The sequence below is a fragment of the Sneathiella sp. HT1-7 genome (assembly GCF_020731145.1).
Lineage (GTDB): Bacteria > Pseudomonadota > Alphaproteobacteria > Sneathiellales > Sneathiellaceae > Sneathiella.
Genome location: NZ_JAJFZN010000005.1, coordinates 173,015 through 230,223 on the forward strand (window position 1 = coordinate 173,015; position 57,209 = coordinate 230,223).

At 50.9% G+C, this 57,209-nt stretch carries 57 protein-coding genes and 1 tRNA gene (2 of these 58 running past the window's edge); 27 read left to right on the forward strand and 31 right to left on the reverse strand.

All coding sequences use genetic code 11. The features are described 5' to 3' along the window. The 5 genes from LKE13_RS17005 to LKE13_RS17025 all read right to left on the reverse strand — a co-directional run. Positions 1-55: the 5' portion of a DUF1491 family protein gene (locus LKE13_RS17005; protein ID WP_227952758.1), read on the reverse strand. The gene continues 284 nt to the left of window position 1, outside the view; the window shows 55 of its 339 coding nt (coding positions 1-55); the start codon lies at positions 53-55; its stop codon lies off the left edge, out of view. Positions 56-64: 9 nt separating this feature from the next. After that, the gene (locus LKE13_RS17010; protein WP_227952760.1) at positions 65-268 is read right to left on the reverse strand and encodes a hypothetical protein; all 204 of its coding nucleotides are present in this window, start codon (positions 266-268) and stop codon (positions 65-67) included. Continuing rightward, on the reverse strand, positions 265-840 hold the full coding sequence (locus LKE13_RS17015) for a DNA-3-methyladenine glycosylase I (RefSeq protein ID WP_227952762.1): 576 nt from the start codon (positions 838-840) through the stop codon (positions 265-267). The genes LKE13_RS17010 and LKE13_RS17015 overlap by 4 nt, the downstream gene beginning before the upstream one ends. A 106-nt stretch (positions 841-946) precedes the next feature. Continuing rightward, the gene (locus LKE13_RS17020) at positions 947-1,330 is read right to left on the reverse strand and encodes a VOC family protein (protein ID WP_227952764.1); all 384 of its coding nucleotides are present in this window, start codon (positions 1,328-1,330) and stop codon (positions 947-949) included. A gap of 85 nt (positions 1,331-1,415) precedes the next feature. Beyond that, on the reverse strand, positions 1,416-2,306 hold the full coding sequence (locus tag LKE13_RS17025) for a YgfZ/GcvT domain-containing protein (RefSeq protein ID WP_227952766.1): 891 nt from the start codon (positions 2,304-2,306) through the stop codon (positions 1,416-1,418). A gap of 130 nt (positions 2,307-2,436) precedes the next feature. Here LKE13_RS17025 and pyrC point away from each other — a divergent pair, with 130 nt between their 5' ends. Together pyrC and LKE13_RS17035 are read left to right on the forward strand one after the other, a co-directional pair. After that, the gene (gene pyrC, locus LKE13_RS17030; protein WP_415776555.1) at positions 2,437-3,519 is read left to right on the forward strand and encodes a dihydroorotase; all 1,083 of its coding nucleotides are present in this window, start codon (positions 2,437-2,439) and stop codon (positions 3,517-3,519) included. A gap of 76 nt (positions 3,520-3,595) precedes the next feature. Beyond that, positions 3,596-4,057 (forward strand): GFA family protein, encoded by a 462-nt coding sequence (locus tag LKE13_RS17035; RefSeq protein WP_227952769.1) that lies wholly within the window; start codon positions 3,596-3,598, stop codon positions 4,055-4,057. 24 nt (positions 4,058-4,081) lie between these two features. Here the strand turns inward: LKE13_RS17035 and LKE13_RS17040 are convergent, their stop codons facing one another. Then, positions 4,082-4,345, reverse strand: coding sequence for an usg protein (locus LKE13_RS17040; RefSeq protein ID WP_227952771.1), 264 nt, complete (start codon positions 4,343-4,345; stop codon positions 4,082-4,084). A gap of 160 nt (positions 4,346-4,505) precedes the next feature. On the opposite strand from LKE13_RS17040, the gene LKE13_RS17045 reads away from it, so the two are divergent. Continuing rightward, positions 4,506-5,495, forward strand: coding sequence for an MDR family oxidoreductase (locus tag LKE13_RS17045; RefSeq protein ID WP_227952774.1), 990 nt, complete (start codon positions 4,506-4,508; stop codon positions 5,493-5,495). Between the two features lie 2 nt (positions 5,496-5,497). Here the strand turns inward: LKE13_RS17045 and cysQ are convergent, their stop codons facing one another. Continuing rightward, positions 5,498-6,277 (reverse strand): 3'(2'),5'-bisphosphate nucleotidase CysQ, encoded by a 780-nt coding sequence (gene cysQ / locus LKE13_RS17050; protein WP_227952776.1) that lies wholly within the window; start codon positions 6,275-6,277, stop codon positions 5,498-5,500. Positions 6,278-6,366: 89 nt separating this feature from the next. Further along, a complete protein-coding gene (locus tag LKE13_RS17055; RefSeq protein ID WP_227952778.1) occupies positions 6,367-7,428 on the reverse strand; it encodes an acyltransferase family protein in 1,062 nt (353 codons plus the stop codon). Positions 7,429-7,557: 129 nt separating this feature from the next. Between LKE13_RS17055 and LKE13_RS17060 the strand changes: the two genes are divergently transcribed. Next, positions 7,558-8,424 (forward strand): formate dehydrogenase accessory sulfurtransferase FdhD, encoded by an 867-nt coding sequence (locus LKE13_RS17060; protein WP_227952780.1) that lies wholly within the window; start codon positions 7,558-7,560, stop codon positions 8,422-8,424. Beyond that, positions 8,421-9,050: a molybdenum cofactor guanylyltransferase MobA gene (mobA, locus tag LKE13_RS17065; RefSeq protein WP_227952782.1), complete on the forward strand. Its 630-nt coding sequence runs from the start codon at positions 8,421-8,423 to the stop codon at positions 9,048-9,050. Before LKE13_RS17060 ends, mobA begins: the two co-directional genes overlap by 4 nt. On the opposite strand, the gene LKE13_RS17070 is transcribed toward mobA, so the two are convergent. Further along, positions 9,047-9,940 (reverse strand): DMT family transporter, encoded by an 894-nt coding sequence (locus tag LKE13_RS17070; RefSeq protein ID WP_321576151.1) that lies wholly within the window; start codon positions 9,938-9,940, stop codon positions 9,047-9,049. The genes mobA and LKE13_RS17070 overlap by 4 nt on opposite strands. A 132-nt stretch (positions 9,941-10,072) precedes the next feature. Further along, on the reverse strand, positions 10,073-10,999 hold the full coding sequence (locus LKE13_RS17075; protein ID WP_265334957.1) for a LysR family transcriptional regulator: 927 nt from the start codon (positions 10,997-10,999) through the stop codon (positions 10,073-10,075). Positions 11,000-11,082: 83 nt separating this feature from the next. On the opposite strand from LKE13_RS17075, the gene LKE13_RS17080 reads away from it, so the two are divergent. From LKE13_RS17080 to LKE13_RS17100, 5 genes are all read left to right on the forward strand, one after another. Further along, entirely contained in the window at positions 11,083-12,576 is a 1,494-nt protein-coding gene (locus LKE13_RS17080) for a CoA-acylating methylmalonate-semialdehyde dehydrogenase (RefSeq protein WP_227952784.1), read from the forward strand. A gap of 58 nt (positions 12,577-12,634) precedes the next feature. Continuing rightward, on the forward strand, positions 12,635-13,522 hold the full coding sequence (gene mmsB / locus LKE13_RS17085; RefSeq protein WP_227952786.1) for a 3-hydroxyisobutyrate dehydrogenase: 888 nt from the start codon (positions 12,635-12,637) through the stop codon (positions 13,520-13,522). A 92-nt stretch (positions 13,523-13,614) separates the two neighbouring features. Then, entirely contained in the window at positions 13,615-14,310 is a 696-nt protein-coding gene (locus tag LKE13_RS17090; protein ID WP_227952923.1) for an alpha/beta fold hydrolase, read from the forward strand. 60 nt (positions 14,311-14,370) lie between these two features. Continuing rightward, positions 14,371-15,288: a DMT family transporter gene (locus LKE13_RS17095; protein ID WP_227952788.1), complete on the forward strand. Its 918-nt coding sequence runs from the start codon at positions 14,371-14,373 to the stop codon at positions 15,286-15,288. Positions 15,289-15,291: 3 nt separating this feature from the next. Then, the gene (locus LKE13_RS17100; RefSeq protein ID WP_227952790.1) at positions 15,292-16,032 is read left to right on the forward strand and encodes an enoyl-CoA hydratase/isomerase family protein; all 741 of its coding nucleotides are present in this window, start codon (positions 15,292-15,294) and stop codon (positions 16,030-16,032) included. An 18-nt stretch (positions 16,033-16,050) separates the two neighbouring features. Here LKE13_RS17100 and LKE13_RS17105 read toward each other — a convergent pair whose 3' ends face one another. The 4 genes from LKE13_RS17105 to LKE13_RS17120 are packed head-to-tail and all read right to left on the reverse strand — an operon-like array spanning position 16,051 to position 21,430. After that, a complete protein-coding gene (locus tag LKE13_RS17105; RefSeq protein WP_227952792.1) occupies positions 16,051-16,764 on the reverse strand; it encodes a type 1 glutamine amidotransferase in 714 nt (237 codons plus the stop codon). Position 16,765: 1 nt separating this feature from the next. Continuing rightward, positions 16,766-19,504: a formate dehydrogenase subunit alpha gene (gene fdhF / locus LKE13_RS17110; RefSeq protein WP_227952794.1), complete on the reverse strand. Its 2,739-nt coding sequence runs from the start codon at positions 19,502-19,504 to the stop codon at positions 16,766-16,768. Next, positions 19,501-21,210, reverse strand: a complete 1,710-nt coding sequence (locus tag LKE13_RS17115; protein ID WP_227952796.1) for an NAD(P)H-dependent oxidoreductase subunit E — start codon at positions 21,208-21,210, stop codon at positions 19,501-19,503. The genes fdhF and LKE13_RS17115 overlap by 4 nt, the downstream gene beginning before the upstream one ends. 1 nt (position 21,211) lies before the next feature. Further along, positions 21,212-21,430, reverse strand: a complete 219-nt coding sequence (locus LKE13_RS17120) for a DUF3553 domain-containing protein (protein ID WP_227952797.1) — start codon at positions 21,428-21,430, stop codon at positions 21,212-21,214. Between the two features lie 15 nt (positions 21,431-21,445). On the opposite strand from LKE13_RS17120, the gene LKE13_RS17125 reads away from it, so the two are divergent. The 6 genes from LKE13_RS17125 (at position 21,446) to LKE13_RS17150 (ending at position 27,975) form a co-directional block, all read left to right on the forward strand. Continuing rightward, positions 21,446-22,189 carry a histidine phosphotransferase family protein gene (locus LKE13_RS17125; protein ID WP_227952798.1) on the forward strand — a complete coding sequence of 248 codons (744 nt, stop codon included), beginning with the start codon at positions 21,446-21,448 and terminating at the stop codon, positions 22,187-22,189. Positions 22,190-22,399: 210 nt separating this feature from the next. Next, entirely contained in the window at positions 22,400-25,138 is a 2,739-nt protein-coding gene (locus tag LKE13_RS17130) for a chemotaxis protein CheW (RefSeq protein ID WP_227952799.1), read from the forward strand. Then, on the forward strand, positions 25,135-25,590 hold the full coding sequence (locus LKE13_RS17135) for a chemotaxis protein CheW (protein ID WP_227952800.1): 456 nt from the start codon (positions 25,135-25,137) through the stop codon (positions 25,588-25,590). Before LKE13_RS17130 ends, LKE13_RS17135 begins: the two co-directional genes overlap by 4 nt. A gap of 19 nt (positions 25,591-25,609) precedes the next feature. Beyond that, entirely contained in the window at positions 25,610-25,975 is a 366-nt protein-coding gene (locus tag LKE13_RS17140; protein ID WP_227952801.1) for a response regulator, read from the forward strand. 63 nt (positions 25,976-26,038) lie between these two features. Continuing rightward, the gene (locus tag LKE13_RS17145) at positions 26,039-27,142 is read left to right on the forward strand and encodes a protein-glutamate methylesterase/protein-glutamine glutaminase (protein WP_265334959.1); all 1,104 of its coding nucleotides are present in this window, start codon (positions 26,039-26,041) and stop codon (positions 27,140-27,142) included. Next, on the forward strand, positions 27,139-27,975 hold the full coding sequence (locus LKE13_RS17150) for a CheR family methyltransferase (protein ID WP_227952805.1): 837 nt from the start codon (positions 27,139-27,141) through the stop codon (positions 27,973-27,975). Before LKE13_RS17145 ends, LKE13_RS17150 begins: the two co-directional genes overlap by 4 nt. Positions 27,976-28,094: 119 nt before the next feature. Here the strand turns inward: LKE13_RS17150 and ctrA are convergent, their stop codons facing one another. Beyond that, positions 28,095-28,796 (reverse strand): response regulator transcription factor CtrA, encoded by a 702-nt coding sequence (gene ctrA / locus LKE13_RS17155; protein WP_227952807.1) that lies wholly within the window; start codon positions 28,794-28,796, stop codon positions 28,095-28,097. Positions 28,797-28,986: 190 nt separating this feature from the next. On the opposite strand from ctrA, the gene fliI reads away from it, so the two are divergent. From fliI to LKE13_RS17170, 3 genes are all read left to right on the forward strand, one after another. Continuing rightward, entirely contained in the window at positions 28,987-30,318 is a 1,332-nt protein-coding gene (gene fliI / locus LKE13_RS17160; RefSeq protein WP_227952809.1) for a flagellar protein export ATPase FliI, read from the forward strand. 33 nt (positions 30,319-30,351) lie between these two features. Further along, positions 30,352-30,774, forward strand: coding sequence for a hypothetical protein (locus LKE13_RS17165; RefSeq protein ID WP_227952811.1), 423 nt, complete (start codon positions 30,352-30,354; stop codon positions 30,772-30,774). Between the two features lie 100 nt (positions 30,775-30,874). Further along, a complete protein-coding gene (locus LKE13_RS17170) occupies positions 30,875-31,720 on the forward strand; it encodes an isocitrate lyase/PEP mutase family protein (RefSeq protein WP_227952813.1) in 846 nt (281 codons plus the stop codon). A gap of 11 nt (positions 31,721-31,731) precedes the next feature. Here LKE13_RS17170 and LKE13_RS17175 read toward each other — a convergent pair whose 3' ends face one another. Beyond that, on the reverse strand, positions 31,732-32,637 hold the full coding sequence (locus tag LKE13_RS17175; RefSeq protein WP_227952816.1) for a rhodanese-related sulfurtransferase: 906 nt from the start codon (positions 32,635-32,637) through the stop codon (positions 31,732-31,734). A gap of 132 nt (positions 32,638-32,769) precedes the next feature. Here LKE13_RS17175 and LKE13_RS17180 point away from each other — a divergent pair, with 132 nt between their 5' ends. Next, positions 32,770-33,123 (forward strand): MmcQ/YjbR family DNA-binding protein, encoded by a 354-nt coding sequence (locus LKE13_RS17180; RefSeq protein WP_227952817.1) that lies wholly within the window; start codon positions 32,770-32,772, stop codon positions 33,121-33,123. Here LKE13_RS17180 and LKE13_RS17185 read toward each other — a convergent pair. The 14 genes from LKE13_RS17185 to LKE13_RS17250 form a co-directional block, all read right to left on the reverse strand. Then, the gene (locus tag LKE13_RS17185) at positions 33,120-34,913 is read right to left on the reverse strand and encodes a hypothetical protein (protein ID WP_227952820.1); all 1,794 of its coding nucleotides are present in this window, start codon (positions 34,911-34,913) and stop codon (positions 33,120-33,122) included. The two genes, LKE13_RS17180 and LKE13_RS17185, sit on opposite strands and share 4 nt — an antisense overlap. Positions 34,914-34,930: 17 nt before the next feature. Further along, positions 34,931-35,740, reverse strand: coding sequence for an AAA family ATPase (locus LKE13_RS17190; protein ID WP_265334949.1), 810 nt, complete (start codon positions 35,738-35,740; stop codon positions 34,931-34,933). After that, on the reverse strand, positions 35,737-36,846 hold the full coding sequence (locus LKE13_RS17195) for a hypothetical protein (protein ID WP_227952822.1): 1,110 nt from the start codon (positions 36,844-36,846) through the stop codon (positions 35,737-35,739). Before LKE13_RS17195 ends, LKE13_RS17190 begins: the two co-directional genes overlap by 4 nt. Before the next feature lie 11 nt (positions 36,847-36,857). Continuing rightward, a complete protein-coding gene (gene flhA / locus LKE13_RS17200) occupies positions 36,858-38,972 on the reverse strand; it encodes a flagellar biosynthesis protein FlhA (RefSeq protein WP_227952824.1) in 2,115 nt (704 codons plus the stop codon). A gap of 41 nt (positions 38,973-39,013) precedes the next feature. Continuing rightward, positions 39,014-40,384, reverse strand: a complete 1,371-nt coding sequence (locus LKE13_RS17205) for a sigma-54-dependent transcriptional regulator (RefSeq protein ID WP_227952826.1) — start codon at positions 40,382-40,384, stop codon at positions 39,014-39,016. A gap of 20 nt (positions 40,385-40,404) precedes the next feature. Further along, a complete protein-coding gene (locus tag LKE13_RS18815; protein WP_227952828.1) occupies positions 40,405-41,181 on the reverse strand; it encodes a motility protein A in 777 nt (258 codons plus the stop codon). An 18-nt stretch (positions 41,182-41,199) separates the two neighbouring features. Then, complete coding sequence (fliN, locus tag LKE13_RS17215; RefSeq protein ID WP_265334961.1) at positions 41,200-41,496, reverse strand: flagellar motor switch protein FliN; 297 nt, start codon at positions 41,494-41,496, stop codon at positions 41,200-41,202. A 104-nt stretch (positions 41,497-41,600) separates the two neighbouring features. Continuing rightward, a complete protein-coding gene (locus LKE13_RS17220) occupies positions 41,601-42,287 on the reverse strand; it encodes a FliH/SctL family protein (RefSeq protein WP_227952832.1) in 687 nt (228 codons plus the stop codon). Positions 42,288-42,300: 13 nt separating this feature from the next. Further along, on the reverse strand, positions 42,301-43,314 hold the full coding sequence (gene fliG / locus LKE13_RS17225) for a flagellar motor switch protein FliG (RefSeq protein ID WP_227952834.1): 1,014 nt from the start codon (positions 43,312-43,314) through the stop codon (positions 42,301-42,303). A 14-nt stretch (positions 43,315-43,328) separates the two neighbouring features. Beyond that, on the reverse strand, positions 43,329-45,014 hold the full coding sequence (gene fliF, locus LKE13_RS17230; protein WP_227952836.1) for a flagellar basal-body MS-ring/collar protein FliF: 1,686 nt from the start codon (positions 45,012-45,014) through the stop codon (positions 43,329-43,331). Between the two features lie 249 nt (positions 45,015-45,263). Next, entirely contained in the window at positions 45,264-45,563 is a 300-nt protein-coding gene (locus LKE13_RS17235; RefSeq protein WP_227952837.1) for a DUF1153 domain-containing protein, read from the reverse strand. Positions 45,564-45,714: 151 nt separating this feature from the next. Beyond that, on the reverse strand, positions 45,715-47,037 hold the full coding sequence (gene flgE / locus LKE13_RS17240) for a flagellar hook protein FlgE (RefSeq protein ID WP_227952839.1): 1,323 nt from the start codon (positions 47,035-47,037) through the stop codon (positions 45,715-45,717). A gap of 62 nt (positions 47,038-47,099) precedes the next feature. Continuing rightward, complete coding sequence (locus LKE13_RS17245; RefSeq protein WP_227952841.1) at positions 47,100-47,792, reverse strand: flagellar hook assembly protein FlgD; 693 nt, start codon at positions 47,790-47,792, stop codon at positions 47,100-47,102. A 45-nt stretch (positions 47,793-47,837) separates the two neighbouring features. Next, positions 47,838-49,370 (reverse strand): flagellar hook-length control protein FliK, encoded by a 1,533-nt coding sequence (locus LKE13_RS17250; protein ID WP_227952843.1) that lies wholly within the window; start codon positions 49,368-49,370, stop codon positions 47,838-47,840. Between the two features lie 551 nt (positions 49,371-49,921). Between LKE13_RS17250 and flgK the strand changes: the two genes are divergently transcribed. From flgK to LKE13_RS17285, 7 genes are all read left to right on the forward strand, one after another. Further along, on the forward strand, positions 49,922-52,018 hold the full coding sequence (flgK, locus tag LKE13_RS17255) for a flagellar hook-associated protein FlgK (protein ID WP_227952851.1): 2,097 nt from the start codon (positions 49,922-49,924) through the stop codon (positions 52,016-52,018). Positions 52,019-52,028: 10 nt separating this feature from the next. Beyond that, positions 52,029-52,988, forward strand: coding sequence for a flagellin (locus tag LKE13_RS17260; protein ID WP_227952853.1), 960 nt, complete (start codon positions 52,029-52,031; stop codon positions 52,986-52,988). Positions 52,989-53,048: 60 nt separating this feature from the next. After that, on the forward strand, positions 53,049-54,194 hold the full coding sequence (gene mnmA, locus LKE13_RS17265; RefSeq protein ID WP_415776556.1) for a tRNA 2-thiouridine(34) synthase MnmA: 1,146 nt from the start codon (positions 53,049-53,051) through the stop codon (positions 54,192-54,194). Between the two features lie 104 nt (positions 54,195-54,298). Continuing rightward, positions 54,299-54,375 (forward strand) — tRNA-Met (locus LKE13_RS17270). Positions 54,376-54,546: 171 nt separating this feature from the next. Beyond that, the gene (locus tag LKE13_RS17275) at positions 54,547-55,716 is read left to right on the forward strand and encodes a thiolase domain-containing protein (RefSeq protein WP_227952857.1); all 1,170 of its coding nucleotides are present in this window, start codon (positions 54,547-54,549) and stop codon (positions 55,714-55,716) included. Between the two features lie 2 nt (positions 55,717-55,718). Then, positions 55,719-56,120, forward strand: a complete 402-nt coding sequence (locus LKE13_RS17280; RefSeq protein WP_227952859.1) for a Zn-ribbon domain-containing OB-fold protein — start codon at positions 55,719-55,721, stop codon at positions 56,118-56,120. Positions 56,121-56,149: 29 nt separating this feature from the next. After that, on the forward strand, positions 56,150-56,923 hold the full coding sequence (locus tag LKE13_RS17285) for an SDR family NAD(P)-dependent oxidoreductase (protein ID WP_227952866.1): 774 nt from the start codon (positions 56,150-56,152) through the stop codon (positions 56,921-56,923). A 75-nt stretch (positions 56,924-56,998) separates the two neighbouring features. On the opposite strand, the gene LKE13_RS17290 is transcribed toward LKE13_RS17285, so the two are convergent. Next, positions 56,999-57,209, reverse strand: partial view of a putative quinol monooxygenase gene (locus LKE13_RS17290; RefSeq protein WP_227952868.1) — the 3' portion only. The gene runs 104 nt beyond the window's last position; 211 of the gene's 315 nt are visible here — the last part of the coding sequence; its start codon lies beyond the right edge, outside the window; its stop codon occupies positions 56,999-57,001.

Below are 57,209 nucleotides of genomic sequence, written 5' to 3' on the forward strand. Positions count from 1 at the left end.
CGCATTTACGGATATGGGCTTTGATCCAAATCTCGGCTTTCAGGCGAGGTTCCAAAGTACGTTCCTATTTCGTCAAACTATCTAGGCCACAAAAGAGAAGTTCGTCGCGCAGGCGGAGCAGCCGATTTCGCCGGTGTAAATCCCCCTTCTCTTCACAAAAACGCGCTGCTTCTTCCAGAATTTCTTCCGCCCGGTCTCCATATTTTTCCCGATAATGAGTGGCAACATTCCCAGTCAGGTCATGGATTTCGCGAATCTCTTGCCTCATACGAGCCTCTTGACTTCTTCGTGTCGCGGGCAGCTCACCACATGGTCATTGATCATGCCGACCGCCTGCATAAAAGCATAGACAATGGTCGGGCCGACAAATTTAAACCCGCGCTTTTTCAGATCCTTTGAAATGGTTTGGCTGAGATCGGTTTCCGCCGGCACTTCGCTCATTGACTGCCAGCTGTTTTGCAGGGGCCTACCATCGAGATAGTTCCATAGCAACTTTGAAAAGCCGCCATCTTCCGTTTCTTCAATCTCGAGAAAGAGTTGTGCGCCCTTGATTGTCCCGAGGATTTTTGCACGATTGCGGACTATGCCGCTATCCTGCATAAGAGCCTTCACTTTGGCGTCATCATAGCGCGCAATAATTTCCGGGCTGAAGTTATCAAAGGCAGCTTTGAAATTCTCCCGCTTCCGTAAAATAGTGATCCAAGAGAGTCCCGCCTGAAACCCGTCGAGAATGAGTTTTTCATACAGGGCGCGGCTGTCATATTCCGGCACGCCCCATTCCTCATCATGATAGGCCTTGTAAAAAGGGTCATCCCCATACCAGGTGCAGCCTTCAGCCATTTATCTTTTTTCCCTTTTTTGTAAGCTAATAGCGAATCACCGCCAAAGGTGAGTTAGTCCGATTTAACTTAAGTCTAATGCAAGGCGTAGCGATAAAGCTACTCATCTACTCCAATTCCTGCTCCGGTTTGAAGCAGACAGCTTCAATCTTATTGCCGTCGGGATCAAGGACAAACGCTGCATAATAATTCTCTTCATAATCCCTTTTGCCAGGTCCACCATTATCCGTGCCGCCACTTGTGAGCGCGGCAGCATGAAACGCGTGAATGGAGGCTTGGTCCGGCGCACGGAAGGCGCAGTGAAAGCCTTGGGCCTTTCCAATATCCTGATGCTCTACCAGCCAGAAAAAGGGATTTTTCCGAGATGGGCCATAAGCAACGCTCTCGCCGTAATCGGCGACTTTCTTGAGACCAATCGTGGATAAGACGGCATCATAAAAGGCCTTTGATCTCTCCCGATTGGTGATGCCGATAGACACATGATCCAGCATTTCAAAATCTCCCCTAAATTAATGTTCATGATATGTTCTATATTTATAAAAGGAAATATGACGTCTCGGCAAGCCATAAATGCCTTTATTGTTTTTGGAGTTCTGGGAGGTCTATGTAGTCAGGCTGAACAATTTTGACGCCTTTGGGCTCCAGATCCTCCGGGTTTGCGGGCAAGCTCTCCAGACGGACAAGCGCGAGACCCTGTCCGTTAGAAAAAGAGCGCACGTCAGCGATTTCGCGGCCTTGTTGCAGGATTTTATCGCCGCTATGAAGGGTGCCATTATATTCAATTCGAAACAGGCGTTTTTTGATTTTCGCGCGATGTTTGGTGCGGGCGGTCAGTTCCTGCCCCACGTAGCAGCCTTTGGTGAAGCTGACGCCATTCAGTTCGTCGAAATTTGCCTCTAAAAGAAAATTCTTCTCCGGTAGGATATCGCGGGCACCGTCCGGAACGCCGAGGCGCAATCGAAGGGCATCATATGCCTCTTCTTTAGCGAGGGTTGCGGTCGGAAACATGGTGGCCGGATGGAACTCCTCCGAAGCGTACATGCGTACCCCAAGTGCTAGATTGCGCGGATCGGCAAGATAGAGAACCCCGTCACTATCAATAATCGAACCAACTTTTCCCGGGGTATTCACCGCTGAACTGGAGAAATCTCCAAATAGGGAAAAAACGCTCTGATCGCTCTCGGTGATGGTGACATCGGCCCGAAGCTTATAGAGCGTCAGGCGGCGGACGAGATCATCCTTCCGATCTGCCGCACAATCGAGGAGGTAGCTATCTCCTGATTTCAGAATAAAAAAATCATGGAGAAATTTACCTTGCGCCGTAAGAAGCGCGGCATAAATGCCTGACGTATTGCTGACCTGCGCCATGTCATTTGTGATGAGGTTCTGCAAAAAGTCCCATACATCCTTGCCTGTCAGGACAAGGACTGTACGGCTTTCTAATTGTGCGACTGTCAAATTCGTCATGTGATTCTTTCCAGATCCGGGCTAAATCCCGAATGCCTCATACAGGTATGATAGGAACGCGCCCTTGGCAAGAGAGGGTATGCGTATTATGAAGAAACCGCAATTTCGACATAACGTGTGGGATCTCGATATGAGCCAGGCTGACAGCGGACCAAAGACTTCCTTCCAGGCGAGCAAACGAGCTGCGATTACAATTCGGAGGCCGGATGACTGGCATGTTCACTTGCGGGACGGGGCGATGCTCAGTGCGGTTGCAATATTTACCGCACGGCAGTTTGCGCGGGCCATTATAATGCCAAATCTTGTGCCACCGGTGACGACGATGGCGGCTGCGGAAAGTTACCGGAAAAGAATTCTCGCCACACTACCGGAGGGTTCAGATTTCACGCCGCTCATGACATGCTATCTCACCGACAGCATCGATCCGGAAGAAGTGCGGCGCGGGCATGAGGCTGGCGTATTTACGGCGGCAAAGCTTTATCCCGCAAACGCGACGACAAATTCCAGTCATGGTGTGACGGATATCCGCAATATCTACCCGGTGCTGGAGGTGATGCAGCGGATGAAAATGCCACTTCTGGTGCATGGCGAGGTGACCGATAGTGATGTAGATATTTTTGATCGTGAGGCAGTCTTTATTGAGCAAGTTATGATCAATATCCTTAAAGACTTCCCGGAGTTGAAAGTGGTGTTTGAGCATATTACGACGGCCGATGCCGCCGCATTTGTGTCAGAAAGCGGTGCGAATATTGGCGCAACCATTACACCGCATCACCTTACTTTTAACCGGAACGAGATTTTTAAGGGAGGAATACGGCCACATTTTTATTGCTTGCCCATTGCGAAGCGAGAAAAACACCGCCTCGCGCTTCGACGGGCGGCGACGTCGGGGTCCCCGAATTTCTTCCTCGGAACAGACAGCGCCCCCCATGCCATCCATGACAAGGAATCGGCCTGCGGTTGCGCGGGGTTATTCAATGCACCCTATGCGCTGGAAAGCTATGCGATCGTTTTTGAGGAGGAAGGCGCGCTGGACAAGTTGGAGGCTTTTGCCTCAGAAAATGGGCCGAAATTCTACGGCCTGCCTCTGAACGATGGCCAAGTGACTTTGGAGCCTGCAGAGGCCGCGGCGGTCGAGCAGATTGAAACGTCAAATGGCGCGCTGGTCCCTTTTCTTGCCGGTGATACACTGAGTTGGCGTTTTCAAGGCTGAGTTCACGCACATATAATTTTCAGTGTTCCTTGCTTTATTCTCCCCTTTCGTCTTGAGGAAACATTTGCATCCGAATATGGTTGAAAAGATAAACAACGAGATGGAGGCAGTGAGTATGGTGGGGATAGAAAGAAAAGGAAACTGCCTGTGCGGAGAGGTGAAAATCAATGCGACGGCACCTGATAATACTGTAGGCGCCTGTCATTGCAGTAAATGTAGGAAATGGGGCGGCGGCCCGTTCCTGTCAATTGATTGCGGATCAGACGTCAAATTTGACGGCGATGAAAATATCTCGGTTTTTAATTCGTCGGAATGGGCAGAGCGTGGTTTTTGCAAGAATTGCGGAACCCATCTTTTTTACCGGCTCAAGAGTAATGGGCAGCATATTATGCCGTTGGGTTTGTTTGAGGACGATGGCAATTTTGTTTTTGATCATCAGATTTTTATCGATGAAAAGCCCGTGTGCTATTCATTCGCAAATGAGACGCTGATGATGACCGGCGCAGAAGTTTTCGAGAAATACTTATCCCCGGAATAGCCGGTATTTTGATCCGTCGAGACGCTAATTTATAAGATACTCAGTGCCGCTATATTTTAGTTCACTTGGACTGATAAGTTTTTTTGACGCGACACGAACGGAATGTAGCGGGCCGTCGAGTTCCGCTTCCCAAAAATCCAGAAACTTTTTCAATGTCGGGTATTTCGGGGCCAGGTCATATTCCTGCCAGATATAAGTTTGCAGAAATTCCGGATAGTCGGGAAGGTGATACAGGATCTCTGCGGTGGTTAATACGTAGCCTTGTAACATTTTCTCCATTTCAGACATGTTGTTACTCCATTCTACTGATAATCAGGGGGAGCCTCTCTGCCCACAACATTAATATTAGAATATATACATTAACAATCAATTGCTTATGTAATTTTGGCTTTTATTCCCGGCCTCGTACGAGCTATAAGGGGTAAAATATAATGAGAGGAATATTGAAATGAGCGACACATTCAGAGCCTTGGTCATAGAAGATCAGGATGGAAAACAGCAGGCCGTATTCAAGGACCTAACAGTCGGAGATCTTCCTGATGAGGACGTTCTTGTCGAAATTTCCTACTCAACGCTGAACTATAAAGATGGTCTCGCCGTTTCCGGCAAAGGAATTGCGCGCCGTTTGCCAATGGTTGGCGGCGTTGATCTTGCTGGTACAGTCCTGGAAAGCAAATCTCCGGACTTTAAGCCGGGCGATAAGGTCATCGTCAATGGTTATGGCCTCTCTGAGCTTTATTGGGGTGGATACAGTCAAAAGCAAAAACTTAAATCCGAATGGCTGATCAAGCTGCCAGATGCCTTTTCGATGCAAGAATCAATGGCGATCGGTACGGCGGGATATACCTCCATGCTTTGTGTATTGGCGCTGGAAAAAGCCGGTGTGACGCCAGACAAAGGCGAAATTCTGGTGACGGGTGCCGCAGGCGGCGTTGGCTCCGTTGCGATCGCGATACTTGCCAAGCTTGGCTATCAAGTAGTTGCATCGAGCGGGCGGGAAGAAACCCATGATTATTTGAAAAAGCTGGGGGCCAAGGAAGTTATCAGTCGTGAGGAAACAATGGGTAAGGGGCGTCCCTTTGATAAGGAGCGTTGGGCCGGTGCCGTCGATTGCGTCGGCAGCAAGATTTTGGCCGCTGTGATTGCTCAGACTAATTATGGAGGTGCCGTTGCCGCTTGTGGCTTGGCTGGCGGGAATGACCTCCCGACGTCGGTTCTCCCCTTCATCCTTAGGAGTGTTTCCCTGCTTGGTGTTGATAGCGTTATGGCTCCACGCGAAAAGCGTATTGAGGCCTGGTCGCGTTTGGCAACGGATCTTGATAAATCTCTCTTTGCTGACATGACGCGTGTTGAACCGATGAGCAATCTGCCGACACTTGCAAATGATATTCTGAAAGGTCAGATTCAGGGGCGTGTCGTAATCGACGTCAACGCCTGAGATTAAGAGTTTTCGGGGCGGCCTTTGGCAACAAAAAACGGGTTGTCATGGCCGTCCTTTCCATAGGTAAGCGGCGCGCCATCAAGCGTTTCAACTGTGCCGCCCGCTGCCTCAAGAATAGCCTGTCCAGCGCCGATATCCCATTCCATAGTGCGCCCAAAGCGGGGATAGAGGTCGGCTTTACCCTCTGCCAGAAGACAGAGCTTCAGAGATGAGCCCGCGGAAATGAGCTCAGCTACTTCAAACTTTGCGATATAGTCATCGGTCTCTGGCGTTCTGTGTGACCGACTTGCGACAACAGTGAGCCCGCCCGCTGGGGGCGTGCGCGCGGCAATGGCTTTAGGCTCGTTCTCACCATCCTGCCGCCAGACCTTGCCGGATCCTTCGGCATAATAGGTTGTGTCCTTAACGGGCACATGAATCACGCCCATGGTCGGTCGGCCTTGCTCGACGAGCGCGATATTAACTGTGAACTCACCGCGTTTCTGAACAAATTCTTTTGTTCCGTCAAGAGGGTCAACAAGCCAGAAGATGCCACCCGATAAATCGGGGACTTTTCCGGCTGCTTCGCTTTCTTCGGCCAAAACTGGAATGTCAGGAGTGAGCTCTTCGAGCCCTTTTAGGATAATTTTTTCTGCTTCAACGTCCGCTTCCGTAACCGGAGATGAGTCAGTCTTTGTCTTCACGTCGAAGTCCTGCTGGTAAATTGTCAGGATCTTGTCGCCGGTCTCCCGTGCGAGTTTAGTGATGGCCAAGGTGAGGGCCGGACGGTCGAGTGTCATGAATTATTCCTGATGACATGATGGGGCCGAAATCAATCAACAACATATCGATTAAAACGGCTATGTCACTCCCGAAAAGGTTGGAAGGTTTATTTTGTGGGGATGGCACTGCGGCTGCGCAATTTGAATTGTTTAGCTATCCCGAGGGAGGGTTTCTCAATGATCGTCCATGATAGAACCGCGCAGAGGAGAGTGAGCGGAAGGGCATATATAATATTGAGAAACGGGTTGGTGATATCTGAATAGGCAACGAGTTGCTGAATGGGAAAGGCGTATATGTAGATGCCGTATGAATAATCCCCGAGCCGGTTATAGTTCTTGATTTTTCCACCAGGTAAAAAGGCGAGTAGAAAAATGATATAGGTGAGGGACAGCATGAAAATTTCCCGAAAAAAGAAGCTGTCGTAAAGAAGCGCGGTCAAGATCACAAGACCACCTCCAATTCCCCAGTGCAGGATAATTTTCTGCCGCCATACAAACAGAACAACGCCAACCAAGAAAGGAAAGGCCAGCTTAGCAAGTGCCACCAGTCGGGATTGCGGTTCGAAATAGATGATGGCCGCGTAACAAACGATAAATGCAAGCCATGCAATGAGCATGAGGCGGGGCGTTTTTAACAGCCCTGCAATCCCCAAAGCAGTCACGAAAAAATAGCAAACCAGTTCATGACTCAATGTCCAGAGGGGAATATTGATTGAACCGCCGACGGGATTGCCTTTGAATACGCCAGGCAGATATTGTTCAAGCGAAAACAGTGTGAAATTGCGCAAAATATAATCTGGCGCCGCGAGCCATACCGACTTAACGTCAGCGACCGTTATCAACGGGGCCAATATCAACGCGGTAACAAGTAATACAACAAGGAGTGCTGGAAATATCCGCATAACGCGCGAAAACCAGAAACGCTTGAAATTTGGATCACGGATATAACTTTGTGCAATAAGATATCCGGAGATCGCGAAAAAAATGGAAACGCATATTATTCCGAGGTCAATTCCATGCAGAATGTCATGGAGAGGCTGTTCGGCGATACTGCCCGTTGAAATTGGCCAGGCGTGAGAAACCAGTACGCCGGCCGCGGCAAACATCCTGATCAGATTCAGGTTGTTGTCACGCCCCTTGTCGACATCTGACAAAAATACTGATTTCATGGGACACTTTCTTGGGTTGCTGTCTGAAAAGGTCCGTTACTCTGAAATAACGGGTCGATCACCGACTGCTAAACTGCTAATTTAACACGAATTTATTTACAAATAAATGTACTGGGGTGGCGAACAAGGATGAAGGAGTTTACGATCACACCCGATCCAAAAGCGACCGCGCTGAGCGAGAGTTTGGGCGGCGTTGATCAAAATGGTACCGCGGTCGTTTTGCCTGTCGTTGTTGAGAGGCCGCTCACCTTGTTTCTTAATCGCCAGGAGATTGTTACAATGATGACCATTGGCGATTATCCTGACTATCTCGCGCTTGGATATTTGCTTAACCAGAACATGCTGCAAATGGAAGATGAAGTAACAGGCATTGATTATGACGATGACCTGGGTGTTGTCGTGGTTCGTACAGAGCGGGAAACGGACTTTGAAGAAAAGTTGAAGAAGAAAACACAAACCTCCGGCTGCGCGCAGGGTACTGTCTTCGGCGATGTTATGGAGAAGTTTGGGGATATTATCCTTGATCCGGAGGCGGTGCTTAAGACCTCCTGGATTTATGCTCTTTCGCGCAAAATTAATCAGCAACCGTCGCTTTATTTGGAAGCCGGGGCCATTCATGGCTGTGTCCTATGTGAAGAAGATCGTCCCCTTGTTTATATGGAGGATGTGGGTCGGCATAATGCCATTGATAAAATTGCTGGATATATGTGGCGCCATGGCATCTCTTCAAAGGCAAAAATTTTTTATACGACCGGGCGGCTAACGTCGGAGATGGTGATCAAGACAGTCCAGATGCAAATCCCGATTGTCATCTCTCGATCTGGCTTTACGGCCTGGGGAGTTGATCTTGCCCGTCAAGCTAATCTGACGCTCGTTGGTCGAGCAAAAGGTAAGCGTTTTGTTTGCCTATCTGGCGTTGAGCGGCTGGTTTTCGATATCGACCCAGCGACAGTTCCGGAAGAATCCAGTAAACATCAGCGAAAGGCTGCCCGATGACAGGCGATCCACAAAAATTTCCATGCCTTTTACTGGCAGGTGGACAATCGCGGCGAATGGGCGGCGGCGCAAAGTTTTTGAAGAAGCTGGGGGGGAAGACCCTGCTGATGTATATTGTTGATGCGCTCCGCCCGCAAGTTGGTGAATTTGCACTGAATATGAATATGGAAGCGGGCGCTGATACACCGCCTAATATTCCCGTCATAAAGGATAGTATTTCTGGGTTTGCGGGTCCTCTCGCGGGAGTATTAACCGGTATGATGTATTTTAATGAGAGGGGCATGAAGGCAACCCATATGCTAAGTGTGCCAACGGATGCCCCCTTTATTCCTGCTGATCTTGTCGGGCGCCTCGCATCTGGAATAGAAGGTAATACCAACAAAATTGTCATGGCGAATTCGGTCGGAAGGGTGCACCCGGTTGTCGCGCTCTGGCCTCTCTCGCTTGCCGAAGACCTGCGGGCCGCGCTGGTTGAGGAAGATCTCCGAAAAATTCTTGTCTTCGCAGACAGATATCCCCGAAGCGAGGTTGTCTGGAACGAAAGCGAGGGTGACCCGTTCTTCAATATCAATCGGCCGGAAGACTTTGAAGAAGCGGAGCGACGGTTGTCCCGTGCCCTGAGCTAGCGCGATTTGGAGGGAATGTTTATTAGTGCGACGCCCAGGATGGCGGTCAAAATGCCTAGGCCGACGATAAACGAAAACTGCTCTCCCAGAACGACGATGCCCAGCATCACACCAACGCCCATCCTTAAATAGCTCTGGCTCGCTGTACCAAGGGATCCTAGCGTGTTGATCAGACGGAAATAGAGGAGTAGGGCCAGTGCCGTTCCAAAGGTGCCAAGGATGACAACCGCAGTGAGCGATTCAATAGACGGAGAAAGCGTCCAGGGTTGATCAATGATAAGGCTCGCCGGAATGAGGACCGCGCAGGCTGAAATCATAACGCCTGCAGCGGTAACGGTCGAGGGAAGAGAGGCGAACTTCCGCCCGTTGATCGCCGCATAACCATACAGCATGGCACTTGCAAGGATCGCGAGTTGAGCGACGACTTGTTGTCCCAGGCTTTGCAGGGCATCGACGCCGATGATCAGAATCACTCCGGCAAGTCCGATAAAGGCACCTGCAATCTTTCGGATTGTTACTGTCTCATGCCGGGTAATTAGCCAGGTTAGTAGAAAAACGAATATGGGTGACGTTGAATTCAGGACGGTGGCGAGACCGCTCTCGACATATTGCTGGCCCCAGGCAAGAAGTGTCCAAGCGCCGAAACTGTTAAAAAATGACTGGATCGCAAAATTTCGCCATGTCGGGAGATCTGTTGGCAGCCGGTACCCCTGTCGCCAGACAACAATCAACAAGACAAACGCCGCGACGGATACGCGGAGCGCAACGAGTGATGCTGGCGGAATTGTCTCTACACCGATGCGAATGAGAAGATAAGAAGATCCCCAAAGGCACGCCAGCAGGATAAGCAGAAAATATTCTCTCGTTCGATTTATGGGTGACGCGGAAATGAGACTGGCCTTTGTTGGTTAAGTTGGATGCGCTTTGGAGAATAGCTTTCTTGATTTTGAAATTGCTTCGTTCCGGATCGAACTATCCGCAGAATGATACAACCGAGCCATGTTGGGAAGATTAATGTTTGATCAGGCCTCTCCCATTAGCTTTTTCCGCCGTCGCTCGACAATATCGCTCAGGAAATCACTAACGGCCTTGATGCGCGCAAGGTCGTGTATGTCTTCAGGGGTATTCAGCCAATAGCTCCGTTCGATGCTTACGTCTTCGGGGAGGATTGGGACAAGCTCTGGATACTCATCAACCGAAAAGCAATGTAGGATACTGATGCCCGACCCGGCGAGGGTTGCTTGAAACTGGAAAACAATGCTGGAACTTTTCAGGCTGATATTTGGATTTCCGATGACATCATTCAGATAGAGAAGCTGCGGGTCTGGCACCAATTCTTCGATATAGGAAATAAAGTTGTGGTGACGCAAATCCTCTCGTGTTTTTATTGGTTCGTGATTTTTGAGATAGTCCTGCGTCGCATAGAGCCGAAGCCGATAGTCGGTCAGTTTTCTGGAGATCAAGCGGCCTGAATTAGGACGGCCAAGGGTGATGGACAAATCAGCCTCTCGCTTGGAAAGGCTGACAAATCGGTCATTAGCCACGAACTCTAATTCGATCTTGGGGTGCAATTTTTGAAACGCAGGCAGCTCTTTTGACAAAAACTGACTGCCAAATCCTTCCGGGACACCAAGACGCACCGTCCCGGTAAGTGTTTGGTTTTCACCACCAACCGTATCCTGCACAGTCGCAGAGGCGCTTTCCATCTGTTCTGCCAGTGGAAGCAGCCTTTCACCGGCCTCGGTGAGGACAAACCCACGCGATGTGGCTTCGAATAATTTGGCGTCCAGTTTTTCTTCCAGTGCGAGGACACGGCGGCCAACAGTAGTATGATCCACTTTGAGTGCTTTAGCTACTTCCGTCAGGCGGCCTTTACGGCTAAGCTCTAAAAAGAAACGAATGTCGTTCCAGTCAAATATAATAAATACCTCGTGTGCAAATTTACACAGGGAATGTGCGTTCTTATCTAATTACTTTGCAATTTTACCTATGTAAAGTGGCGTGAAATAAGCGCTCATTGGGAGAAAATAGAATGACAGAACAGTTGAAGCATTATATCGGCGGTCAGTATGTGGCCGGGACGTCCGGACGGTTCAGCCCGGTTTATAATCCAAGTACCGGCGAACATATGGCAGATGTTCCCCTCGCGACGGAAGCTGAAATTGGCGATACGATTGCCAACAGCCTTGCGGCTTTTCCTGATTGGGCAAATACCTCCCCGATTACACGTGCGCGGGTTATGTTCAAATTTAAGCAGCTGGTCGAAGAAAATATTGATGAGCTAGCCGCGCTGCTTGCGAGCGAGCACGGCAAGGTACATTCCGACGCCAAGGGCTCGATCATTCGCGGTCTTGAGGTTGTTGAATTTGCCTGTGGTATTCCGCATCTTCTTAAAGGTGAGTTTTCCGACAATGTCTCTTCCGGCATCGATATGTACTCAATGCGCAAACCCTTGGGTGTTGTCGCGGGTATCACGCCATTTAACTTCCCGGCGATGGTGCCAATGTGGATGTTCGCGGTCGCCATTGCTTGCGGCAATACGTTCGTTCTGAAGCCATCGGAAAAAGATCCTTCCCTGCCAATGCGCCTTGGGGAATTGATGCTGGAAGCGGGTGCGCCGAAGGGTGTGCTTAATGTTGTCAATGGTGACAAGCTTGCGGTGGATACTCTTCTTGACGATCCGCGGGTAAAGGCGATTAGTTTCGTGGGCTCCACACCGATCGCGAAGTATGTCTATTCCCGTGCAGCTGCGGCCGGTAAGCGCGTGCAGGCCATGGGCGGTGCTAAAAACCATATGCTGGTCATGCCGGATGCAGATATGGACAAAGCCGTTGATGCGCTGATCGGCGCAGGTTACGGCTCCGCCGGGGAACGCTGCATGGCAATTTCGGTTGCTGTTGCGGTTGGTGACGCCGGCGATGAACTGATCGAGAAACTGGCACCAAAGGTGCGCGGCCTGAAAGTCGGGCCGAGTGCGGCTGATGGCGACATGGGTCCTTTGGTCACGAAAGAGCATCTTGAAAAAGTCAAAGGCTATGTCGATCTCGGGATTGAGGAAGGTGCTGATCTGGTCGTTGATGGCCGTGATCTCTCGCTTCAGGGATATGAAAATGGCTTCTATATGGGCGGGTGTCTTTTCGACAATGTCGGAACGGATATGCGCATTTATAAAGAAGAAATCTTTGGGCCGGTCTTATCCGTTGTGCGGGCGCCCACTTTCAATGACGCCATTGAGATGGTCGATAACCATGAGTTTGGGAATGGCACGTCGATCTTCACACGAAATGGCGATGTTGCGCGGGCCTTTTCCAACAATGTTGAAATTGGCATGGTTGGTGTGAATGTGCCGATCCCGGTTCCGTTGGCTTTCCACAGTTTTGGTGGCTGGAAGAATTCCGCTTTCGGTGATCATAATCAGCATGGACCCGAAGGTGTACGCTTTTACACCAAAGTGAAGACGGTCACGTCACGTTGGCCGGACAGCATCAAGGCCGGTGCCGAATTTATCATGCCGACACATAAATAAAAGTCAGAAAAAGATGCGGGGCTCCTGGGGCTCCGCGCATATCTAGCGGGGAAATTTCATGGCCAGAATTGGATTTGTGGGTGTTGGAAATATGGGCGGGCCGATGGCCCTTAATCTCCTGAAAGCCGGACACTCGGTGAAAGTTTTTGACCTTTCGGCGGATGCCGTTGGCGCTTGCGTCAAGGAAGGCGCGGAAGCGGCGGAAAGTGCGTCCGCGGCCGCGAGCGGGGTTGGCATTGTTGTCAGCATGCTGCCGAAGGGAGATCACGTTCGTGCGGTTTATTTCGGGACCGATGGACTTCTTGCTGCGGCTGACCCGGGCACACTCTTTATTGATTGTTCCACAATCGACGTGGCAACCGCCCGGGACGTTGAGAAGGAAGCATCTGCCGCTGGTATGATGATGGTTGACGCGCCGGTAAGCGGTGGTGTCGGTGGTGCAGCTGCGGGCACATTGACCTTTATGGTCGGCGGCAGCAAAGGCGCATTCGAGGCAGCAAAGCCTATCCTTGACGCCATGGGAGCGAATATCGTGCATACCGGCGGGCCAGGAAATGGGCAAGCTGCGAAGATCTGTAACAATATGATCCTCGGGATATCCATGGTCGGGGTCTGCGAGGCATTCGTACTCGCCGAAAAGCTCGGGCTGGAACATCAGACCATGTTTGATATTGTCTCTACTGCATCGGGTCAGTGCTGGTCACTTACCAGCTATTGCCCTGTTCCAGGGCCAGTCCCGGCGAGTCCGGCGAATAATGATTACAAACCCGGCTTTTCAGCAGAGAACATGTTGAAAGACCTGCATCTTAGTCAGGAAGCGGCTGAGGGATTCGGGGCGTCGACTGAGCTGGGCAAGGCGGCGATGAATCTCTATGAGAGCTACGTCTCAGGCGAAGGAAAATCGGCGGATTTTTCTGGCATTGTCAATATGATTCGAAAGTCGTGACGGCGGGTGCGGATTTAAATCTTGCAACCATTGCCGGCAAGCGCATTGAGTATCGAACGATCGGCAGGTTAACTACGCAACTGCCGGTCCTTGTGTTTTTGCATGAGGGCCTCGGTTGTGCGGCGCTATGGCGTGATTTTCCAGATCGCTTGTGCGAACTCACAAATTGTGCCGGACTAATATACAGTCGGGTGGGATATGGCGGATCGGATGCTTGCGAATTGCCGAAACCGCTTGACTATATGGAGCGGGAAGCAAGTGAATTTCTTCCCGCACTCCTTGAGCATTTCAATATAGAAAAATTTATTCTTGTTGGTCATTCCGACGGGGGATCTATTTCCCTGATATATGGAGGCTTGCCCAATGTAGTTAGCCCGGACGCTGTCATTGTGATAGCGCCCCATGTTTTCTGCGAAGAATTATCCATTAAGGGCATAGAAGCTGCAAAACAGGCGTATGAGCATCAGGAGTTGAAAAGTAGGCTAGAAAAATTCCATGGAATAAATACGGAATGCGCCTTTTGGGGATGGAATGACGCCTGGCTTGACCCGGCTTTTAAAAGATGGAACATCAAAAAATTTCTCCCCACAATCAAAATGCCTCTTCTGGCTATTCAAGGACGGGAAGATGCCTATGGAACGCTTGCCCAAATTGATGTTATTGAAGACTCGGTCTCAGGACCATTCGAAAAGCTAATCCTTGATGATTGCGGCCACAATCCCTGGCTTGAGCAGCAGACAAAAGTGTTATTGCATTCTTCAGAATTTATTTCTGAAAATCGACCTTGAATTTCCGGGGTATTACAATTACCGCTTGCGGTTTGTCATCATTTGATTGAGTAATTGCCAATGACTATTCTTGTCTCTGATAATATGCGCGGCGCGGCTTTCATGTCTATTACAATGGCGGGCTATGTCGCCAATGACACGGTCATGAAACTGTTATCAGAGCATCTGAACCTCTTTCAGGCCATGTTTCTCCGGGGGATATTTACCAGTCTGCTTATTGCAGGGTTCTGCCTGTTCAAGGGCGTGCTGATTTACCGAATTCCGAAAGGGGATCGTCTGACGGTCATTCTTCGTCTGGTGGGTGAAATAGGTGGAACGGTCTTTTATCTGATGGCGCTATTCAATATGCCAATTGCAAATGCAACGGCCATCTTGCAGGCACTCCCTCTTGCTGTCACGCTTGCGGGGGCGATTTTTATGTCGGAGGCGGTAGGGTGGCGTCGCTACCTCGCGATTTTCTCAGGATTTATTGGCGTTCTGATGGTGGTTCGTCCTGGTTCTGACGGATTCAACGAATTTTCTACATTCGCCATCATCGCCGTCGTGTTTATTGTGATACGTGATCTCTCTACGCGTCGGCTGTCTACGGCAGTTCCTTCGCTATTTGTCTCGCTCCTGACGTCCATTTCGGTTATGTCCGTCGGAGCGATATTGTCCCTTACAGAGGAGTGGCGACCGGTTTCAACAAGTGAGATTGGGCTCCTTATTCTTGCGTCGCTGTTTATCATCTTCGGATATCTTTTCAGTATTATGGCAATGCGCGTCGGTGATATTAGCTTTTCATCGCCGTTCCGCTATACGATTCTGATCTGGGCCATCCTTCTTGGTTTTGTTGTCTTTGGCGATATTCCGGACGGTTGGACGATTTTCGGGAGTCTGATTATCGTAGGAAGTGGCGTATATACCTTTTATCGTGAACGGCGAGTGCATGCGTCAGGGCATGCGAATGAACAAGCCAAAACGGCGGAAAGGACCTGAAGAATGTCGGCGTTGGTCATACGAAAAGATATCGATGGCATAGCTATATTGAGCCTGAACCGGCCGGATGCGTTAAATGCCCTTAGTCCATCACTGTTTGTGGAACTTCATGAGCATGTGAAGACGCTTTCACAGGAAACGGAAAGCATCGGCTGTGTTATCCTGCGCGGGGAAGGACGGTCTTTCTCGGCGGGAAACGACTTAAAGGCCATGCAGGCAGGGGAGGCGGCACCGCATCCGCGGTTTCAGGCAGAAACTATCGAAATGATTGAGGATCTGCCGCAGCCGGTTATCGCCGAGGTCCGGGGGCACTGCTATACCGGAGCTTTGGAACTCGCGCTCGCCAGTGATCTGACGATTTGTAGTGAAAGTGCGAAATTTGCTGACACCCATGGCAAATGGGCATTGACCCCACTTTGGGGGATGAGTCAGCGGTTGCCGAGGCGGATTGGTGTTCTGAATGCGAAAGAAATGATGTTTACGGGGCGTGTGGTCAGTGGGACTGAGGCTGCTGAAATCGGGCTGGTCAATAAATGCGTGCCTGATTCTGAGCTGTCAGACGCCACATTGGAGATGGCACACGCAATTGTCGAGAACTCGTGGCACACCCTCCGTGCGGATAAAATGCTGGTCAATAAGGGCCAAAACTATGGCCTGAAAGACGGGCTAAATTTCGAACGGGAAAATAGCCCGGGCCGGGCCACTGGGGATGATGAACGGCTATCAGGTTTCAAGAAAGTCTGAGAAAACTACGTTGTGTGTTTATATCCGTCGTTCCCCTTTAAGAATCTCAGCCAACCATTGCCCGTATTGTTGCTGATCATTAGGTTCAGCAAGAGACGCGAGACCATTGTCAGCGAGGTCGACATCCAGCTGGGCACCCCGGCGCAGATTGATTAGATCGACTATGAAAGGCAGTGTATGTTCAGGGTGTGGCTGTAATGATAAGCAAGTTGGTGAATATTTAAGCCCGGCATATTTGCAAAAATCAGATGATAGAATGGTCTCAGCGCTTTCTGGTTGGCGCGTGACCTGATCCTGATGAAAGGAAAGAAGGCGGGCTCGCCTGTTGTTCAGGAGATCTGAATAGACTGTGCGTCCAACACTCCATCCGCCTGGAAATTTTTCCACAGTTCCACCCATAGCCTGCGCCATGAGCTGATGTCCGAAACATATGCCGACGGTTGGTTGCCCACTGGCAATCAGTTTGCGCACGAACACTTCTAGCGGACTGATCCAGTCGAAGTCTTCATATACGCCATGTTTGGAGCCAGTGAGAATCCATGCATCGCATTCCAACGGATGCTTGGGAAGCTGCATATCGATAGCGGCGTAGGTCACATAGTCGAACGGTTCGTCCTTGAACAATTCTTTGAACATATCCGGATACTCGCCGTATTTGACTCCGAGCGAACCACCAATTCGACCCGTCTGGATTATTCCAACGGTTGTTTTTCTCTTCAGATCGGCGGACATTTCAGGCGGACTTCCTTTTGACACTCACAGCGCAGAACTTAACTTCTGCGATTTTGCCGAAGGGGTCAAGTGCATCATTTGTAAGCAAATTTACCGCCGCCTCTGCATAACAGAAGGGGATAAAGATCATGCCGTTCTGTACAGCGCCATCGGCACGTACCCGAATATCAATCTCACCACGGCGTGAACGGACGGTGACAATGTCGCCGGGCCCTGCGGCCAGCTGCTCCATCATAGCTGGTGGCATATGAACGATCGGTTCGGGCTCAACCGCATCCAGCACACTCGCCCGCCGGGTCATGGAACCAGTATGCCAATGCTCCAGCAGGCGGCCAGTTGTCAGGACGACAGGAAAGTCTTTATCCGGCATTTCATCGGGTGAGATCAGACTTGCCGGCACGAACTTACCAAGCCCGTTTGCTGTCGGGAAATTCTCAGTAAATATCAACGATTGGCCCGGATCATCGGGGCTTTCGCAAGGATAGATGACGGCATCTTCCGCCTCTAATCGATCCCATGTAATGCCCTTGATGCTATTCATCGCCTGCGTCATTTCCGCGAATACATCTTTCGGGTGATCGTAATGCCAATCCAGGCCGAGCCGTCTGGCGATTTCCTGAATAATCCAGAGATCTTGCCGCGCATCGCCAGGAAGCGGGACCGCCGCACGGCCAATTTGAACCTGGCGGTTGGTGTTGGTGACGGTGCCGTCCTTCTCCGGCCAGGCCGATGCCGGGAGAATCACATCGGCATAGGCCGCCGTCTCCGTCACGAACAGATCCTGCACCACCAGATGATCCAGTTTCGACAGGGCTTCGCGAGCATGATTGACATTCGGGTCCGACATTGCCGGATTTTCGCCCATTATATACATGGCGTTGATATCACTCTTGTGCACGGCCTCGGTTATTTCAACGACAGTGAGACCCTGTTTCGGATCAATCTTCGCGCCCCAGAATTTCTCGAATTTTTCTCGAATGATGGGATCTTCGACTGATTGATAATCGGGCAGGAACATCGGGATGAGCGCCACATCGGATGCCCCCTGCACATTGTTCTGGCCTCGCAACGGATGCAGCCCAGTTCCTGGTCGCCCGACCTGGCCCGTCATTAACGCGAGACTGATCAGGCAGCGGGAATTGTCAGTGCCATGAATATGCTGACTTATTCCCATCCCCCAGAAAATAATCGCCGCCTTGGCCGTCGCAAACTCCCTCGCAACTTCCCGGACAATGTTCGGGGCAATACCAGTCACCTTTTCCATGGCCTCAGGGCTGAAATCTTCCAGATGGGCTTTCTGCTCTTCGAAATTTTCAGTGTGGTTTTTGATATACGCCTTGTCCGTCAGACCCTCTTTGACGATGACATGCATCATCGAATTGAGAAGCGCGACATCTGTGCCCGGTTTTTCCTGCAACATGAATTGCGCATGGCGGGAGAGGGATTGACCGCGTGGGTCGATCACGATGAGCTTGGCGCCCCTTTTGGCGGCATTTTTGAAAAATGTGGCGGCGACTGGATGGTTGATAGTTGGGTTGGAGCCGATGATCATGATGACGTCGGCGTTTTCTGCCTCATTAAAGGGGGCCGACACGGCACCCGATCCAACAGTTTCAAGGAGAGCGGCAACGGATGACGCATGACAAAGGCGCGTACAGTGGTCTACATTATTTGTGCCGAAACCAATGCGGACGAGCTTCTGAAAGAGATAGGCTTCCTCATTTGATCCTTTGGCAGATCCGAACCCGGCGAGCGCATTGCCACCTTTTTCATCACGGACCCGGCGAAGGCCGCTGGCGGCAAAATCAAGCGCCTCCTCCCAGCTGGCTTCCCGGAAATGGGTGTAGGGATTCGCGGGGTCGAGGGAGGCGACATCCCCTTTCGCAACCCCTTCCTTTCGGATCAGGGGGACAGTCAGCCGTTCTGGGTTATGGATATAGTCAAAACCAAAGCGCCCTTTAATACAGAGCCGCTCCTCGTTCGCGGGTCCATTGCGGCCATCGGCGTAGAGAATCTTGTTATCTCGCACTTTGAACGTGAGTTGGCAGCCAACACCGCAGAAAGGGCAAACGCTATTCACTTCACGATCGATATGATCGTCATGCAGGACAGATTTTTCGAGTAACGCGCCGGTTGGGCAGGCCTGTACGCATTCACCGCAGCCCACGCATGTGCTCTCTCCCATAGGATCGTCAAAGTCGAAGACGATTTTGGAATGCACGCCGCGTCCCGCCATGCCGATAACGTCATTTACCTGCACATCGCGGCAGGCCCGGACACAGAGGTTGCAGTTGATACAGGCATCCAGATTGACAGCCATTGCAGGATGGGACATATCCTCAAGTGGCATCTCGCGCGAGGAGAACCGGCTGGACGAGATATTCTGCTGGTCCGCCATTTGCCAGAAATGGCTGTCATTGTCATAGCTGGTCTCGCGATCTGGTTGATCGGCGATGAGAAGTTCCATGACCATCTTGCGGGCCTTTTCTGCACGTTCCGTTGATGTGCTGACTTTCATTCCATCCGTGGGTTGACGGATACAGCTTGCCGCGAGAACCCGCTCTCCTTCAATTTCCACCATGCAGGCACGACAGTTTCCATCTGCCTCAAAGCCAATCCGGTCCGCATGGCAAAGATGTGGAATTCTTGTTCCTTCGCGCTTGGCGATATCCCAGATGGATTGTCCCGTACTTGCAGTTACCTGCTTGCCATCAAGTTCAAATGTGACCGTCTCATTCATTTCACCGCCTCCGGGAAATGCTTGAAGATTGACATCAGGCCATTGGGCGCCGCTTGACCGAGGCCGCAGATAGACGCGTCGCGCATAACTGCGCTGAGCTCGGTCAGGAGATCACTGTCCCAATGTTCTGCCTCCATCAGCCGGAGCGCCTTTTCTGTTCCAGCGCGACAGGGCGTGCACTGGCCGCAGCTTTCGTCTTCGAAAAAGCGCATCAGATTGCGCGCGACCATCTTCAGGTCATCCTTATCCGAAATCACGATGACCGCGGCGGAACCAATAAAACAGCCATGCTTTTCAAGTGTGCCGAAATCGAGCGGTATATCCGCCATAGACGCAGGCAGGAGCCCGCCAGATGCTCCGCCTGGCAAGTAGGCACGGAAATCATGGCCATCCTGCATGCCACCGCCAAATTCCTCAATCAACTCCTCAGCGGTAATCCCTGCGGGGGTGATATAAACGCCTGGCTTTTTAACATGGCCGGAGAGGGAAAAACTTCGAAAGCCTTTGCCACCGTGACGGCCGCCTGCCTTGAACCATTCCGGCCCTTTGTGGATAATGTCCGGCAGCCAATAGAGTGTTTCGACATTGTTGATCAGGGTTGGCCGCCCAAACAGACCGACATGAGCAGGGAAAGGGGGCTTGTGTCGCGGCAAGGCGCGTTTACCCTCGATGCTTTCCAGCATGGCGCTCTCTTCCCCGCATATATAAGCACCAGCCCCCCGGCGAAGATAGATTTTCCGGCCACTGTCTAGTTTTTCGGCTTTCAGCTTTTCAATGCAACCTGACAGTATTTGATATGTTTCCGGATATTCATCGCGGAGGAAAATATAGATTCTCTCTGCTTCGACAATTTCAGCCGCGATAAGCATTCCTTCCAGAAACTGGTAAGGGTTATTATTCAGGTAATATCGATCCTTGAAGGTGCCGGGCTCACTTTCATCGGCGTTGACAGCCATATAGCGCGGGCCTGGAACCGATAGCACAGAGTTGAGCTTTAGTGCATGGGGAAACCCTGCCCCACCAAGTCCGCGATGGCCACTCTCGTTTAACGCCTCAATGATGGTGTCGACAACCAGATCACCAGCACGCAATTTTGCATGGGTAGAGAACCCCCCGGCATCCTTATAATCGTCGAAAGACGTAAAGTCAGGCAGAGAGAGCGGATTGTTCTTTTTTGCGGCTTCAATCAGGGCATCGACATCACCAATTGTCGCATTACCGACATAGCGGTCTTTAAGGCGGACCACGGGAGCAATCTCACATCGGCCCATACAAGCGCCATGCGTGACACGAATGGTGCCGCCGTATTTTTTTATGAGCTTTTGTTTGATCGTCATTGCACCGGCCATCTCGCAGGATAGACTGTCGCAGACTTTGAGAGTAAGAGCGGCGGGTTTTGACTCACCCTCCTTAACAACGGTGAAATTATGATAGAACGTAGCGACTTCGTATACTTCTGCAAGCGCAAGCCGCATTTCCTCCGCCAGCGCTGCTAAATGATCTACAGAAAGGGAGCCGTAGGTGTCCTGGATCAAGTGCAAATGCTCAAGGAGCAAATCCGATTGCCGGGATCGGGACCCTAACAGCGCAGCAATCTCACGGGCAGCTATAGGCTCGACTTGCCTGCCCTTGTTCTGATAACGGGCTTTGCGGCCACCTTTGCCGGGCGCTTTTGGAACCGCAGATAGTGTTTTCCCTTCTGCCAACTTAAGATCCTCCCATCTTATCCCCGCGTCTTTGTTCTACATGTGCTTCTTCATCACTTAATAATACAAGCTCGATCAGCCCAACAATAATCAGCTGCTTGCCTGCGTGCTCAAAATTCACTGTTACCCGGTCCGCAACGGAAGACTGTACTTGTCCCACTCCCCAGTCTGGTTCCTGCGGATGGCGGACATATTGGCCGGGTGAAAACTGAGCAAGCATGATTTTTCTCTTAACATGATGGATAAGATTGTTGCATATTCACTCTATCAAATTGTCGTGCAGACGACAAAGGTTGTTCGATTTTACAGTGTTCCGCAAACTGCGGATTATGGAGATGTCATGATTGATTTGAAACTCGCGTCCTTAATGAGCTCCAAACTCTGTCATGACGTCATCGGGCCCATCGGTGCCGTCTGCAATGGAATTGAACTTGTTCGCGATGACGGCAACGAAGATATGCGGAGCGAAGCCCTTAAACTTGTGAGTGAGAGTGCGGGAGAGGCATCGGCGCGGCTTCAGTTTTATCGTCTTGCCTTTGGTCTTGCAGGTGGTTTAGGGCAGGAAGTATCGATCCGTGATGCTCGTAATCTCTGCCGCGATCTTATGTCATACGGCAAAGTACGGCTGGATTGGCCGGATAGCGAAGGCGGGGCAGAACTCCTGCCGAAGGATGCCATTAAAATTCTTTGTAATCTGCTGATCATTGCATCGGGCACCTTGCCTCGAGGTGGCGACGTAAAAATCACAGGCAACGTTGAGGATGACAATTGGTCATTCGCCTATCGGGCGGAAGGGCCGCGCGCGGTCCTTCGTGAGGACGTGACTCATATCCTGCAGAACGGTTATAATGAAGCCGAACTAACTGCGCAAAATGTGGGTGTTCAGTATCTTATGGCCCTGTGTGGAAATAATAGTGTGGTTCTGGATATTACCGACGTGGAAGACGGCTTGGTCGCACTCGCCGTCCGCTCATCCTGACCAGGTTTCTGGCGCTTCTCTAAAATAAGCCACAAATTTTTATCGGAAAGACGTCCGAGTTTTGAGAACGCTGGTTTGCGTCAAAAAATAGCTATTTTCAAGATAATCCGTAACTGCTTGTTAACCTATATCCGGCATTCTGTACCCGAATATTTCTAGGAACTTCAGTTTCCAGAAACGAAAGTAAAGAAGCAGAAAGAGCGCAGCCGAATGGATGATCTTTTAAGTGAATTTCTTACGGAAACCAATGAAAACATTGGTATCGTTGACGCCTCCATTGTTGTTTTGGAGCAGGATCCGAGCGACGAAAGTCAGATCGACAATATATTTCGTCTTGTTCATACCATTAAGGGAACATGCGGGTTTCTAGGTTTGCCAAGACTGGAGGCTGTTGCACATGCCGGAGAAAATGTTCTCGGGAAAATTCGCGACAAGGAACTGACCGTTACCGCAGATGTTGTGACGCTTATTCTCGAAGCAATGGATGCCATCAAGGACATTCTGGCCACGATCGAGGAGACTGAAGAAGAGCCCGCTGGAAATGATGCGGATTTGATTGCCCGTCTAAACGATGTCGCGTTCGGAGAGGCGCCTAAGGAGGCAGCACCGGAGCCAGAGCAGGAAGAACTGCCGGCTGGAAAGGTTTCCGAGGCAGAGCTTGAAGCGGCATTTCAGGCTGCGGAAGGTCCAGACGAGGATTTAGCGGAAGAAGAACTGCGACCCGGTGAGGTTTCTGAGGCTGAACTTGAAGCGGCGTTCCAGGCAGCGGAAGGTCCGGACGAGATTGTTGAATCCTTAGAGCTACAGCAAGAAGAGGCGCCGCTTGAAGAAAAGAAGCCGGCCGCCGAGAAAACAACAAAAGAATCTAACATCGCCAATCAGAGCATTCGCGTAAATGTGCAGATGCTAGAAAATCTTATGACGATGGTGAGTGAACTTGTGCTGACTCGAAATCAGCTCCTGCAGATGGTTCGCGGGATGGATGACAATGAATTTACGGTTCCGCTGCAACGCCTAAGCCATGTAACAACCGAGTTGCAGGAAGGGCTGATGAAAACACGCATGCAGCCGATCGGAAATGCTTGGTCGAAACTGCCACGTATTGTGCGGGATCTCAGCCATGAATTGGGCAAGAAAATCGATCTGGTCATGCATGGCGCGGAAACAGAACTCGATCGTCAGGTGCTTGAGTTGATCAAGGATCCGCTTACCCATATGGTGCGAAATTCAGCGGATCATGGGCTTGAAGTACCCGAAGATCGCAAGGCGGCGGGTAAACAACAAACGGGCAAGATTGTTCTCGAAGCCTTTCATGAAGGTGGTCATATCATCATCAAGATTACGGATGATGGGCGCGGTCTGAACAGTGAAAAAATAAAGCAGAAGGTTATCGAAAACGGTTTGGCGAGCGAAGCTGAATTGGAAGGGATGAGCAAGCAGCAAATCCAAAATTTCATCATGCGTGCCGGCTTCTCCACTGCGGAAAAAGTAACCAATGTATCTGGCCGTGGGGTCGGCATGGATGTCGTTCGCTCCAATATCGAGAAGATTGGCGGGACGATTGCCCTGACGTCTGAAGAAGGCAAAGGGTCAACTTTCACCATTAAAATTCCGCTGACACTCGCGATTGTGTCTGCGTTGATTGTTGAATGTTGCGGTGAAAGATTTGCCGTCCCGCAGACGAGTGTGGTTGAACTCGTTCGTGCTTCAACCAATAATACCAGCGATCATACAATTGAAATGATTAATGGCTCGCCGGTTCTTAGATTGCGTGATCATCTGTTGCCGCTTGTGCATCTGAATGAAATCATGCGCCTTGAAACAGCTGCGGATGAAGTTGCGGATAAAAGCGAAGTTAAAGGCTCTGAAGAGTTTATCATCGTTATTCAGGTCGCCAGTTATGTGTTCGGCATAGTTGTGGACCGGGTGTTTGATACGGAAGAAATTGTCGTCAAGCCAATTGCGCCGATTTTGAAAAACCTGTCCATTTTCTCAGGAAATACGATCCTCGGGGATGGCAGTGTTATCATGATCCTTGACCCGAATGGAATTGCCGCTATGTCCGGTGACGCCGTGGTCAATACAGATGGTGCGTCGAAAGAAGAAACAAAACAGGCGCAGGTGCAAGATGAGAAAATTGCGCTCCTTGTCTTCCGTGCTGGCGGAAAGGATCCGAAAGCCGTTCCACTTTCTCTGGTGGCGCGCCTTGAAGAAATTGACGTCGGTACAATCGAAGAAGCGAATGGCAGGAAAGTTGTCCAGTATCGTGGTCAATTGATGCCGCTGACGACGATCGAAGACAATATAGAAATCAGGGAAGAGGGACGACAACCTGTCCTGGTCTTTAGTGATCAAGATCGTACAATGGGGCTTTTGGTTGAAGAAATTGTCGATATTGTCGAAGACCATCTCGATGTGGAAATGTTATCGGAACGCGATGGCTATGTCGGCAGTGCCGTTATTCGCGAAAAGGCGACCGATATAATTGATGTCGGTTACTGCTTGAGCAAATGCTTTGGTAGCTGGTTTGGGGATACGGAGACACGACCTTTCGGCCATAACGGCGAGAAACAGAAAGTCCTGCTGGTCGATGACAGTCCATTCTTCCGGAACATGCTCGTACCACTTCTAAAAACGGCGGGTTATGACGTTTCGACAGCAGAGAATGGCGCAGAGGCTTTGAAAAAGAGAGATATCGGCGAAACATTTGACATCATCGTCAGCGACATTGAGATGCCGGAAATGGATGGTTTCACGTTCGCCGAAGAAATTAAAGGGGATGACAGATGGAATGAGACGCCGATTGTCGCCTTGTCCTCCCACACGACGCCTGGTGATTTCGATCGTGGGCGCGCCGTAGGTTTCTCAGATTATATAGCAAAGTTTGACAGAGATTCATTGATGTCCGCGCTTTCGCAGACTCTTAAGGAAAGTGGGAGTGCAAAATGACCGAAACCAATATGCATGATTATGTTACTGTTTTCATTTCGGACCAACTCTTTGGTATTCCGGTTCTAGAAGTCCATGATGTACTTCGGGGTCTAAATCTTACGAAAATTCCGCTGGCACCGCCCGAAGTTGCCGGCGCCCTCAACCTTCGCGGCCGTATTGTGACGGCCATCGATGTGCGCAAGCGCCTTGGCCTGCCGGAGCGAGAGGAAGATGAAAACAGCATGAGTATTGTCGTCGAGCATCAGGGTGAACCCTATAGTCTTCTGATAGATAGTGTTGGCGAAGTGCTCAGCCTGGATCTAAATGAGTTGCAGCCAACTCCTGTCACACTGAATTCTTGCTGGAAAGAAATATCTGGCGGTGTGTACCGGCTTGAAAACAAGTTGCTCGTCCTAATGCAAATCGAGCAACTTTTGAATTTCGCAGACAGTTCGACCATCGCGGCGTGAGAAAGAACGGAGAAACAAGATGCCATCCTGTTTGATTGTTGATGATTCCAAAGTTGTTCGCATGGTCGCGAGACGTATTCTGGAAGATTTGAGTTTCGGTATCCTTGAGGCAGAAGACGGCAAGGGTGCATTGAACGCGTGCCTTGAAAAAATGCCGGATGTCATCCTCCTCGATTGGAATATGCCGGTGATGAACGGAATTGATTTTCTGCGGACGCTACGGAATTCCGAGAATGGGGAACAGCCCGTCGTGATCTTTTGCACGACAGAGAATGATATGGCGCATATTCGTGAGGCCATTTCTGCGGGCGCCAATGAATATATTATGAAACCTTTCGATCGCGCGATTATTGAAGCGAAATTCTCTCAAGTGGGGGTTCTCTAGGTGGTGCAAGCCGACACGATAACAAGTCTGCCGATTGAGACGAACAAAGATCCTTACCGGATCATGATCGTCGATGATTCCGCAGTTATACGCGGCTTTCTAACGCGCTGGCTTGAAGCGGAATCGGATATTCAGGTTGTTGCTATTGCTAACAATGGTGTTGCTGCCCTTCGTGAATTTGAGCGCACCCTCCCGGAATTGGTAATCCTTGATATCGAGATGCCGGAAATGGATGGCCTTACGGCGCTGCCGCGTCTTGTTCAGCTGGACAAGTCCGTTCAAGTTATTATGGCGTCCACACTGACACGGCGAAATGCGGATGTCAGTTTGAAAGCGCTGGCCATGGGGGCCGCGGATTATATTGCGAAGCCGGAATCGACTCGCGACGTCAATGAGAAAGAAGAATTCCACAGAGGCTTGCTGGAAAAAATCAGGGCTCTTGGACAAACACGACGCTTGCGAGATCGTAAGGCGGGTAAAGTTGCACCGCGGCCGACCTTAAAGCCGACGCTACTTGGTGAGACAGCACCAGCGCCACTTCATAAAAAATCGACTTTTAACTTGCGACCCTATGGAAAGAACCTTGCGCCTAAAGTGATCGCTATCGGTTCATCCACGGGTGGTCCGCAAGCGCTATTTAAAACCTTTGAAGCCCTCAAAGGAAAAACAAGCTTGCCGATTTTGATCACCCAGCATATGCCGGCTACCTTCACAGCAATTCTTGCAGAGCATTTGAGCAAGATCTACGGCAAGGACTGCAGGGAAGCATCAGACGGTGAAAAGGTTCTTGAAAATCGCGTTTACGTGGCACCTGGGGATTGGCATATGACGGTGGTTAGAAAAGGCACTGATGTTGTCATCAAGTTAAATCAGGAACCCCCAGAAAACTATTGCCGTCCATCCGTAGATCCGATGCTTAGGAGTCTGATGACCGCTTACGGTAGTGATGTGTTGGCGGTTATTTTGACAGGTATGGGACATGATGGACTGGAAGGTTGCAAGAAACTTGCGGAGTCAGGAGCAGTGGTGATTGGTCAGGATGAAGAAACAAGTGTTGTTTGGGGAATGCCGGGAGCTGTTGCCTCTGCCGATTTGTGCAATGGGGTGTTCCCATTGGAAAAAATCCCTGGTGCGATTGAAAATATTCTCAAGGGGAGGCCCGTATGAATAGTCAGGACTTCCAACTCTTCGGTGAAATTGTCAATTCACGCTCCGGATTGGTGCTGACAGAAGAGAAAATATATTTGCTGGAAAGCAGGTTGGTTCCTCTTGCGCGTCGGCGCGGATTGGAAAATCTCGAAGCATTGGCGGAAGAAGTTCGTCGGTACAAAGATGATCGCCTTTTGGAAGAAATCACCGAGGCGATGACGACCAACGAGACATTCTTCTTCCGGGACACCAAGCCATTTGATACTTTCCGAGATGTCGTGCTGCCGCAGCTTTTGAAGGCGCGGGCCACGAAAAAAACTCTACGGATATGGACGGCGGCATGCTCGACCGGGCAGGAGCCCTACTCAATTGCCATGCTGTTGAAGGAAGAGGCCGCTAAAATGGCTGGCTGGCGTGTGGAAATTATGGCGACTGATATCTCGCAGGAGGTTCTGGAGAAAGCCAAAGCCGGGTTATATTCTCAGTTTGAGGTGCAGCGCGGACTCCCCATTCAACTGCTTATGAAGCATTTTCAGCAGGTCGGTGAGATGTGGCAGATCGATAGTTCTATCCGGGCGATGGTTAAGTTCCAACCGAAGAACCTCTTGGAGGATCTCGGAAGCTTGGGTCAGTTCGATGTCGTTTTTTGCCGGAATGTTCTGATTTATTTTGATCAGCCGACGAAAAGCAAAGTATTGACACAAGTCCATAAAATTCTCGCTGATGATGGCGCGCTTTTCTTGGGCGGCGCGGAAACTGTCCTGGGTATTTGTGACAGTTTTAAACCGGTTGACGGTCAGCGCGGGGTTTATACTTCAGTCAATGGCGGATTGATGGCGGCCGCCAGTTAATCCTGACGATCGGCAGCGCAACTGAGCAAGCTCTCTCTGATAATATTCAAATAAAAGCCCCGCAGTATAGACTACTGCGGGGCTTTTTAATGAATGACGTTTCGGTATTTAGGAGAAGGCTAGCTCGCGCGGGCCTGAAGATTCTCTTCTGGATCGCGAAGAACATATCCCCGACCCCAAACCGTTTCGATATAATTGTCGCCGGCGGTTGCTGCGGCAAGCTTCTTGCGCAGTTTGCAAACGAAAACGTCGATGATTTTGAGTTCTGGCTCGTCCATGCCCCCATAGAGGTGGTTGAGGAACATTTCCTTCGTCAATGTTGTGCCCTTGCGCAAGCTGAGCAGTTCGAGCATGCCGTATTCTTTGCCGGTGAGGTGCAGGCGCTGGCCGCTGACTTCGACAGATTTGGAGTCCAGGTTGACCGTAAGCTTGCCAGTCTCAATAGTGGATTGTGCGTGGCCTTTCGAACGGCGAACAATCGCATGAATACGTGCGACAAGTTCATCTTTATTAAAAGGCTTGGTTAAGTAGTCATCCGCACCGAAGCCCAAACCCTTAACTTTGTCATCAGGTTCAGACATGCCGGATAAAATCAGAATGGGCGTTGATACCTTTGCCGTACGAAGCTTTTTCAAGACGTCGTAACCGGACATATCAGGCAGGCCCAAATCCAATATAATAATGTCATAGTCATAAAGTTTGCCAAGATCTACGCCCTCTTCACCGAGGTCGGTCGTGTAAACATTAAGACCCTCTGCGCTCAGCATCAATTCGATGCCACGAGCCATTGAGCTATCATCTTCTATCAATAGTACACGCATATATTGTACCTCCTGTACTCCAACTATTATTAACAACTTAACTTAACAATTAGTTAAAACAAAAGATAAAAATTAACTATCTTTGTTAACTTCGTATGACGGCATTTACTAAACATTAAAATGTATCTGTCAAAATGACTTAACTTACCGAGATCAGGGTCCTACAAACAAGTTAAGCGAGGCGTCTTTCGTGCAAAGCATTATTTCGGAAATCGATCGGGTTCCTACAGCGCAATATTACGGCCGCGTGGTTGCAATAATGGGGCTGTTGGTGGAAATCGGCGGCATACAAAGACAACTGAGTATTGGCAGCCGCGTTAATTTACGCGCCCGCGGCGGCGGTAAGGTAAACTGCGAGGTGGTCGGTTTCCGTGATGATCGTGCGTTACTCATGCCGTTTGGCGTTCTGGAAGGGATTGGCATTGGTTGTAAGGCAGAAATTGCTGAGCGCGATCCGGTCATCTTTCCGAATGAAAGCTGGCTTGGCCGGGTGGTCAATGCCATGGGAGAACCGATTGATGGCGGTCCGCCACTCAAATCCGGAAACCGAGCTGTTCCTTTTCGGAATGCACCGCCACCGGCGCACGCCCGTCAACGGGTCGGTGAGAAAATAGATCTTGGTGTTCGCGCCCTGAATACTTTCGTGACTTGTTGTCGCGGACAGAGAATGGGCATATTTGCAGGTTCCGGCGTTGGTAAATCGGTGTTGTTTTCCATGCTTGCCCGAAATACTGCGGCAGACATCAATGTGATTGGCTTGATCGGTGAACGTGGCCGGGAAGTACAGGAATTTATCAAGGATGACCTCGGCGAGGAAGGCCTGAAGCGAAGTATTGTCGTTGTTGCGACATCAGATGAATCTGCGCTTATGCGACGTCAGGCCGCTTACCTGACGCTTTCTCTTGCGGAATATTTCCGCGATGAGGATCGCGATGTGCTTTGTCTGATGGATAGTGTTACCAGATTTGCCATGGCGCAACGTGATATTGGTCTTTCGGGCGGTGAACCTCCGACAAGTAAGGGCTATACGCCAACCGTTTTCAGTGAACTGCCAAAATTGCTTGAACGTGCCGGGCCAGGTTCCGGAAAAGGCAGTATCACGGGGCTATTTACCGTTCTTGTTGAGGGTGATGATCACAACGAACCTGTCGCGGACGCCGTCCGGGGAATTCTAGATGGTCATATAGTGATGGAGCGACAGATCGCGGAGCGAGGCCGCTATCCGGCCATTAATGTTCTCAAATCTATCTCTCGGACGATGCCCGGGTGCAATAGTGACGCTGAAAATGTTCTCATATCGAAGGCGAAGCAATATCTCTCAACCTATGACGACATGGCAGAAATGATCCGCTTGGGAGCATATCGACGGGGTGCAGATCCTTTAGTTGATGAGGCCATACATTTTTTCCCGATGCTGGAAGAGTTCATGAGTCAGGGCAAGACCGATCGGGCCAGCCTGCCCGAATGCTTTGCTGCCCTGTCCGAAATACTGGCGCAGCAACCAGATCTTGAAACGGTTTAAGGCGGAGGATGATGCTTTGAGGTTAAAATCATCATGAAGGGCCTGGATAGTTTAATCAGGGTCCATAAATGGAAACTTGACGAAAAGCGGCGGGAACTTGTCGATTTTGAAGAATTGCACGCAAGTTTTGTGAAACAATTACGAAGCCTTGAAGAAGAACAACTGCGGGAGCAGGATGTTGCCGGGGCCAATCTGGAGGTTGGCTTCTCTTTTGCGAACTATGCTGCTGCTGCGAAGCAGCAAAGAGAAAATATTAAGGCAAGCATTGAAGAAATAGACACCAAGATTGCCGCACTGAATGAAGAGGTAACCATCTGTTATCAGGAACTCAAAAAATATCAGGTCGCGCTCGAAGCACGTGGAATTAAGGAAAAATATGAGCGGAACAGGGTTGAGCAAATGAGTCTGGATGAGCTTGCCATTGATCTCCATCGGCGTAAGGGTGGGTTGAGATAACTCGATCAACCTTCCCTCAAAATGCATGTGATTTTTCTTGCATACTATTCTCAAATGCTCCAATGTGAACAAAACATGAACATATGAGATTGGAGGACATATGCCGGTTGATATTCGTGAAAGAGCGGAAATTTTTAGGGCCTTGCATTTGCGGGAGAAAGCATTTGTTCTTCCTAACCCTTGGGACGCGGGATCAGCGAAGATGCTGACGGCGCTTGGATTTAGCGCCTTGGCAACGACGAGCGCCGGGTTTGCCTTTTCTTCAGGCAAAGGTACTTCAATCGGTGAAATCAGTCGGGAAGAAGCGCTGGAGCATGCCGCCGGGATTATCGCGGCAACGACGTTACCGGTTAGCGCTGATCTCGAAAACGGATATGGTCATACGCCTGAAGAGGTGGCGGAGACAGTCCGGCTGGCTGCCGAAATTGGACTCGCGGGCTGCACGATTGAGGATACGACGGGTGATCCGGATAACCCCATTTACGAACGGGCGCAAGCGATTGACAGAATCGCTGCGGCTGCTGAAGTTGTAAGAGGACTGGATAGACCTTTCATGCTGACGGCGAGGGCTGAAAACTACCTTTTTAACCGACCAGATTTTGGAGATACTTTGATGCGCCTCCAATGCTTTGAAATGGTCGGGGCGGATGTGCTGTATGCGCCGGCACTTCCCGATTTACAGGCTATAAAGACGGTCTGTAAGGAAGTGTCAAAGCCGCTCAATGTTGTCGCTGGTATCGGCCTTCCGGGCGTGACGATCACCGAGCTTGAAGCCGCAGGAGTGAAACGGATCAGCGTTGGTTCAGCCTTTGCCCGGGTTGCCTATGGCGCAATGATAGATGCGGCAGAGGGAATTATTAAAACTGGTTCCTTCGCACCATTTATGGCCGCAGCGTCTTTCTCATCAATAGAAACGCTGATTAAGTTCGTAAATTTGAAACAGTGACGAAAAGACAGCTACTTGCCGCCGATATGGGTTTCGTTTCTTGCCTTCGCGAGGTCAATCTGTTTTTGGCGATCCGCGAAGCGTTTTTTCTGCTCTTCGCTCAGGCTGTCATGACAGCGCGGGCAGGAAATCCCCTCTATATAGAGCGGCGATTCCTTATCTTCTTCCGTGATTGGATATCGGCATGCGTAACATTGATCGTAAGAACCCTTTTCAAGGTTGTGGTTGACTGTGACGCGTTGGTCAAAAACGAAACATTCACCTTCCCAACTGCTTTCTTCTTTCGGAATTTCCTCAAGATATTTCAAGATGCCGCCTTCAAGATGGTAGACATTCTCAAATCCCTTGGAGAGAAGATAGGACGTCGATTTTTCGCAGCGAATTCCGCCGGTGCAGAACATCGCAACCTTTTTATCGCGTACAGGATCGAGTTTTTCCTCGACGAATTTTTTAAACTCCCGGAATGTTGCTGTCTCTGGATTTACCGCACCTTTGAAGGTCCCGACCTCAACCTCATAGTCGTTACGGGTGTCGATGAGCAAGGTATCTGGATCGTTTATCAAGGCATCCCAATTTTCCGGTTTAACATAGGTGCCGACAGCCTTCCGGGGGTCAAGGCCCGGTGCTCCCAGGGTCACGATCTCCTTCTTAAGGCGGACCTTCATCCGGTAGAAGGGTTGCTTCTCATTCAAGGATTCCTTGTGTTGCAAATCATCAAACCTTGGATCGGTCTTGAGGAAAGCGAGCAAGGCGTCTATCGCTGCGCGTGTGCCCGCGACGGTTCCGTTGATTCCTTCTTCGGCAAGCAGGAGCGTGCCCTGAATATTATTCTCCTGACAAAGCGCGAGCAATCGCCCCTGCAACTGCTCATAATCGGGCAGGGCTACAAATTTATAAAGCGCTGCAACAACGAACATCTATCCTATTCCTAATCGTGTGAATTTGACCGGGAATATGGCGCAGCGATCGCGATCTATCAAGGTCGAATGTTGGGAGTATGTTATGCAAACTTAAGGACAGGACCATTATTATGGGAGGAAAGGTAAATAATGACGAGAGACGAGTTTGACCGGTTCTGTAACACCCTGCCCGCCGTCACCAATGTCGTGCAGTGGGGAAATGCGTCTGTCTGGAAGGTTGGAGGGAAGATTTTCGCCATCTGTTCAAACTGGGGACCGGGGAAGGCAGAGAAAATTGGTTTTAAGTGCAGCGATCTTACCTATGCAATCCTTATTGAACAGGATGGCATCATTCCGGCGCCCTATCTCGCGAGGGCGAAATGGGTACAACTGGTTGAGAGGGGTGCGATGACGGATCAGGATATAGAAACCTATATTCACGAAGCCTATTCCATCATAAAGGCTAAGCTTACCAAGGCCGTGCGCACGGAGCTTGGCATTTAAATGCTGCTGGCGATATCATGACCGCTTTCCCATTCTGACAGCGGCTCAATGGGAAACGAGGGAACCGCCTTGAAAATTAGCTGTCCTTTTAGGCCTGAAATTTCCATATGCTCATTGAAAAGCTTACCAATGTGGAGGCGCATTTCCTCCGGGATTGCCTGATGGCTGCGAACTGCGAGATCAAAGATGCTTTGCTTGAAGAGACCATCAAGCTGTAGCTGCCCTGTTTTAGTTAAATTAAGCTCGATTACAAAGCGGGTCGTATCTTTATCCGGATCGGCATTGTCCGGATCTTTTCTCTGTCGATGGAACATACGCACCTGTCTCAGGTTGTGCCCGTCGAAAAAAGGGAAGTTAAGGGACTTCCAATCCTGTCCGCCGGTATCCGACTGCAACCGTGAAAAAGTTGCGAAATCATCTTCGAGCGCTTGCAGAAGAGGGGCGCGGCCCGCTGCTTTCAGGGCATGGGCGAAATCCTGGCCCAGCCATTTCTCGATAGAACCCAGATTTAACGCCGCCATGAAGAACAGCAGACTGTTAGAAAGTTGGGTGTTGGGTTGTGGTAAAATTTGATTGATCACGGTTTGCGCAATGATGGGATCCTGCTGGGCCACGAGGTTAAGGGATTCGCGAAGATTCTGCCAATCTCCCATAACTCTGATCATAGGAAGACGCCCGCCAGGTTGCTGGATTTCCGCATTGGGAAGAGGGAAAACATTAATACGGTCCGCGATGGAAAACTGCACAGTTGTCCCCGTCGCGGGAGGGGTTGTTGTTGTATAGGAGAGCGTTCCAATAGGCGTTTGCAGGGTTACGCGACTATTCCCATTGGTTGCCGATGCACTGCTGAGCGCAATTACCGTCCCCTGAAATAGGCCGTCACGGGGAGAGAGGGAACCAGCCATCTGTTGCGGGCGAACAACCAGATTGATTTTTGTCCCTTCCGAAATCGGAATTGATCCTTTGGGTGTTTCAACAGTTGTCGGAGTTGGTAGCCGGAGGACGTCAGCAACAATTATGTGCCGTTGTATTGCATCCGGTAACTTGGGTGATTCGATAGGGGTAGACGTTGTTTGACCCGCCGCACCTTGCGCCACCGGAATTGAGGGATTGTGGTACTTCTGATAGGCTGCGAGTCCTACCTGATTTGATTTTGAGACACCTTCGCTTTGAATCGCTGCCATGTTTCCTGTGGGGGGAGGAACTTGTTTTTCGGTCGGTGGCTGTGATACCAGGGCCGAGAGTTGGGCCGGGGTTTTCGGGTTGATTGTTGCGGCCTTGTCAGACGGCGATAATGAAGCGGCAAGGTTTTGCGTTTCCGATTTTGGCGCAAGCGGATGCAACTGCCCGGCCTTCAAATATCCTTCCGCGCCAAAGGCTGGCTTCTCAACAGTAGGTAATAATCTGACGTCGATAGGCGGAGAAAAACTCCGGCCATTCATGGCAAGTAATCGCGCCAGAATGACTTCCTGCATTTCGACTACTTCAAAGACGATATGACTACCGACGGTCAGGGGAGTTGGTATGGTAATCCGAAAATTGCCAAAAACGGAGTGAAGAACGATATTGTCGTTCGTGGATTTTGCCATTACGACGGCATTTATTGGCGTATTTTCGCTGATTGTGGCGGATGGTTTGGGTTGCTGCGGTGTGCGGGCGGGTAGGCCAGTCTGTTCTCCCGTTGGCGCAGCAGGGGTCGCCGGTTGAACCGGTCCCTGCCCTGAGGAGGGGGATTTGGCGCTGCCGGCCAGTCCGGACGACACGCCTGATGGTGAGCGAATTCCACTCATTCATTGTTACCGCATTATTATGCAGCTCCCTTGATGATGTTCTGCGCAAGGGTGTCAACATTCCCGGCCGCTTTGCTGGTCGGGTATCGTGTCATAAGTCCGGCCTGTGCGCGGATCGCATTGGAAACCTTCTCATCCAGTTCGATAATCCCGGCGAGCGGGGGTTCGAATTTCAGGAAATTCCGGCAGGCGCTCAGCAGTTTTTCGTATATTTTCTGCCCATCAGCCTCTGATTTCGCCATGTTTATCAATACACGCAGATCTGCCCCCGGCATCATTTGTGATGTCACCTTGATATAGGCATAGGCGTCAGTGAGCGATGTTGGGTCGCCAGTGGTGACCACCAGTTTCGGTCCTTGCCCATTTGAAAGTGTCTTCACCGCGTCATCGACGCCCGCGCCAAGATCCAAAATGATGAAATCATATTTATTGTCGAGTGCGGCCAGGTCCTCTCGGACTTTCTTAAGCTGACCCACGGACATACTGCCTAAAGAACCTGATCCTGACCGGCCCGCGATAAGATCGAACCTTCCTGCAGGGCACTTAAAAATCACGTCTTTTAATGCCAATTCGCCTGTGATAACGGTCGCTAGGTCCTTTTCAGGCATGATCCCGAGTTGGATGTCTACATTGGCAAGCCCGACATCCCCGTCAAAAAGCAAAACCTTTTTTCCGGCTTTGGCTAAGGCCTCAGCAAGACTAATGGCGAGAACCGTTTTGCCGACACCACCCTTACCTGACGCAATTGTAATGAGGTTCTTACCTGCAGGCTCGGTTGCAGGATGGTGTGATGGACGGTTGCGCAGAGGGCTTTCGGTCTGAATCATGGCTTTACCTTGTCAAATTCTTTGTCGACTTTGGGTTGGGTCGGATCTCTCAATAGCAGTCGGGCGAGGTTTACCGGATTGATGGTATGGAGACCGGTGGCAACTGATGAGGATACGCTAGCGTAGGAAAAGTTAAGCTTGGCGGTATGGGCGGCAGTAAAAACACCGCCATAGCGCCGTGTGGTATCGAGGCGCGTCACGATCAATCGCCGCGCTCCCAACGTCGCAAAGCCCTCGGCTGTATCACTCATTTCCGCGGTATCGGTGCCGGCGGCGAGGACAGCGACAGGTTCTGCCTTGGCGGCAATGATAAGCCGGGTAAGTTTGGTAACATCCTCCTCATCATAGACATTAACACCGGCGGTATCGATAAGGAGATCGATGTTCTCTATCTCTTTCTTTTTATGAACAAGAGATGCGAGCTGTTCTGGCGTTTCGGCTATTTCAAAACCAAATTCAAGAATATCCGTATATGCCTTTAGCTGCTCAATCGCGCCGGCTCGGCTGGTGTCCGTGGTGATAACATGCACCTTTCGTCCCTCCAGCTTTCCTGCGGCGGCAAATTTTGCAAGCGTTGTTGTTTTGCCAACGCCGGGCGGACCGACAAGCATTATGGGCAGTTTGTGGCCTGAACTACGCGCAGCGTAATTAAAATGGCTATCCAGTGCTGCCGCGAGGGCCAATTCTGTGTCTTCCGATTTGACGGCAAGCGCCGTTCGGCAGAGCTTTTCAGCAAGAATTGGCGGAATCCCGTGATAGGCCATCGACTGGACGAGCGCTTCCATCTTCGGTGTGATTTGTTTCTCGTCGGAGGTTTCCGATGGGGAGGTGACCGCTTTGGCATTCTTTGGTGGACAGTTATTCCCGTTTGATTTTGCGCGGGGCGGTTCTGCTACTTCCGCTTTCCAGTCGCTATCCCATTCTGTCGCCCATGCGCCGTTATTTAGCGGCGTCACAGTATCGGTTTGTTCAACTGCAGCCGTCAGTTGTACATCACCGCTGTCTATGTTTTGGCTGGACAGGATGATCGCTTCTGGCCCCATTTCAAGGCGCAGCAAATTTATTGCCTTTTCCATGGTCGGAGCTGTATAGGTTTTGATCCGCATCTATCGCTGCCTCAGACCTGCGCCAGGGTTTTTAATCTGGCTTTTGGATGAATTTCGTTCTGTGACATAACTACCGTTGATGGACGGAAGCGTTCCACGATGGACCGGACATAAGGGCGGATCGCCGGACTTGTCAGCATAACAGGGTTATGCCCTTGACTTGCCAATGTTTCAAATACCTCTCTTACCCTTGCGATAAATTCCTGCAACTGACTTGGTGCCATGGATAGTTGCCGATCATCTCCCTGTCCGACAATAGCATTGGCGAAATTTTGCTCCCATTGCGGGGTAAGCGTAATCAACGGAATATAACCATCTTCTGCTGTGTTTACTGCAGAGATTTGGCGTGCCAGCCGGGCACGAACGTGCTCCGTGATGATATTGATATTCTGCGAGTATCCTGTCGCCTCCGAAATTCCTTCTAGAATGGTTGGCAAGTCACGAATGGAGACTCGCTCGGAAAGAAGATTTTGTAAAATGCGCTGGGTGCCGCTTACCGAAATATGGGTTGGGATCAGATCGGCAATAAGCTTCTGGTTGACGCTTGGCAGATCGTCGAGAAGCTTCTGCGTTTCTGCATATGACAGCAGATCCGGCATATGGTCTTTCAGGATTTCAGTCAGGTGCGTCGTGATCACGGTTGCCGGATCGACAATTGTATATCCCCGGAATGATGCTTCCTCGCGTTGGCCTGTATCAACCCAAACGGCAGGCAGGCCAAATGTCGGCTCGACTGTTTCTTCACCCGGTAGATCGATATTCTGCCCCTGAGGATCCATGATCAGGAGATTGTTCGGCCTTACATCGCCTGCGCCAGCCTCAACCTCCTTAACCCGGACAAGGTAGTTATTGGCAGGTAGCTGCATATTATCGAGGATGCGGACGCTTGGCATCACGAAGCCCATTTCACTGGCGATTTGACGGCGCAGGGCCTTGATCTGATCGGTCAGGCGATAGCCTTCATTATCGTTGATCAGGGATAGCAGGCCGTAGCCAAGCTCAAGGCGCAGATCGTCAATTGCGAGCGCTGTAGAAATTGGCTCTTCAGCGGGAACGGCAGCTTTATTGTTTTCAAGCAGAAGCTGCTCTTCCTCGACGGCCTTTACTTCCTGTCGGCGGTTCAGGACAAATGCGGAATAACCGATACCACCGGCCAATACCAGAAAGGGGATCATGGGGACGCCAGGCAGAAGAGAGAGGCCGACAAGAAGGAAGGAACTAACTCCGAGCGCACGGGGATAGCCACCAAGTTGACCGAGCAGGGCTTTATCCGTAGAGCCGACAACACCGCCGCGCGAAACCAGAAGGCCCGCCGCAACGGAGACGATAAGAGCTGGAACCTGACTGACCAGACCATCACCAACCGTGAGGAGCGTGTAGCTGTCTGCGGCTGCAGCGAAGGACATGCCTTCCTGTGCGACACCAATAATGATGCCACCGATGATATTGATAAATGTAATCAGAAGACCGGCAATCGCGTCGCCACGCACAAATTTCGAGGCACCGTCCATGGAGCCGAAAAACCCGCTCTCATCCTCCAGTTCCTTGCGCCGTGTGCGGGCCGTGTCTTCATTGATCATGCCCGCAGAAAGATCGGCGTCGATCGCCATTTGCTTGCCGGGCATGGCATCTAGAGAAAACCGGGCCGCGACTTCGGCGATACGGCCGGAACCTTTGGTGATGACAACGAAATTCACCAGTACCAGAATGGAGAAAACAATGATACCGATGACAAAGTTACCGCCCATGACGAAGCTGCCAAAGGCCGCGATCACGTGACCGGCGGCATCCGGGCCTGTATGGCCTTCCGACAGGATCAGGCGCGTGGACGCAAGGTTAAGGGCAAGCCGCAACATTGTCGCAATCAGAAGCACCGTCGGGAAGGAGCTGAAATCCAGGGGTTTGGAAATAAACAGGCAGGTCATCAGGATCACCACGGAAAAGGTGATTGATATAGCCAGGCTAAAATCCAGCAGCCAGCTTGGCATCGGCAGGATCAGAACAATCAGGATACAGACAACGCCAAGGGCGAGACCGATATCGCTGCGTCCGACCATCTGCACTATCCGCTGAAGGAGTTCATTGCCTCCCTGTGGCGCTGCGGCTGTTGATTGGGGTTCACTCATGTACTGTTTACGCTCCGAAGCTCGAAAAATTCATATGGTAATCAGGCGCGCGCCTGATACCGGTTGTCTCCGGATGCGGCCGGGATTTCGACGCCATCGCCAGAATAAAGCTTGAGCTTGTTCCGTAATGTCCGTATGGAAATGCCCAGTATGTTTGCTGCGTGAGTACGATTACCGAAACAGTGATCCAGCGTATTCAGGATAAGATCCTTTTCGACATCCGCGACTTTTCGCCCGACGAGTGAGTTTGCCGCTACAGCGCCGTTTTCTGCTTCGTTCGTTACGGTCGCTGTATGGTCTGCCGGGGTGGCGCTGCCGTCAGGCATAAGAATGGCGTCCCCGGTGATTGTATCGCTCTGACAGAGAAGAACAGCACGATGGATTGTGTTTTCGAGTTCGCGAACGTTCCCTTTCCATGGGTTTGCCTTAAGCTTTACCATGGCACTCTCGTCGAGTTGCCGCTCGCCAAGCCCGTTTGACTCCGAGTATTTTTTCGCAAAATGCTTGGATAGAACTTCGATATCGATCGTGCGTTGGCGAAGGGGCGGAATTTTAAGGGTCACGACATTGAGCCGGAATAGCAAATCCTCTCGGAACGACTTTTCGGCGACGGCTTCGGCTAGGTCGCGGTTCGACGTCGCTATGATGCGAATATCGACCGGAACCGGCTTGGTGCCACCGACGCGGTCAATCATCTTTTCCTGAATGGCGCGGAGAAGCTTTGCCTGCAACTGGATGTCCATCTCGCTAATTTCATCAAGAAGGAGCGTCCCGCCGTTGGCTTCTTCGAACTTGCCGATGCGCCGGGCAATTGCCCCCGTAAAGGCTCCTTTTTCATGACCGAAGAGTTCAGATTCCAGCAGGTTTTCTGGAATGGCGGCGCAGTTGACACAAACAAAGGGTTTGTCGGCGCGGTTGCTGTGCGTATGCAGATAGCTTGCCATGACTTCCTTACCCGTTCCCGTTTCGCCATTGATCAGAACGGACGCGGATGAGGGTGCGATCTGTTCCGCCAGGGCGACGACGTCTTTCATGACAGGATCAGCAAAAACAAGCTTGTTGCTTTCCTGGGATACAGCTTCCAAGACGGCAGCGATCAGTTCAGGATCCGGTGGCAGGGGGAGGAATTCCTTAGCGCCTGCGCGAATGGCGTTGGCTGCGGACGTTGCGTCAGTGTTCACACCGCACGCAATGACGGGAAGGTTGATCCGTTCACTGGAAAGCATAGTGACAAGGGTCTTAATCGGCAGATTGACATCGATCATTGCCATGTCTGCACCCTTGCCCGCGCGAAGCGATGCCATGGCCATCTCGATATCGTCCACCTGACTGACCTTGGCGCCGCGTGATATGGCGATCTGGCTGGCAGCGCCAATTTGACCGTTCAGGGAACCAATTATAAGCAACCTCATCGACTTACTCTCCTAGTAACTTAACTGTAGTACTGCACGCGGTTTGCGGGCGGCAGTAAGGTGTTTAACAACATTTCAAGGCGGCGAGGGTTTTCCTGCCGTCCGATGGACGTGGCACCGAGCATGAATACCCGATTTAGAATAACTTCTTCCGCTGAATTGCGCTCCAGTTTGGAAGCCAGCGGATTAAAGAACATATTGGCGAGAATAGCCCCATAGAACGTGGTGAGCAGGGCAACGGCCATGGCCGGACCGATACTCGACGGATCATTCAGATTGCCAAGCATTTGTACCAGACCGACAAGTGTGCCGATCAGTCCCATGGCCGGGGCGACTTCCGCCGCTTTTCGTAATACGCTGGAGCAGGCATTGTGTCGGGCAATCATGCCATTAAGGTCATTTTGCAAAATACGATTGACCTCTTCCACGGGTAGGCCATCGACGACAAGTTGCAATGACTTCCGCTGAAAACTCTCTTCGTCGAGAGACTGCATGTAATTTTGCAGGTGCAGGACACCTTTGCCGCGGCATTTATCTGCGAGATCGAGCATAGAGTAGGCGGCGAGATCGGGCGTTACATTGCGCGTGAATAGTGTATTCAGGACCAATCTCTGGGCGCGGACAATATCGGTCAGGGAAAAGCTGATCGTCGTGACGAGGAAAGTTCCGCCAAGCACCAGCAGTACGGATGGCAAATTGAAGAAAGAGCCAATCGACCCGCCGAGCAGGACAGCACCTGTCACCAGCGTAAAGCTGCCAAACAGACCCAGAACCGTTGCTAAATCAATTTTGTTCACTGCACTATCCAATGTTTACTAGCGGCGGTCGGCCTTGATGATTTCCGTCATCGTAACGCCGAGACGGTCTTCAACGACAACGACCTCCCCGCGTGCGACCAGCCGGTTATTCACATAAATGTCAATCGCTTCACCGACTTTCCGGTCCAGTTCAATAACGGCGCCACGGCCGAGTTTGAGAAGCTGGCTCACCCGCATGCGGGATTTCCCCAAAACTGCGGTGACATGCACCGGAATGTCGAAGACGGCTTCCAGATCTGAAGCTGTGCGGGAAATCTCCGTATCATCGTCTGCATCGATGCCTTCCAGAGGCATTCCTTCGGTGGCGTCATCCTGCACGGCGACATCACTATCCGTTGCCGGTGTCTTGTTCAGGTCCTCAAGGTTGAGTTCTTCATCTTCTGCCACGGTCTCACTCCTTAAAATTGCTCAGCGGACGGCTGATCCATAACTTGTTGGGTTTCCTGCTCTGTCTCGCCGGATGAGCGAATAAAGCGATTAATAACTTCTTCAAGGCGCGCCTCGATATCTTCAAGGCGGCGCTCTGTTCCGCCGTCAGCCCATTCAACCCGGCAGTCGCCAGCATGTTTGGTTTCGTCAGGAAGAAGGATAAGATTTCCCTGAAAAGCAGCCCGATTTGTGATTTCGTCAATCTTTCCGGAAATTTTCTCGCAGACATGTTCATTTGCGCGAATGACAATCCGAGGTTCATCATGAAGATCGGCAAGACAATCTTCGATCAGTTTGTTTACTTCTGTCTCGGGTGCGAGTTCGATTAGTGCCGGGGCAAGTTTCGATGCAATCGAAAGGGCCAGGCTCGCTGAATCCTGTTTTAGGGCAACAATTTTTTCCTCGTGACTGGACATGAGCGTTTCCAACTGAGAGCTGATCGTGGTCATTGTTCCGGCGACAGCAGTTTCCAGTTCCTGCTGGGATTGGTTTTGGCCTTCGCGCAGGCCTTGCTCAAAGGCTTCAGCTTTCAGCGCCGTGACATCGCTCTCCGTGAAAATCGGTTCTTCGCGTTGAACGGGCTGTTGCACCGTTTTCGAGGCGGACGGACCCGTACCGAAATCGGTGTCGAACAGAAATCTGTTGGTTGCAGTCATGTCTAATCGCATCCTAGTAAATCAACTCGTCGTCGCCACCGCTATCGGCCAGCATAATTTCGCCGCTATCGGCCAGTTCTTTCGCGATATTAACAATTTCCATTTGCGCTTCATCAACGTCTTTGAGACGAACAGGACCCATCGCTTCCATATCCTCGCGGAGAATTTTGGCCGCTCGCTCAGACATATTGGTAAAGAAAAGGTCGCGCAGGCTTTCCGACGCGCCTTTCAAGCAGATGCCAAGGCGCTCCTTGTCAACATTCCGAAGCAGCGTCTGTACGCCGGCTGGATCGAGTTTCAGCAGATCCTCGAAGGTGAACATCAGGGCCTTGATCTTCTCAGCCGAGTCCCGGTTCCTCTCTTCCAGTGCCGAAATAAAGCGGCCTTCTGTATTGCGATCGAAATTATTGAAAATTTCCGCCATCATTTCATGGCTGTCCCGCTTATTGGTTTTTGCGAGATTGCTCATGAATTCGCTGCGCAAAGTATCCTCAATTTTATCGAGAACCTCTTTCTGTACGGATTCCATCTGCAGCATCCGGTTGACTACTTCGAGGGAGAAATCTTCGGGCAGGGTGGAGAGGACTTTCGCGGCATGACCGGGGTTGATCTTGCTCATAACAACAGCCACAGTCTGTGGGTATTCATTTTTCAGATAGTTGGCGAGAACCTGTTCGTTCACATTGGCCAGCTTATCCCACATGGTGCGGCCTGCTGGGCCACGAATTTCCTCCATGATACCCTCGACCTTGTCGCCCGAGAGTGCTTTCATAAGCAACCGTTCTGTTGCTTCGTAGCTGCCAACGATATTTCCGGTCGAAGAAATTTTGCCCGCAAATTCGACGAATAGTGCTTCCATTGCTTCTGCAGAGACAGATCCGAGGTTGGACATCGCCTGTGAGATTTCCTTGATCTCCTCTTCGTCGAGTCGAGTCCAAAGGTCCTTTGTATGCTCATCTCCGAGGGCGAGCATCATGATGGCCGCTTTGTCGGGCCCGGTCAGATATTTTGTATCAGTTGCAACCATAAAAAGACGTTCCCTTATGCGTCGTGATAGAGCCAGCTACGAAGAATGGAAATTGCTTCGTCTGGATGCTTGTCAACGATTTCGCTTACCTTGTTGAGCGCTGAGGTCTTGACCTGACCATCAACTTTATCTAGGTCGATCATGCTATCGACTTCATTGAGCGTTTCAGATTGCTGTGCATTTCCTGCCTGCCCCTGACTACTGGCAATTGCGGGTACGGCACCGCCAGCGGGCAGTGCTCCTGCCATTGCCGCACCACCAGGTCCTGCAAGGGCCGGTGTTGCGGTGCCGGTGGTTAGCGCCCGATTGAGAAGGGGGCGAACAACGAGCAGTAGCGCAAGGATTGCGACAACGACAAGAACGCCCATTTCCCCCATTTTGAACAAATCAGCCTTAGTCAGGCCCATGAAGATCTCATCGGTGACGATTTCTTCATCTGAAAATTTTTCTATAACCTCTGCGAAGGGCATATTGACCACTTCGACGACATCACCGCGTTCTTCGTTAAAGCCGATTGTTGATTTAACAAGTCGGCTCACCTGAGCAAGCGCTTCTTCGCTCATTGCCTCATAAGTGCGGGTGCCATCCGGAGCAATTTCAGAACGTCCGTTGACAAGGACGGCGACTGTCAGACGGCGAACCGGCCCGGATTCGCGTACTTCCGTGGTAACAGTCTTTGAGATTTCGTAGTTGACTGTTTCTTCCGTTCGGGAGGCCGCATCCTTGGAGTTGGATCCACCACCGTTATCCGCGCCGGCTTCCGGTAGATTATTGGCAACTGATACGGCAGGATCGTTGGTGGCACCTTCATTAGAGGAACTGTTCTCCTCGACCAATTGCGAGGAGCGAACAACCTGACTATCTGGATCGTAAGTTTCCGATTGAATGGTGCGCTGATCAAAATCCATAACGGCGCTGACTTCGGCTCTGATGTTGCCGGGGCCTAATGATTTTTCAAGTAGCTGCTCAATCTGTTCTTTGAGGTGGCTTTCGTACGCGATGCGTTTGAAGTCGCTTTGCGAACTGATGCCGAAACCCTGCGTTTCCTTGCCATCGCCTCGCGCAAGCAGATTGCCGTTTTCATCGACGATGGAAATATGGGATGGAGAAAGCGAAGGAACAGCAGAAGCCGTCATATGCTGGACAGCGGCAATCTGGTCGTCGGTCAACCGTCCCCGGCCGTTAAGTTTCAAGACAATTGAGGCGCTGGCCTCTCGTTTGTCGCGGCTGAAGACTTCTCGTTTTGGCAGTACGAGATGGACACGTGCGGCGGAGACGTTGTTCAGGGCGCGGATTGTGCGGGCGAGTTCACCTTCAAGTGCTCGGACAAAATTAACATTCTGAACAAAGCTTGTCGTGCCGAAGGTATCGGAGTTATCAAAGATTTCATAGCCAACGGAGCCGCCATTGGGCAGGCCTGCCTCGGCCATTTTGAGGCGTAACAAAGCGACTTGATCGTTTGGAACAAGGACATCGCGGCCATTGCCAGAAATCTGAAACGGAATGTTCTCAGCTTCAAGCTTGGAGACGATGGCTGCGGAGTCGGACGGTTCCAGCCCGCCATATAACAGAGCAAAATCCGGGCTGCTGATCCGCGTCGCCATTAACATGATCAAAGCGATCAACCCAACTGCAACGCCGCCAAGGATAATCACTCTTACTGTTCCCAGGCTCTGCAGAAGCTGGCTTATTCCGTTCACGTTTGTGCTCCCACTCAATTAAAATACCGGTAAAATTTGTTCCACTTCACAAAAGATACGATGAGGAGATAAACAACTGGTTAACAGCAGGCAAAATTTGCCGGGTATATGGAATTTTTTGCCTAGCTGGTTTTCGTGAGGTTAAATTTCCAGCTAGCTGGCGGTTATGGTCGTTGCCCGAGTTGGACAAAAAATAAAAGCCCGGCATGTTGGCCGGGCTTTTTGAAAAGTGAATAACAAGTAAATTAACTAGTCACCATTATAAGATGGATCATTTGGACGGTATTCCTGGATCCGGGTTGTCCGAAGTCCTGGCAAGCCGTGTTTATCAATTGCTTTTTGCCAAGATAAAAATTCCTCGACTGAAAGCGTATAGCGTCGACATGCATCATCTAGACTGATGAGTCCACCGCGAACTGCGGCAACTACTTCAGCTTTCCGCCGAATGACCCATCTCTTGGTATCTTTCGGCGGCAGATCATGGATCGTCATGGGCTGACCGTCCAGTCCAATAATCCGATTTACTTTGCGGTCCATTTGCGACTGCATCTGTACTCTACCTCATACTTAACATTTCGCCTTGAATTCAGATCATAGGCCTATCGATTTAACAAACAGCTAATGAGGGTGGTTAATTTTATCTTCATGGCGGAAGGGCCTATTTCCCGCCATGAAAATGTTAGTTTCAGAGTCCTAAAACCTATCGTTTCAGGCGGATTAATTCCTCAAGCATTTCATCAGCAGTCGTGATAATTTTACCCGCCGCGGAGTAGGAGCGCTGAGTAATGATCATTCGTGTGAATTCTTCCGCAATATCGACGGTGGACGCTTCCGTTGCCGAGGAGATGATAGTGCCAGCTCCGCCCAGGGTTGCTTCACGCAGAGTGAAGGTTCCTGACTCGGGTGTTTCGTCATAGGCATTGCCATCACGGTTTTGCAATCCGTTCGGGTTTGCGAATGTCGCAATTGGAACCTTGTAAATTTCCTTTGATGTACCATTATCAAACTTGGCGATAACTGTTCCTTCCTCATCGATAAAGACCGCGTTGAAGGCACCGAACAAAGCACCGTTTACTTCAGAAGAGACAAGCTCGGAGTTCGAAGCAAACTGCGTAAAGCCGTCAGACAGGCCGTCGGAACCAAAGTTCAGCGTAACTGCTTGTGGCGTATCAATACCCAAGGCCGCAGCCCAAGGAATGGTGATTGTATTCGTGAGTGTTGTTGAGCCAAGATCCAATGTACCGTCGGAATTAAAGGCGGCGACACTGGAAGAGAGCATATCTTCTGATCCATCTCCGTCAATATCCGCAGTGATTTCGACGGTCCATTCATTCGGAGTAGCGCCGGAACCCGTCCGCAGGAAATTGAAGGTAATGCCGTGAGCGGAACCCATGCTGTCATAAACTTGGAAAGACCGAACAAAATGAGGATCAACCGCTCCACTTGTCATGTCGCCTGCGACATAACCTGCCCCAAAAGAGGTCTGATCGGACGAAAGGTTGGCCTTGAGGTTAATGGTTGAGGTTGCCTCGGCGTTACCTGTGAGACCCGTAATATTGACAGGAGACAATGCCGCTAGGTCAGACTGGTTTGCCGGGATGTTACCATCAGGATCGATTTCCCAGCCCTGCAGGTAATAACCCTGCGCATTGCGCAAGAGGCCAGTCGCATCCGGTTCAAAAGTTCCGGCGCGTGTGTAAACATAGTTACCGCCTGCGGTTGTCGGATCTGCTGCTGTTGACACAACGAAGAAACCGTCACCTGCGATTGCCATATGTGTTGTGGAATCCGATGCTGTGATCAGGCCTTGCTGGTCAATCTGCGCGCGCGGGTGAACTAGTACACCGCCCGCAGAATAAGTTGTGTCAGTGGCGCTTTCGGTCACCAGTGTAGAGAAAATCGCGTTGGTGCCCTTGTAGCCAATTGTGTTTGTATTGGAAATATTGTCCGAGATAGTCGCCATCGCCGTTGATTGCGCGGCCAGTCCCGAAACACCGGAAAACATTGCTGCTGTTAAACTCATTTTTTCTCTCCTAATATTACCGCCCACCTAATGAATGGCGAAGGCGTCTTTGTTAGCCGCGATTAAGCGGACGGATCAGTCGTTGTTGGTTGCGTTACGGAAGTGATGTAGCCGAGGCCTATTGGAACATCGCCGACCATCATGACGGGCTCGCCGTTGACAGTTTCGACGCTTGATGCGATGCCCTCAAAGCTGTAATCGACAGCGACGGAGCTGCCGCCGGCTGTCTCGCCTGTAACAACAAGATAATAGGCGCCATCTTCAGCGGCGGTTCCATTCTTGGTCGTGCCGTCCCAGCTATATTGCTGTTTGCCGCCCGGGACACCTTCCGCGGTTTCGGAAAACACAATGTCGCCATTCTGGTTGTAAACGTCGTACTTGACGGTTTCGGCACTGCTGCCGAGGTCAATATTCCAGGCTGCATTGCCGCCGCTCAATGCGGAAACATTGAGATTTGTGCCAATGGACTTACCGAGATAGTTGATCATTGTCGCGCCCAACATGTTCTGTTGCGACATCTGCTCCAGTTGCACAAGCGCTTCCAGGTTCTGGTTCGTTGCGATCGACTGTTCGACATTCGTGAAGTTCACTAGCTGATTTGTAAACTCCGTTGAATCAGTCGGATTCAACGGATCCTGATTGGTCAGCTGCGTTGTCAGCAATGTCAGAAAATCATCAAAATTGCTGGCCAGATTTGTTTGCGCCGTTTGTGCGGCGCTGCTCTGGGTCTGGGAGGTGGACGTTACTTCCGGCATGATTCAATACTCACTTTGTTGAAATCAATTAAGTTATTCGATTATCTAAACTTGGATATCTAGGCCGCCGTCATTCATTGACGCCCCAGCCGTTGTCTGAAGAGGAATATTAGACAAATCTGTATCACTTCCCGCTTCACCCATCGGCAGATTCATGTTTGCGAAATTCATATCCTCACCCTGGTCACCCTGACCATTCTGATTGAGGCTGAAGTTCAGGCTGTTGGATCCTGTATCGAAACCGGCGTCCTGCAGGGCGCGCTCCAGGCTGCGGGCATCCCGCTGCAGGAGGTCGAGTGTTTCCTGCTTGTCCACGGAAACAGCCGCAAGGACGCGGCCGTCATGACCAATATCGAGTTTTACCTCGACCCGGCCGAGTTCAGACGGATGCAGGCTAATCTTGATCCGATCATGTCCCTCCTTGATGGCGGCGCTGATTTGTGTCGATACTTGCTCCGTTACCGGCAATTGAGCGGCAGCACGGGCAGCATTCGATGCCTGACTGGCAGTATTTGCTGCCGTTGCTTCTATACTCTGGACACTCCCCGTCGGGGCGGCCGGCAAAGTTTGGTTCATGGAATCTGAGGGCAGAACTTGCGCATTGCCTGTCACGGGCAGGGGCGCTTGGGAACCGGCCCCATCCATTTCACCGCTGGCTCCGGCCAACAAGGCTGGATTCGCGGTGGCATTATTGGCCAAATTGGCTGTGACCAAATTTGTGCTGCTGGCAAGCGCTGTCTGGAAACTTTGCTGCTGCTTTGACGCAGTCAGGCTGATTTTTCCATTTCCGTCTTGAAGCATCTCGGCAATTTTTGAAGAAAGGACGTCTTTCTCGCTCATCTTGGCGTTGGCCTCAGCCCGCATAGTGGCAAGCACTTCCGAGGAGGCGGGTGTCGCTAAAGCTTTCTCATTTCCCGGTTGGGCAGATGTAGTCGCCACATTTTTCTCTGCCGGCTTCTTCGCGTCAGTTTGCGCCGTTCCACTAACTGAAGCAGCGGCCTGAGCTGAGGTGGCGTCAGAATTTTTTATATTGGTAGGGTTGGCATTTATCTCCGGTTTCTTACCCGCATCTGCCACTACATCATTCTCGGCTGTTGGAGTTTCTGGAGAGGCGCCAACAGTAGGCGCTTGCGCGTTTGCTGCGGTGATGGCCGGTGCGGATACCGAAGTTGGAGACTTCTCTGCCGTTACGTCAGTTCCCGTTGGAGCTGGAGCAGAGACCGGGGTTGCCGGTAACGCTGTTGTTGACGCGGCCGTGCTATCGACCACCTGCGTACCTGCAGCTTTTTCAGATGCGGGGGCTTTATCTACGGCGGCAGGGGTGGAGTTGGACGCGGGCACATCTTCATTAGGCGCACTGTCGTCCTTGACTGAACTCTCTGGTGCCGTGTTCTGCGTCATTGCGGGTTCTTCCGCGTCGCCGCTATTCTGACCTGCGGATTTCTCTTTAATAGGCGACTCATCTTTTGGGGCCGCCTCATTCACATAACTTGCGAAATCTTCGTCCTCGTTCCGATACGGATCCTTGTCCCGATTTTTCGGTTCTGTCGTCGCTGATATTATTTGCCCAACATCCATGATGTCTCTCTCGTTCAATATAAATGCGTCGCGCGCCATAATTACTCGTCGATATAAGAAGCAAGCATCGGGCCAGTTTCGTAAAATTTAAAATTGCCAATAAAAATAAGGGTTTGATGATCTCATAAACTGCCAAATCGGGAAAAATATTCCAGATGGCACCAGCTTTGTTGGGTGAAAGGGATAATATTGCCGAGTAAAAAAGGACCGGGATCGAGGGGGCGTTGCCAAACTGGAATGTTGGTACCCTGCGGAATCATGCCACGCGCATTCAGTCTGTTTTTGACTGAGATAGAACTATTCTCTTATTAGGCATCACGACTTGGCATTGAAATTGCTTTCTTTATGGGTGAAGGCGGGGTTTCGTGCCGGAAGAATATATGCGAGCAGTTCGATATGACGTTAAAAAACTATATAAAACATACAGTTAAAAGTATATCTCGGGATTTTTCCGCGACTGATGCGCAAATGCAACCCGGTAGCTTTTGCCAGGCAGAGGCTATTTTTTCCAGTGAAACACTCGTTATGCCAAACGCTTTGGAGCAAGTATTATGAGCCTGAATGCAATATTTAACTCCGGTGTAAGCGGTATGCTGGCGCATCAAACCGCTCTGAATGTGACATCAACGAACATCGCCAATGTCCAGACTGAAGGATATGCGCGTAAAACAGTTGAATACAGCGCCATCAATATAAATGGCATTGGCTCTGGTGTGGAGATATCCGAAGTTCGGCGTATTACGGATGAGTTTATTGCGAAAGAACTGCGTCTCGCGACGGCCGGATCCGAACAATACAAAGCCATGTCGGAAATTTATGGTCAGCTGCAGTCTCTGCTTGGTGATCCAGCGGCGAATAATTCCTTGACGGGCAAGCTCGACAGTATGAATTCCGCATTTGCCGCGCTGACGATCGATCCGACAATGTCGGTGTCGCGAACGGCAGCGCTTGATGAAATTGCAAATTTTGGGATTGAGACGGATCGATTGCTCACAAGGGTCCAGGATCTCCGAAAAGAAGCAGATAATCATATTGCGGAAGAAGTGAATGTCGTGAACGACGCCATTCTCAGAATCTATGAATTGAATTTGGAAATTAAGTCAGCGTCGCAGAGCAATCAGCCGGTCGGAGAATTGGAAGACCAACGGTCCCAGGCTCTTTCTGAAATTTCTGAGATCATGGACATTAAGACATATTCCATGACGGATGGTGCCATTGCGGTGGTAACAGATGCCGGGCAGCAGCTTCTCGATTTTGAGCCGCGCCAGCTCGTCTATTCGCCGGCGGCTGATGTTACCAGCCAGACCATTTTCGATCAGATCACGCTCAATGTTTATGATCCGACGACACAGACAATAGCGGATACCGGCCTTGCGCTGGATCCGGAATTACAGAGTGGATCGCTCCGTGGCTGGATCGATATGCGAAATACCGAGCTGCCGAATCTTGCCGCTCAGATCGGTGCGCTTGCCTCCGGGGTCGCGGATCAGTTTAACGCCGTGCATAACGATAATATTGCCATTCCGCCGCCTGCAACGTTGACAGGGAGCGGAACAGGTGTTCTGGCGGCGGACCCGCATGGCTTTACGGGTCAGGCAACGTTCTACAGTTTTGATGCCGGTAATAATATTGTGGCTTCTTATACGGTTGATTTTGATAATCCCGGGACAACGACGATGGCCGATGTTTTGGCCGAAGTGAACGGCGCCCTCGGTGCCGGAACACTGAGCCTCACGGGCGGAGTTCTGACAATGTCCGCACAAGGTGGTGCAACGGGTGTTGGCATCGGACAAGAGGCCGCTAATCCTTCCGAACGTGGTGAGCGTGGATTCTCCCATTTCTTTGGAATGAATGATTTAATAACGACGAGGACAAATACGTCATATAAGACCGGATTAACGTCGGCCGATGCTCATGGTTTTACTGGGACGACAACCTTGGAGCTGATTGGTCCGAATGGGGAAGAACCCATTTCGATGGTTCTGGATTTCGGTGCGATTGGCGGAACGATGGCGGATGTTGTTACGGAAATCAACAGTAACATGGGGGGCTTCGTGACTGCATCAGTGGATGCAAATGGCGCCTTGGCCTTCACCTCTGCCGCCGGGCTTGAGAATTACAGCATCAATGTTCCGTCGGATACTTCGGATCGCGGCGGGACCGGGACAAGTTTCTCAGAAATGTTCGGTGTCGGTCTTCAATATCCGGCAGATGCCGGGTTGGAATTTTCTGTCGATCCCTCAATCTCGGCCAACCTCCAGCTTCTGGCAACCGCAAAAATTGATCCATCAGGAACGCCTGCGCTCACCGCAGCGGATAACCGAGGTGCACTTGCCTTTCAGGACCTAGCAACTCAATCCTTTTCGTTTGCGACTGTGGGCGGGTTGACAGGATCTTCTGTTTCTCTTGGTGATTATGCTGCCCAGATACTGGCAAAATCAGGGCTGGATGCGGCGCGGGCCGAAAGCCTGCAAAGTGATCGCGCTGCGTTGAGCGGCGAATTCGAAGCCAGAATGCAGTCAGTTTCTGGCGTTAACATGGACGAGGAGCTTGCCAATCTTATCATTTACCAGAACGCATATAATGCCTCTGCGCAGATCATTACGACAGCGCGGGAAATGTATGACGTCCTGATTAATCTCGTTTAGGAGAAAAACGATGACACGCGTTTCAACATTTCAGCAAAGCCAGACGCTAATCAAAGAAATGATGGGGAGCCAGTATAAGCTTTCAGATGCTCAACGGCAGGTGTCCACGGGACATGTCGCGGAATACTACAAGGACATCCATATGGATGTAACAAATCTTGCTGGATCAAAGTCATTGCTATCCCGCCTCGAACAATATGAGGCGAACAACGGCAAAGTTATGAGTCGTCTCGCGCAGTATGATCAGGCATTGGCCGGTATGGAAAGCGCGGGCGGAGATGTTCTGTCTGCTGTTATGTCGACGATTAACACGGCATCACCGCAAGGTCTCTCCGGGACTGTCGAAGGGGCATTTGAAACGGTCCTGAATTTCCTGAATAGTCAGAACACTGAAGGATATCTCTTTGGCGGAACCAATAATGATGTGCCGCCGGTGAATATTTCAACGATTAATGACTTGATGGCAGCGGCGGAACCTCCGACAGATATTTTCCAGAATAATGACCTCAAGGCGACAGTGCGGATAGATGAAAACCGGACCCTTGAAGTCGGTGTACTGGCAGATGATATCGGGTTGGAGATTATGACCTCCTTGCAACGACTGGCACTTTGGGCGAATGGCGTTGTGCCGACTACTGCACCGGTGCCAACCGGCCCTTCCAATAGCTTTGGTTCTCCCTTTTCGCAGGAGGATCAGGATTTTCTGGTCGGTGAAATTGCTAGCCTTGAGACAATGCTGGATGATCTCGCGGGGTTTCGCGGTGATAATGGCCTTAATCAAAAAACGATGGACGAGACAATGGAGGCCCTCAATTTACAGATTGACCAGACGAAAGTGTTCGTCAGTAATATTGAAGATGTCGACGCCGCCGAGGCGATTGCTAATCTTACACAGCGGGAACTTGCGCTAGAGATGTCCTACAATGTGTTGAGCACAATCAACCGTATGAGTTTGCTGAACTTCCTGTAAATGGCAGTTTTACAGCGCGACAGGCTTGCATATTAGTTGGCGCGCTCTATATTGCCCGCCATGAATTCACTAGGGTTTGATACAGCACCGGAAGATACCCGCATCGTTGTCGCCATGTCAGGCGGAGTCGATAGTTCGGTTACGGCTGCGCTCCTTAAAGATCAGGGCTATGACGTGGTCGGAATCACGTTGCAGCTTTATGATCATGGCGCGGCAGTTCAGAAAAAAGGCGCCTGCTGCGCGGGTCAGGACATCCATGATGCGCGGCGTGTGGCGGAGGCCGTTGGCATTCCCCACTATGTCCTTGATTATGAAAGCCGGTTTCAGGATAGCGTAATGGATGAATTCGCCGACAGCTATTTACGCGGCGAAACCCCGGTACCTTGCGTGAGATGTAATCAGACCGTGAAATTCCGGGATCTTTTGGAAACATCGAAAGATTTGGGGGCTGTTGCATTGGCGACCGGTCATTACCTTCGCCGCGACGACAGTGGCGGCAAGGCTCATCTCTTTCGTGGGCGCAATGCCATCAAGGACCAGAGCTACTTCCTGTTTGCAACGACGCAGGAGCAGGCAGACTATCTTCGTTTTCCTCTCGGTAATTTGACGAAAGAAGAAACGCGCGCGCTTGCCGATAAATACAATCTGGCAGTCGCGGCAAAGCCTGAAAGTCAGGATATTTGCTTCGTTCCGAACGGCAACTACGCAAAAGTTATTGAACGCATGCGGCCGGGTTCAGCTGTGCCGGGGGATATTGTCGATCTGGACGGCAATATTCTGGGCCAGCACACGGGAATCATCAATTACACAATTGGTCAGCGTCGTGGTCTCGGCATTGCGACCGGAAACCCGCTTTATGTCGTTCGGATTGATCCAAACCGAAACCGGGTCATCGTGGGACCAACAGAGGCGCTTCTTGTCTCTAAACTCACCTTGCGGGAAATGAACTGGATCGGTGATGTTCCACTCAGCGAACACGGTACGGAGGTGATGGTCAAGGTCCGGTCGACACAGGAACCGATGACGGCGACCGTTTTTGGCGCTCCGGGCGGCTGGGCAGAGGTTCATCTCGCAAAAGCGGAACCGGGTGTTTCCGCTGGACAGGCTTGCGTCATGTATGACAGCGACCGGCTTCTTGGCGGGGGCTGGATTGCCGGAACGGAGGCGCCTGTTAAAATCGCTGACAATCAGCGTCGGTTGGCCTGATTATTGTTATTTCCTTGCTTGACAGAACATTGTAAAAACCCTAAAAACCGGGCTTCAAAGCGCCAGCCGCTCGTATGTTTACGCGGATTGGCTGCCTTCTCTGTGGCTCCTTAGCTCAGTTGGTTAGAGCGGTGGAATCATAATCCATGTGTCCCCAGTTCGAGTCTGGGAGGAGCCACCAATATAAAGCCGGAGTTGAGACTGTGTCTCCTCCGGCTTTTTTATACATCGTCGTACCCCTTGGCCGTCCCGCAGCATTATATCGTTGAATGTCCGATGGCGCTTTGCTACGTTTATCGTCCGAAACATGCCGTAAATGCATGGATAATAATAACAATAAGGTATCTTTCTCATGACCATAAAAGGGAAAGCCTATATCGTTGGAGCATATGAGCATCCGACGCGAAAGGCTGTCGGTAAATCACTCGCACAACTCCACGCGGAAGTTGCCAAAGGGGCGCTTGAAGATGCAGGCCTGACCAAGGACGATGTCGATGGCTATTTCTGTGCTGGTGATGCGCCGGGATTAGGCGGTCTTTCCATGATCGATTATATGGGGCTGAAATTGCGCCATATCGACACCACGGAAACCGGCGGATCGTCCTATGTGATCCATGTAGCTCATGCGGCGCAAGCGATTGCAGAAGGCAAATGCAAGGTGGCCTTGATCACGCTCGCAGGTAAGCCTCGCTCTTCCGGTGAGGCAACAGGCACCAAGCCACGCAATTACGGCATAGACTCCCCTGATGTTGCCTTCGAACTCCCGTTTGCGCCGACAATTGTCAATAACTATGCAATGTGCGCCCGGCGTCATATGCATGAGTTTGGGACGACGAGCGAGCAATTGGCCTGGATCAAGGTTGCCGCCTCTCATCATGCGCAGCACAACCCCAATGCCATGTTACAAAAGGTAGTCACGGTCGATGAGGTTGTGAATTCGCCGATGATTGCCGACCCGCTCCATCGTCTCGATTGCTGCGTGATCAGTGATGGGGGCGGAGCATTGGTTGTGGTGGCGCCCGAAGTTGCGGCGGAACTCAATCGTCCGAAGGTACGGATCATGGGCGCGGGCGAAGCTCCCAAGCATCAGATGGGCGGACATGTTGATCTAACCTATTCGGCAGGCGCGTTTTCAGGGCCTGCGGCATTTGCTGAAGCGGGTGTAAAACCGTCTGATATCAAATATGCGTCAATCTATGACAGCTTTACTATTACCGTTCTTATCCAGCTTGAAGATCTCGGGTTTTGCGCCAAAGGGGACGGTGGCAAATTTGTCGCTGATGGCAATCTCATCTCCGGCGTCGGAAAATTACCCTTCAATACAGATGGCGGCGGGCTCTGCAATAACCATCCGGGCAACCGCGGCGGCATGACGAAAGTAATTGAGGCCGTGCGTCAGCTAAGAGGGGAAGCACATCCGGCTGTTCAGGTTGCGAACTGCGATCTTGCCGTTGCCCATGGAACGGGTGGGTCGCTTGGAACGAGACACGCTGCAGGTACATTAATCTTGGAAAGGGTATAACAATGACAGAACAAAGAACCATACCCGCCCCGCATATCGAAGAAGAAACCCGCCCCTTTTGGGATGGCATTCGTGATGGCAAACTGTTGGTGAAATATTGCCGCTCCTGTGAGGCCCCTCATTATTATCCCCGGTCTATTTGCCCGCATTGCGGCAGTGATGATACTTACTTCAAGGAAAGCGATGGTCGGGCGCATATCTATTCTTTTAGCGTGTTTCGCGCGGCACCGATTCCTTATGCAATTGCCTATGTCACACTCGCGGGCACTGATATTCGTATGATGACGAATATCGTCAATTGCGATTTTGATGCGTTGGAAATTGATCAGGAAGTAAAGGTATGTTTTGCCGAAACTGAAGGTGACGGGCCTCCCGTACCCATGTTTGAGCCTGCCGGAAATTAAAACCAAAAAAATAATAAAAGAGGTAAACTATGTATAATCCGATGTCGCTAGAGGGCCGTAATATTATTGTCACCGGCGCGGGGCAAGGAGTGGGCGCCGCTGCGGCGGAGATGATCGTCAATCTTGGCGGCCGCGCTATTCTCGTCGACCTACAGGAAGACAAGCTTCAGGCCGTTGCGGACAAGCTTGGGTCCGATAATGCTGAAATGTATGTGGGTAGTGTTGCCGATCCAGGCTTCGTCCAGGACATGGTCACAAAGTCAGTTGCCTCCTGCGGCGGAGTTCACGGACTGATTAATAATGCCGGTATCGTCCGCGCGGCAATGATTAATAAAATGCCGGTGGAGACATGGCAGCAGGTGATTGATGTCAATCTCAGCGGCGTGTTCTATTGCCTTCAGGCAGTCGGCCGACATATGATTGAACGAGTGAAGGATGGGGATAAAAACCCGGGTGCGATCGTTAATATTTCATCTGTTGCGGGTCGCCGGGGAACGGTTGGCCAGATCAACTATGGAGCCGCGAAATCCGGTGTCCTTGGTATCACCATGAGTGCGGCGAAGGAATGGGGACGCTATGGCATTCGTGTGAATAGTGCCTGCTTTGGTGTTGTCGAGACAGAAATGACGGAAACAATCCGGTCAGACAAGTTCCGCGATACTTATATGGCGCAAGTTGTGCTGGAGAGGTTTGCCTCGCCGGAGGAAGTCGCCAAAGGCGTTTGTTTCCTGCTTACCGATGCGTCGAGCTATGTCACGGGCCAGCATTTGTCCATCGATGGCGGATTGCATATCGGCTTTTAATTTATAGAGGAGGAACGCGTCGATCTAAATGTCACGTTCCTCCCTTCGTCTTAAAGGGCGTAAGATATCTGATTTTTAGGCAGATTTTAGGATATGAATGGTCCGGCTTTCCAACATATCCTTAGTTTTTGCACCATAAGCTTTCATATGATCCGAGGCGGCATGGGCCATTAACGCATCCATGCTTTCCCATTTTTCGATAACCGCGAAGCTGTTCTCCCCAAGTTCCGCCTGAAAACCGCCGACACCGTCCATATCAATAACGGCATTGTACTCAATGCAGCCT

Coding starts and splice junctions, on each gene's coding strand:
- ctrA (WP_227952807.1), bottom strand. CDS start 28,796: ATGCGTGTACTATTGATAGAAGATGATAGCTCAATGGCTCGTGGCATC.
- LKE13_RS17105 (WP_227952792.1), bottom strand. CDS start 16,764: ATGTCCGCCGATCTGAAGAGAAAAACAACCGTTGGAATAATCCAGACG.
- LKE13_RS17125 (WP_227952798.1), top strand. CDS start 21,446: ATGATGGATAAGATTGTTGCATATTCACTCTATCAAATTGTCGTGCAG.
- LKE13_RS17045 (WP_227952774.1), top strand. CDS start 4,506: ATGAGCGACACATTCAGAGCCTTGGTCATAGAAGATCAGGATGGAAAA.
- LKE13_RS17245 (WP_227952841.1), bottom strand. CDS start 47,792: ATGCCGGAAGTAACGTCCACCTCCCAGACCCAGAGCAGCGCCGCACAA.
- LKE13_RS17035 (WP_227952769.1), top strand. CDS start 3,596: ATGGTTGAAAAGATAAACAACGAGATGGAGGCAGTGAGTATGGTGGGG.
- LKE13_RS17060 (WP_227952780.1), top strand. CDS start 7,558: ATGAAGGAGTTTACGATCACACCCGATCCAAAAGCGACCGCGCTGAGC.
- LKE13_RS17180 (WP_227952817.1), top strand. CDS start 32,770: ATGACGAGAGACGAGTTTGACCGGTTCTGTAACACCCTGCCCGCCGTC.
- LKE13_RS17055 (WP_227952778.1), bottom strand. CDS start 7,428: ATGAAATCAGTATTTTTGTCAGATGTCGACAAGGGGCGTGACAACAAC.
- mnmA (WP_415776556.1), top strand. CDS start 53,049: ATGAATTCACTAGGGTTTGATACAGCACCGGAAGATACCCGCATCGTT.
- LKE13_RS17285 (WP_227952866.1), top strand. CDS start 56,150: ATGTATAATCCGATGTCGCTAGAGGGCCGTAATATTATTGTCACCGGC.
- LKE13_RS17220 (WP_227952832.1), bottom strand. CDS start 42,287: ATGACTGCAACCAACAGATTTCTGTTCGACACCGATTTCGGTACGGGT.
- LKE13_RS17250 (WP_227952843.1), bottom strand. CDS start 49,370: ATGGATGTTGGGCAAATAATATCAGCGACGACAGAACCGAAAAATCGG.
- LKE13_RS17135 (WP_227952800.1), top strand. CDS start 25,135: ATGACCGAAACCAATATGCATGATTATGTTACTGTTTTCATTTCGGAC.
- fdhF (WP_227952794.1), bottom strand. CDS start 19,504: ATGAATGAGACGGTCACATTTGAACTTGATGGCAAGCAGGTAACTGCA.
- LKE13_RS17010 (WP_227952760.1), bottom strand. CDS start 268: ATGAGGCAAGAGATTCGCGAAATCCATGACCTGACTGGGAATGTTGCC.
- mobA (WP_227952782.1), top strand. CDS start 8,421: ATGACAGGCGATCCACAAAAATTTCCATGCCTTTTACTGGCAGGTGGA.
- LKE13_RS17150 (WP_227952805.1), top strand. CDS start 27,139: ATGAATAGTCAGGACTTCCAACTCTTCGGTGAAATTGTCAATTCACGC.
- LKE13_RS17140 (WP_227952801.1), top strand. CDS start 25,610: ATGCCATCCTGTTTGATTGTTGATGATTCCAAAGTTGTTCGCATGGTC.
- LKE13_RS17015 (WP_227952762.1), bottom strand. CDS start 840: ATGGCTGAAGGCTGCACCTGGTATGGGGATGACCCTTTTTACAAGGCC.
- LKE13_RS17275 (WP_227952857.1), top strand. CDS start 54,547: ATGACCATAAAAGGGAAAGCCTATATCGTTGGAGCATATGAGCATCCG.
- LKE13_RS17190 (WP_265334949.1), bottom strand. CDS start 35,740: ATGATTCAGACCGAAAGCCCTCTGCGCAACCGTCCATCACACCATCCT.
- LKE13_RS17260 (WP_227952853.1), top strand. CDS start 52,029: ATGACACGCGTTTCAACATTTCAGCAAAGCCAGACGCTAATCAAAGAA.
- LKE13_RS17175 (WP_227952816.1), bottom strand. CDS start 32,637: ATGTTCGTTGTTGCAGCGCTTTATAAATTTGTAGCCCTGCCCGATTAT.
- mmsB (WP_227952786.1), top strand. CDS start 12,635: ATGGCCAGAATTGGATTTGTGGGTGTTGGAAATATGGGCGGGCCGATG.
- cysQ (WP_227952776.1), bottom strand. CDS start 6,277: ATGACACTCGACCGTCCGGCCCTCACCTTGGCCATCACTAAACTCGCA.
- LKE13_RS17020 (WP_227952764.1), bottom strand. CDS start 1,330: ATGCTGGATCATGTGTCTATCGGCATCACCAATCGGGAGAGATCAAAG.
- LKE13_RS17120 (WP_227952797.1), bottom strand. CDS start 21,430: ATGCTTGCTCAGTTTTCACCCGGCCAATATGTCCGCCATCCGCAGGAA.
- fliN (WP_265334961.1), bottom strand. CDS start 41,496: ATGCCTCTGGAAGGCATCGATGCAGACGATGATACGGAGATTTCCCGC.
- LKE13_RS17130 (WP_227952799.1), top strand. CDS start 22,400: ATGGATGATCTTTTAAGTGAATTTCTTACGGAAACCAATGAAAACATT.
- LKE13_RS17100 (WP_227952790.1), top strand. CDS start 15,292: ATGTCGGCGTTGGTCATACGAAAAGATATCGATGGCATAGCTATATTG.
- LKE13_RS17080 (WP_227952784.1), top strand. CDS start 11,083: ATGACAGAACAGTTGAAGCATTATATCGGCGGTCAGTATGTGGCCGGG.
- LKE13_RS17185 (WP_227952820.1), bottom strand. CDS start 34,913: ATGAGTGGAATTCGCTCACCATCAGGCGTGTCGTCCGGACTGGCCGGC.
- LKE13_RS17025 (WP_227952766.1), bottom strand. CDS start 2,306: ATGACGAATTTGACAGTCGCACAATTAGAAAGCCGTACAGTCCTTGTC.
- LKE13_RS17280 (WP_227952859.1), top strand. CDS start 55,719: ATGACAGAACAAAGAACCATACCCGCCCCGCATATCGAAGAAGAAACC.
- pyrC (WP_415776555.1), top strand. CDS start 2,437: ATGAGCCAGGCTGACAGCGGACCAAAGACTTCCTTCCAGGCGAGCAAA.
- fliG (WP_227952834.1), bottom strand. CDS start 43,314: ATGGTTGCAACTGATACAAAATATCTGACCGGGCCCGACAAAGCGGCC.
- LKE13_RS17145 (WP_265334959.1), top strand. CDS start 26,039: ATGATCGTCGATGATTCCGCAGTTATACGCGGCTTTCTAACGCGCTGG.
- flgK (WP_227952851.1), top strand. CDS start 49,922: ATGAGCCTGAATGCAATATTTAACTCCGGTGTAAGCGGTATGCTGGCG.
- LKE13_RS17195 (WP_227952822.1), bottom strand. CDS start 36,846: ATGCGGATCAAAACCTATACAGCTCCGACCATGGAAAAGGCAATAAAT.
- LKE13_RS17235 (WP_227952837.1), bottom strand. CDS start 45,563: ATGCAGTCGCAAATGGACCGCAAAGTAAATCGGATTATTGGACTGGAC.
- LKE13_RS17165 (WP_227952811.1), top strand. CDS start 30,352: ATGAAGGGCCTGGATAGTTTAATCAGGGTCCATAAATGGAAACTTGAC.
- LKE13_RS17095 (WP_227952788.1), top strand. CDS start 14,371: ATGACTATTCTTGTCTCTGATAATATGCGCGGCGCGGCTTTCATGTCT.
- flgE (WP_227952839.1), bottom strand. CDS start 47,037: ATGAGTTTAACAGCAGCAATGTTTTCCGGTGTTTCGGGACTGGCCGCG.
- LKE13_RS17040 (WP_227952771.1), bottom strand. CDS start 4,345: ATGTCTGAAATGGAGAAAATGTTACAAGGCTACGTATTAACCACCGCA.
- LKE13_RS17170 (WP_227952813.1), top strand. CDS start 30,875: ATGCCGGTTGATATTCGTGAAAGAGCGGAAATTTTTAGGGCCTTGCAT.
- flhA (WP_227952824.1), bottom strand. CDS start 38,972: ATGAGTGAACCCCAATCAACAGCCGCAGCGCCACAGGGAGGCAATGAA.
- LKE13_RS17205 (WP_227952826.1), bottom strand. CDS start 40,384: ATGAGGTTGCTTATAATTGGTTCCCTGAACGGTCAAATTGGCGCTGCC.